Raw genomic sequence first — 57,671 nt, 5'->3', positions numbered from 1 at the left:
ATTGTCGACCTATTTCCGCATCAACGCGGAAAATACCGGCCAGTTTGAGCGCACCCTGATCATCGCCGACAAGGGCTCTTATGTGTCCTATCTGGAAGGCTGCACCGCGCCGGCCCGCGACATTGCCCAGCTGCATGCCGCAGTGGTCGAGATTATCATCGAAGAAGACGCCGAGGTGAAATACTCGACTGTACAGAACTGGTACCCCGGTGATGAGAACGGCAAGGGTGGTATCTACAATTTCGTCACCAAACGCGCCGACTGCCGTGGAGATCGCGCCAAGATCATGTGGACCCAGGTCGAAACCGGATCTGCAGTGACCTGGAAGTACCCCTCGTGCATCCTGCGCGGCGATGACAGCCAGGGTGAATTCTACTCGATTGCCATTGCTAACAACTACCAACAGGCCGACACCGGCACCAAGATGGTTCACTTGGGCAAAAACACAAAATCCCGCATCGTGTCCAAGGGCATAAGTGCCGGCCACGCGCAAAATACCTATCGCGGTCTGGTGTCTATGCATCCCAAGGCAAAGAACGCCCGCAATTACACCCAATGTGACAGTTTGTTGATCGGCAACAAATGCGGCGCTCACACGGTACCTTATATAGAGGTCAAGAATAATTCGGCGCGGGTTGAACATGAGGCCACAACATCGAAGGTGGATGACGAACAGCTGTTCTATTGCCGCTCACGCGGGATGGACGAGGAGGCCGCGGTTGCCCTGGTTGTTAATGGGTTCTGCAAGGATGTTTTGCAGGCGCTGCCGATGGAATTCGCCATGGAAGCGCAGCAGCTTGTGGCAATCTCGCTGGAAGGATCCGTCGGTTAACCCTCGGCTGGCCTGCGACTTGATCGTTGTCGCCGGAGCTGAACCAGGGACGGCGAGGGATATCTCGATTGCCTGGGCGCCTGCGGCATTAAAAGAACAACTATACGCCCTGGCCGGGTTTGCGGCCGGGGAGAGATAAACGCACTGGGGTAATTTGAGGACTGGTCGCTGGCCTGGACCCACCCCAAAGCCCTGTGAACATTCGCGACAAGGAGCGAAATAAATGCTGAATATCAAGAACCTGCACGTAAAACTTGAAGACGAAGACAAGCAGATCCTCAAAGGTGTTAACCTCACGGTTGAAGCCGGTAAAGTTCATGCCATCATGGGCCCGAACGGCTCGGGAAAATCGACACTTTCTTATGTGCTGTCCGGCAAGGGCGGGTATGAAGTCACCGATGGCTCCGCCTCTCTGGATGGTCAGGATTTGTTGGAGCTGGAAGCCGAAGAGCGGGCCGCTGCGGGGCTGTTCCTGGCCTTTCAATACCCGGTTGAAATCCCGGGCGTCGGCAACATGACCTTTCTGCGCACGGCAGTGAACGCGCAACGCAAGGCGCGGGGCGAAGATCCGATGAGCGCAACCGATTTCCTGAAGGAAGTTCGCGCTACCGCCAAGTCCTTGAAGATTGACGCGGAGATGTTGAAGCGACCTGTCAACGTCGGTTTCTCGGGTGGCGAGAAAAAGCGCAACGAAATCCTTCAGATGGCGATGCTTTCTCCGAAGATGTGCATCCTTGATGAGACGGATTCAGGGCTGGATGTTGATGCGATGAAATTGGTTGCCGAAGGCGTCAATGCGCTGCGTGACGGAAAACGCGGCTTTCTGGTGATCACACATTATCAGCGGTTGCTGGATCACATTAAGCCTGACGTGGTACATATTATGGCAAATGGCCGCATTATCAAAAGCGGTGGTCCGGAGCTGGCTCTGGAAGTGGAAAACAACGGCTATGCCGACATTCTGGCCGAGGTAGAGTAAATGGCTCTGGCTAATCTGAAACAAACCGCCACCGAGGCCCGCCTATCAGAGCTAACACTGCCGGTCGGCGGCTGTCTGGCCGAGGCGCGCCGGGCTGCCTTGTCACGGGTTCAAACCATGGGGCTGCCAGGCAGGCGGGATGAGTATTGGAAGTATACCCGCCCGGATACGCTGACCCAGGCAACCGCGCCAACGGCCGCCGTATTTCAACATGATGAAGCACCGATATTTGATGATTTTGATTGCTTGAAAATCGTTTTTGTAGACGGTGTTTTTGATGCAGAGGCCTCTGATGATTTGCGGCTCGAAGGGGTTCAGATTGATCGGGTCTTGGACATTGAATCGCAGGATATTCACTGGAGCAAAGACCTGTATGGCGTGCTGGAGGCGCGGGGTCAGGATCCGGTACCTCGGCCCTTGGCAGCGCTGAACACGGCCTTTGCCAAGGATGGTGTCGCGATCCGGGTGACCGGAAAACCCAGCAGGCCGATCAATCTGATTTACAATCACAATTGCGAAAACTCGGATGCCATGCTGCACCATGTCATTCGGGTGGACGCCGGCGCCGCAGCCACTGTGCTGGAAAACGGACCTGCCGCTGCTCGGTTTAATAAATGTAGCGAAATTGACATCGCTGATGGCGGCGAATTGCATATGATATGCGCCCAGGGTCGCGACCACGAACGGCGTGCCGCCACCCATCTGTTTGCCCGTTTGGGCGAGAAATCGGTGTTCAAATGCTTCACGTTGACCGTCAACGGGGTGCTGACACGCAACGAAGCAGTGGTGGAACTGCTCGGCGATGACGCCGTTGTCCATATCGCGGGCGCCTGCGTCGGAGATGGTGATTTTCATCACGACGACACCGTATTTATCACCCATGTCGCAGAGAACTGTGAAAGCCGGCAGGTCTTTAAAAAGGTCCTGCGCAACGGCGCGACCGGGGTTTTCCAAGGTAAAATCCTGGTCAAATCCACAGCGCAGAAAACCGATGGATATCAAATCAGCCAGGCGCTGATGCTGGATGATGACAGCCAGTTTCTGGCCAAGCCGGAGCTGGAAATATATGCCGATGATGTTGCCTGCTCACACGGGTCAACCTCTGGCGCAATTGACGAAGATGCTTTGTTCTATTTGCAAAGCCGGGGGGTGCCTCACAGGGACGCCACCAATCTGTTGACCCTGGCCTTTTTGGCGGAGGCAGTCGGTGAGATCGGCAATCAGGGTATCGTAGATACGATAGTTGGCCGACTTGAAAACTGGCTGATCCGGCGCCTCTGATGCCGGTAACAACAGACATAATCGCCACTTACAAAGGCCCGCGTCGCGTTATGGCGCGGCTTTTGGCCATGGGCCCCCGCGAGGATCGGGCGCTGGCGATCCTGATGGGCGGCTGCATGCTGGCATTTACCGCCCAAATGCCCAGGTTGGCCCGCGAGGCTCATCTCACCGGTCAGGAGCTGAACATGCTCCTTGGCGGCGCATTATTTGGCCTGATCTTCATCGCCCCGTTGCTGCTGTATTCCCTGTCCTGGGTGTCTTTTCTTGTGGTCCGGGTTTGCGGCGGCAAGGGCGACAGTTATGGGGCCAGGCTGGCGCTGTTTTGGGCGCTGCTGGCAGCCAGCCCGCTGATGCTTCTCAACGGTTTAACCGCTGGATTTATTGGCCCGGGCCCGGCGTTGTCTTTGGTTGGCGGCCTCTGGTTGGCGCTTTTCCTATGGTTTTGGATTTCAGGCCTGATGCAGGCATATTGGAACGCTCAATGATACTTCACTTGCAGCCACTGGTTATGATGACACTCACATCACCGGCACAAGCCGCCCGTTCCATCTTGTCCGTGCCATGGCCGAGACAGCTGTTGTGGAGCGCAATGGTTCTGGCTATCGCCTTGAACGCAATCATCTATTCCGCTCAGGAAATCTTGTTCCCCTTGCCAAGTGAGGTGGTTTTTCCGCGTCTGTCGCCGCTGGGTTACTTTGCGGTCGTGCTGGTGCTGCAGGTTGTGTTTGTCTTTGCGTTGCAAGCGTCTGGCCGCTGGCTGGGGGGGCAGGGCAAGTTTGATGAACTGCTGGCTGTTGTGGTCTGGCTGCAACTTCTGCAAGTTGCGTTGCAGCTGGCAATGACAGTGTTGTTTCTGGTGGCACCAAGCCTTGCCGGGATCCTGAATCTGGCGGCGACCCTGTTTGGCTTGTTTATTTTCTCCCGTTTTATCAACGAGGTGCATCAGTTGCAGTCAATTTGGCGGGCGTTTGGAGCCTTATTGATGGCAAGTATCATCATAGCGCTTGCGCTGTCTTTTCTACTGGGCCTTGTCGGGCCTTCCTTCCTGGGACTATCCGCCAATGTATGACATAGACACAATTCGTGCCGATTTTCCGATCCTCTCGCGTGAGGTGAATGGCAAACCACTCACATATCTGGACAATGGCGCCTCGGCGCAGAAACCAAGGGTGGTGATTGACGCGATCACACGCGCCTACGCGGAAGAATACTCCAATGTTCACCGTGGCTTGCACTTCCTTTCTAATCTTTCGACGGAGCGATACGAGGCGGTTCGGGGCACCATTTCGAAATTTCTGAATGCGGGGGATGAGAACACTATCGTGCTGAATTCCGGCACTACCGAGGGTATCAATCTGGTCGCTTACGGCTGGGCAATGCCGCGGTTCCAGCCCGGCGATGAAATCGTGCTCAGCGTGATGGAGCATCACGCTAATATCGTTCCCTGGCACTTTCTGCGTGAACGCCAGGGGGTGGTGCTGAAGTGGGTGGATGTCGCGGCCGATGGCTCTCTGGATCCCCAAGCTGTCATTGACGCGATCGGAGCCAAAACCAAACTGGTGGCCGTGACCCAGTGCTCAAATGTTCTGGGCACGGTCGTCGACGTTAAATCCATCACCCAAGGCGCTCATGCCAAAGGTGTTCCGGTGTTGGTGGACGGCTCCCAAGGCGCCGTTCACATGCCGGTGGATGTGCAGGACATCGGCTGTGATTTCTATGCGATAACCGGCCATAAACTATATGGCCCTACCGGCTCCGGCGCCATTTACATCCGGCCTGAACGGATGGCTGAAATGCAACCGTTTCTGGGCGGCGGCGACATGATCAAAGAGGTCTGCAAAGACCGGGTCATCTACAATGATCCACCGATGAAATTTGAAGCCGGCACGCCGGGCATCGTGCAGACCATCGGGCTGGGCGTCGCATTGGACTACATGATGGGTTTGGGGCTGGACAATATCGCCTCCCATGAGGCCAGCCTTCGCGCCTATGCTGAGCAACGGTTTTCAGGCTTGAACTGGTTGAATATTCAGGGGCAAGCCGCTGGCAAGGCAGCTATATTCAGCTTCACAATGGAGGGGGCCGCGCATCCGCACGACATCTCGACAATTCTGGATAAACGGGGGGTTGCTGTGCGTGCAGGCCATCACTGCGCCGGGCCGTTGATGGACCATCTAGGCGTCACAGCAACCTGCAGAGCATCCTTTGGATTGTACAATACGACGGATGAAATCGACACTCTCATCGATGCTCTTGAATTGGCACATGAGCTATTTTCCTGATCAATGTAATTTGCTGCAATTTAGGTGACAGAATCAGGTTGCACTGGCGCTCAGATTGCTGCAATTACGGGCTTCAAGAACGTTGAGATTGTCGTCAAGCAAGCGACGCTGGAACACGGTGTGGTTGCAGGTTCAACGGTCCTGAAAACGACCTGATTTTAGTCACTAAAGTCAATAGCGGAGAGGTGCCGGAGTGGTCGAACGGGGCGGTCTCGAAAACCGTTGAGCCTTCACGGGTTCCCAGGGTTCGAATCCCTGTCTCTCCGCCACTACCATCCATAACCAATTGAAATCAGGCGAATATATCTCCGCTGGAATTTCTACCTGCCAAACAGCCCGCCTAAAACTAAAGCTGATTTTCGAGTCAGCTCATGCCCAACCTTTTAGGCGGCAATGAGGGGGCTGTGCTGGGAAAATACGCGTATTATGGTGTTTTCTCCATGACAGAGAGGATAATCTCCAATGTCTGATATTGCTTTGAGGGCTCGGATCACCGGACGTGTACAGGGTGTGGCTTTCCGTGCCTGGACACGGTCAGAAGCTAAACAGCGCGGTCTTTCAGGTTGGGTTCGCAACGATTCTGATGGCTCTGTACTTGCCTTGCTCATGGGGCCAGCTAGCGACGTGGCGGCAATGGTGCGAGCTCTGAGCCAAGGTCCGCCTGCCGCCCGTGTCACCGATGTCATGACTGAAAATGTAGAGCCTGATCCGGAATTCACGGGCTTCCAGATCATCCGGTAAACTGTCACAGGCAATAACGGATATTTCTCCAGTTGGGATACAGTCTGACTGAGTAAAAAGTATGGGTGCCCATACTCTTTGAATAAGATTGAACTTTTAGTGCCCTGAGTTTGTGTTCTGGAATTTGCAAGAAAGGGCGGACTTTGTAGTCATTCACAGTTGTTGGCCCAACTGGCGCGAACGGCCCTCTCCCGACTCTCATTTCGGTTTGGTATGCCGCCCTACAGCGTCACCATACCAGACATTCAACCACGATACGCAGAGTACTTCTCCATTTGCCCGATCAGCATTTCATCGTCGCCACTTGAAAACGGGACACTTACCAAAAACACTTGACTTCAGATGCTGACCAATAATTGGGTTGGCAAAAAATCAACAAGACCGATCATAAGCATAATCTAAATGGCGAAGATCTACGCATCTGATTAGAGGGGAGTGGATCAGAACTCATTGCGAAATCTGTGACGAATTCCTCTCCTCATTTCGTTTCAATACCAGGGAAACAAAGTCGTCGCATTCCTGTGATCTTGGGAAAGAAGCATTGAGATCAAGCGCCTTCTTGCACCTTTCAGCGAAGGTAATGGGTTTCGTGTCCGGCTGAGAAAATTTACCATTTCCTTCAATGGGAGTGATAGGTGGCAGGGCATCATTGAAGAGACTAAAAAATTCTGTGGGTAGATCCTCAACAGATCTAGAGATTGCAATGTCGAAAAAACCGCTTTCTGTAAATTGGGTGATTTGCGAAAGCCAATACCTCTTCAATGCCAAATTTCGCTCTTTTCCTTCAGGCCGCTTCCCGCCGGACCCATCGCCTTCAGCGGGTAACTCGGAAAGTTCATCAATCTCAACCTGATGCATCATAAATTTCCATGTTGAGTAAGCGTCAAGAAACAAAATCGGTTCGTAGACTAAAGGGTCACAAGATGCACACTCCGGTGCTTTATATGGAGAAAATTCCTGGATATACTGCCTTAATGGAAATCTTCCTGTAATCTGATTGCCAAAAAGAGAACAACATTTGGTCTCTTGAGTCAGGGTAATAGGAGCTGCTTTCAGGAAATCTAGAGTGGGTTCAACAAAATGAGACAAAAGCCACCAAAATGTTTCGTTAAGCGGCAATGAATGAGTATTCCAATCCTCAGGGTCACAAATTTTATCGGAAAAAAATGCGGCCATTACTGTGGCCTCTGAAGTTAAATCATCGACCACAGTTGTCATGATATGAAGATCAATCTCACCTGATGGAGTACTCGCCTTTTTAGTAATGCTCGGCCAACTCAAACGGAGGTTTCCTTTCTCATTAAATAGACCGCCATCACCTAAACCAATTGATACCCAGCGCCAAAAATTTACCTTTAGCCACTTCCGGTCCAAGAACTTTCTTCGCTCAAGAAGTAGACCTCCAGCAAGTTTATTATGGTTGCCAGCTATAAGTTTTTCTATGAACTGCTGGACTTCTGTTTTAGCCGCCAAACCAGCCCACAAAAAGATGACTGTTGTCCATCTGTCCATTAGGCACTTGTCGGCCAACAAAAATCTATCGAACCGGTCACCTGCGAAGTTGGTTTGGATGCCGTCACTGCAAGCCTGAGCGACCAAGAATTCACCAATAGACTTGTGCGCAAATGTATATTGACCTGGGCCGATCAGCAATCCAGAGCGTTCCCTCAAATGATCCAAAATCCCTAGTACATCATTAGGAAGGTTTTGTTCTAAGAGATAAGCTTGCAGCCATTGTGCGACATCGTTCTCCGAAACGGTATCCGTTTCCAATGAAATCATGTTTACCGCAATGAGCTCCAGGATTTTTTTCTTTTGTTCTTTCGTTAGGGGGACTGTTGGAGCGACCAATTCCTTATTTAGTTCCCATAGGCCCAGCATGCCGTCAATATATCGATCATAGAGTTTTGATCTATCGTCCGGCAATTCTCCATCCATATGATGCACTACAAGCAACGTGGACAACAACAATGGATTTCCCGTCAACGGTCCAAGAGTAGGATCAGAATTCCAAGTTTTCGCTAGATGTTTAGGTGCTTGAAGCTTGGCACCGGTCTGCATCTCGGGTCCATACTTTTGAAAATATTCAATGTAAGTAATAACTCTTGGAAGGTCGAAAGGGAGTAGACTTATGTCTCGCCAGCCCAGCTTTGTAAGGTCTGAAAGATGTGGTGTTGAAAGCGGCCTTGATGTAATCAGAATACTCAGATTTGGATGAGCTGTTTTTAACTCTTGAATCCACTCAACTGCCCGATCTCTGTCTTTCTCGCTGACTTCATCAAAGCCCTCAAATATTACAACAATCTTTTTCTCGTCAGCCCAGACTGTTACCTCGTGCGCATCAATCATGTCTTGAAATACGCTTGAGACTTCACCTGAGATACACTCGAACAGACCGGGTAGAGTCTCGCTCTTAAGTGTTTTTCTGAGTGGCAAGACGACAGGGAATAGTACATCCGAGCAGATCAACAGTTTTGAAGCCAACCAATTTGAGAAAGTTGTCTTCCCGGCTCCAGCTGGAGCTCTGACAATGCAGCTCTGAGATTCTGACACCAGTTCGTAGAATTCATTGAAGTTTTTAAAAGTTTTTACGCACTCATCTTCCTCAGTCACCTTCCCGTCTTTGGACGTCGTTTTTACAACACTCTCAGAAAATTCGGGAAAAACAAACAAATTGTCTAATTCCGCCTGTGGCACAGCCGACTGCCTGAGACCATGAATGCTCATTTTCAAAGCGGATGTCGCAGCCCGATGGTTGACGACCTTTTCGAAGTTTCCAAGAGGGTTTTTTTGAGATGAAGTGATTTTTTGCATCATTGAGTACATCGATGCCAGAGTCCCTCGTATTTCTTCTGTTTGCCGAAACACAGCTTGAAAAGCGGTTTTCTCCCATTCTGCAAAGACCGGCGGCACCTTCACCACGAGGTCAACAAGTGCACGTAAAAGGGTCTCGAAAGCTGCAGGATAGTCGGAGACAGAATCTAAGCTAAACTTGACTGCATCTCCTTTCAAAATGTCTCTCGTTATAACTTCACCTTCTAGCCCTCTCGAAAACGCGAATTTTGGGTTTTCGATTAGCCATTCGGCCACGGGAATAGCTTCTCCTGCGATGCGTCTCAGGTCGGCTTCAGGAATGTTTTCGACCTCAAAGAAAATTGCTATTGGCTCCATGACTGCGATGACAATTTCATCCAGTTTAGAGGCAATCTTTCGTTTTTCAAAATAACTGGGGGTTCCCTGCAATTTCCTATCAATTGCATTAGCAGTGAGCGATGCTCCTACTGCCATTAAAAACTCTGCGACCATAAAAAATTCCTGCTGAAATGAGCCGTTGCAATAATATTTTGCGGTATCCTGTCATCGTGATCAAGTCAGAAAGGCCCAAAATTCTCATTCGGTCATAAGTGTATGAATTTTCACGGCATATCCGAAGTGCGGGACGACATGCTAAGTGTAGATGATATGAAGGTCCACTTCAGAACGAGCTCTCAAAATTTGTGCCTTTGTAGCAAACGACGGCTTCTCGCCCTTCCTGACGAGTTTCAGCGACTGCCGCATTGGTCACAATGGGCTCGAACCGCCCCTTCGCTGCGGTGATCACGAATGGCCGCAGTGGGCCGCTCACGTCTTATCGCGGCGAGCTGCGACCAGACTTTGCAAAGGTCGCAATCTGCGCATTGCTGCCATTGGAGCTGACCGCGGCGAAGGTCCGGAACCCGCCGTCGCTGCAAGATGCTGGGGCGGAAGCAATGTTCCACAATGGGTTTTAAGTTGTCAGATGGCCATAAAAAACCAGTTGTCTGCTCATTGATCAAAAGGCGCTTTGATTGTCCCTTGTTAAGTGAAATATTTCTGCGCTAAGTCCGTTTCGGCCTCATCTCCTGCCAGATCGCTTGGTGTCACTGCGACGCTGCTCCGGCTAGTCGGTGTGCCTCCCAGCGTTGTCAGTACCATTCTGAATTCCCTGAATTCTGCTGCGGTAGTGGTTTCACGTGCCTCCATTCTTGCACGCAGAACACACGCGGAGCCCAGTGCGGCCCGGTCAGAGGCCGAGAGCCATGGCATTTCCCATGTGAAAGCCAGCCACATCTTGCGTTCCTGTTCCGTAAGCCAGCTTGGGGAATCGCCTATAGGACCGGGCGTGGCGGGCTCTGAGCGCTTGTTGTAGCGCTCTGGGTGCTTTGCCGCCGCGCCGGTAAGATGCGCCTTGGCGAGGGGAGTGCGGCGTCGTGGCATGTCCGGAAATCCTGAATTGGGTTTGGCAAGAGAAACCTCCCCTACCGGTTAGCGGTCACGAAGGCCCAAGGACTGAGCCTCCCCCCCTCATGAAAAAGGGAGGACCGCGACGCTGGAATCGGCCCTCCCAAGTGCCCCGTCACATCATAGCGCTCGGGGCTAGTGACGGGTCGATGAAACACGCGAAGGCGACCCGTTACTTTGCCGGTAAATTAAGTGCTGAAGCGCACGAATTTGATGGCCTCGAAGTTTCCGACCCCGCCGCCGACCCGCTTGTAGGTGTAGAAGCGCACATTCGGCTTGTCGGTGTACTGATCGCGCAAGAGGCGCAGCCCATGGCGGTCTACGATGAGGTAGGCTTTGTCGAAGTCCCCAAACGCAATGCTAAGCGAGTTAGAGGCCATGTCTGGCATTTCCTCATCCAGCATCACAGGGAAGCCCAGAAGGCGGTCAGGCTGCCCCGCAGCGAGCCCCTGAGACCAGATCAGATTGCCGTCAGCGTCCTTCATCTTGCGCACCACGGCGGCGGCCTTCCGGTTCATCAACCAGGATGCGTTTTGACGGTAAGCGCTCTTGATCGCATAGGTGGCATCAATCAGCGTATCCACACCATCCGACGTCGTGCCAAAGCTGCCGGATGTGCCCGTGTTGAGGTGCTGGATGGTGCCCCAATCCCGGGCCTCATCATCCTGAGCATCCGTGGGGTAGGTCAACAAGCCGCGCGGTTTGAGAATGCCATCGCCAGTGATGAAGGCGCTCCCCTCTTTGCGCGCGAAAAGCTCCGCACATTTCTCGGTAATCCAAGCGGCAATGTCGATGATCGTGTCATCCAGCAGTTTCTGGGTGACCTTGGGCATCGCGAAAATTTCGTGAATTGGGATAATAAGTTTGCCCAGATTGGGATTGTCGGTGTCGGGACGCGCCTCGCGTTCACCAACCCAGCCACCACCTGCCTCGTCCAAATCGTTCAATTCTTCGTAGACGTCGGTGGAAATAGTCACGACGCGCGCAAGCTGCCGCATGGGGCTGATTTCGTGGACGCGCTTGTTCATATTCTCCCCAAGCTGGGGAATGACCGAGTAGCCGCCGCCAGGATCGCTATCCACGCTCATACTGGCTTGTGCACGCTGTGCCAGGTCAGACAAAGGGGTGCTGTCACCATCCCGAACGAAGCTACGAAGCGCGTTGCTGATGTCCTTCGAGTTGGGCTTGATTGGGCCTGCGCCGCCGACCTGATACCCAGCAATCTGGGAATTTATGTCGCCAATGGCGTCATGGAGCACGCTGATTTCTTCGTTGCGTTTGGCTTTGAATTCCTCAAAAGCCCGGTTCAGATCGGCAAGGATTGCAACAGGGCTGGTGTTGTCGATCGATGCCTGCACCAGCTGAATGCCGCGATGCTTTGTGGGGGGGTAGTAGATAGACATTTTGCACGCTCCATTATTGCCCGAAGGCTTCCAAGATTTTGGTAGTTTTGGACGCAGCGTTTGGCGTGCGCTTCGCCTCGACCTGGAGCCGGGCCTTGCTTCCGTCTGCAGCGTCGCGCGTGCTCTGGAAGCAGGAGGTGGGAGCAGCGTTTGGCGTACAACCATCTGTAATCACTGTATCATTTTCGGGAGTCACCGACAAAGAATTAGTACGTAACAATCCGGGAGGATTTGTCGTTTCTACGATGACTTGGCGTAGTGAAGCGCATCTCAAGGGGTTTGTGCAAGGGCATCTGGGATGTGTTGCGCCAGCGTTGCCCCCCGTTACCCCCTATAGGGGGTGGTAACGGAGGTAACGGTACATTGGCGGCGTTACCATTTGGGAAAAGTAACGGAAAGTAACGGTGGTAACGCTCATTCCAGGCACCTCCAGACGAAGCCCTCCACGACACAAATGTGACCACTTTCATTGAGTTTCTGTTTCGCGGCGTGGAACGCCTTGCGCTTTGCGCTATCGCTCTGACCAGAAGAAAGAGGACGGCTGTCGCAATACTCATGCCAAATATCCACCGGGACACACTTGCGATTGCCCGGGAACAAGTCCCCTGATTTCTTGACGCCATGGTGTGCAATTGCGTCGTCCAAGGCCTGCATGGCCGTGAGCTGCTGACCTTTCACAGCGGGTTGGTTATTGGTCGGCTCGGCTGCTTCAATCACAGCGGAAGTGACGGGGTCACCGTCCTCGTCGATCCCCAACTCAACATCACGAAGTGTGTATGCAAACACTTTGCCGCCACGCATGTCGCGTTGTTTGCGGGCCGTGGCCGTAGCGACAAGGCCTGAGCGTTTTATTTCGATTTCGGTATCAACAGCAGCCCGCAGGCTGCCGCTGCCCCGTGCGCCCTTGCTCGCATCTTTGCCAGAATGATGCACCAGCATGATATGCGCATCGGTTGCTTCTCGTAGTATGTCCACGTTGCGAATGAATGCCCCCATGTCTTGCGCAGAGTTTTCGTCACCATCACCCATCGACCGGGCCAAGGTGTCGATGATAATCATCCGAACACCAGTTGTTTTGCCAAGGACGTTGATCAGCGCTTGTACGTCGGTTTCCCCGCGAAAGTTGAGCGTCATGGGCAGGAGTAAGAAGCTCCGCTCCGCGTTCTCCACGAGTTCGGGGTATTCATATTGCAAGGCGGAGATGCGGTTGATCATACCGCTAATACCTTCGCCTGAGACATAGATAACAGCGCCGGAGAGGGAAGGTGTCACATTGTGACCGTGCCAATCTTGGCCAGCGGCAATGTGCATGCCGAGGTCGATTGCAAAGAAGGTTTTGCCCACATTGCTCGCGCCGTAAACGACACTGACGGTATTACGGCTCAACCAGCCCTTGACCAAATAGTTAGAGGTCAGGACCGGATGAATTTCATGCAGAGGCTTCAGGTTAGAGGCGATGTCGGCAACACGTTTTTTGAAACCGGGCAGAATGTAGGTGCCGGAGCCATTTGCCGGAGTAGGGTCGTTGGCTTGGGGATCGAAATTGTCTGCCATTACCCGACCTCCATTTTCAGTTGGGCCAACATTTTGATCTGCATATGGCGAGGAAGATATTTGAAGGCGGCGTAGGAGTAAGCCACCAACTCGAAGGTGGGAGCCAAGCTTGCCCAGAAATTCGCATCATCTTCCAAAGAGATAAACGTTGGCAGCGGGCCACTAGTGCGACCCAGCGCTTTGAGTGCTACCTCCTCGATGTCATCGCGAGGCAACGTCTTCAGCGTGCATTGGGCAAGATTGGCGCGCTCTTTTTCGTTCAGACAGGCTGACAAGAATTCGCTCGTTTTGTTCCAAGCGTAGGACTCGTCGAGAACCAACGCACACCCAATCTTCAGGATGGCCAGCTTGTGGGTTGTCTTGGCAAATAGAACCACTTTCGAACGGGTCGGTTTTTGGCTATAATCCACCGGAAGCTTACCAGCCATTTCTTTAGTTGAAGTGCCGTCGCCCATTGCCGTGGGGGCGGCGTTTTCCTTTGGCGGTTTCATTAGCTGACCTCCGCCTTAGTGTTTTCCCAAGCTTCGATCTGGGAGAGCTTCCAGCGCGTGCAGCCGGGAGACAGGGAGATAGCACGGGGGAAGTCAGTGCGCTCGCGATGCCAGCGCCAGACAGTCTGGCGGGTCACGCCGTAGCGTTTGGCGAGGTCTGTGTCAGAAAAGTACGTTACAATCATGGGAAACTCCGATTTTTGTTGGAGCTTCCCAATATTCACACATCAGCAATAAAAACTCGGCACACTCACCATGTTATTGACCATGGGTGTGCCTAGTTTTGGGTTTTGTTTCTCCGCGCGGCGTCACAAACACTCTGAGCGTCCCATGGCCGGTCCATGGCGAAAAGCAGATCCTGCAGAAAGGATAAAAACTGCTTGGAATCTCGCTCGAGTGGTTTGCCTCTACAGTGTTCCCATTTCTCCCTTGCGCCTCTATAAAAGGCGACTTTCTCCCACGTGGATTCCTGATTAGCCCTTCCGCTTGGCTGTTGAAGCTTGCCGATTTCGGCCAACCCGGCGTCCTCAGCGCTCGGTTGCTGTATGTCTCCTCCGTCAATCCTGATCGCCTCTTTGCCGGAATAACTCCAGATCATTGCCTGCAACAATGTCGGCAGGGGCGTTGTGATAACCCCCTCGCTACCTCTGGCTTGCAACGGCCAGCCAAGTTTACCGCTCTTCACCCTGCTGCGCGTGTTCGCCTTGAATTGCTCCCCGGCGGCTTTGGCGGCTACCTTATCAAGTGCGTTGTGGTGAGAGAGTGCACGATTCATGCACCGCCCTATTTCCTGTAAATGGAACGATTGATCAGTCTTGTCTGCGATCCGCAACCTCGACGTGCTGGCTAACATTTCCTCGGTCATGAACGCGTCAATCTTGTCTAATTCGCAATCAGGAAAGTGGTCGCGAAGAACCTGTAGAATATTCACTTTGTATTCTCCTGTTAAACAAATTTATTATCTGCATCACCTCGTAGAAACTGCCTCCAAGAGGCCATCATCGCCCGCCGTTTCTCCAACATGTCACCGCGCCTGTACGCTCGCTCAACTTCCGAGCCGACGGTTGAGGCCCGTCTTGCGTGGCCAATTCCTTGAAATCGTCTTCGGGGATTGCTGCCACGCGCAAAGCGTTCTTCCGTTGGTCATCGGACAAGCCCGCCTGCTTTGCCGCTTGCGAGCGGGTTAATTGAAGGGGGTCGGGTCCCTTTAATTCCGTCTTCGGCCCGGTTTTCTCCGGCTCGATTTGCTCTAAAACCTGCCCCATGCGCCGGATTGCCCGGTTGCGGATTAGGCGGGCCTTTTCTCAAGCGTCTCGTCGCCCGCGTCTTTGGCGGCCTGTTTGCGCGAAAGAGGGGGGGGCCCCCCCCTTTAGGTGTGCCCCGGTCGCTGGCTCGATTTGTTCATACACCGCTGGCAACAGCGCATCGGTCACTTGGTTAGGGGAAAGGGGGCTCTTCAGAACCTCTAGGACTGTCATCGCGCATCTCCCATCTGAACAATCTCGGCCGCAGCCTTCCCGCAAAGGAAGCGCCCCCACTCGGCCATCATGGCCCGTCTTTTTTCCAGCATGTCGCCGCGCCTGTAAGCTCTTTCAACGTCCGTTCCGACCCTATGAGCTAATGCAATTTCAGCCATATCTCGGGGGTATTCAGTCCGTTCAGCTGCCCAATCTCGAAAGGTGCTGCGCAACCCGTGAGGGACGGCAGGGCGGCCCGAGCGCTGATCCAAGTAACCACCTCCCCGCGCTGCATGGATGCGCTTCATGCAAGCCGATAGAGCCGCATCCGATAGCATCCCGCCTCGCACCGCCGGAAACACGAACATGCTACCTTGCTGGCGCTCTAGGTTGCTCAGCAGGCCAATTGCATTCTCCGTCAGCGGAACTCTGTGTTCGGATCGCGCCTTCATCCGTTCGGCAGGAACAGTCCAAAGCCGGTCCTTTAGATCGATTTCCTCCCATGTCGCACCTCGGATTTCGCCTGACCGCGCAACTGTCATAGCCATGAACTCCAAAGCCCTTGTCGCGATGCCATTTCGAGATTTCAGATCGGCGAACCAGTCGGCAGCATCATTGAGAGGCAGGGCAGGGTGGTGTGATACTTTGTGCACCTTTGCTGGCTTTGGCAAAACTGCATCCAGATTGCCTTTCCATCGTGCCGGATTGTCGCCCTCTCGGTGTCCCGCCACCGTGGCCCACGCCAAGACGGCCTCGACACGCCCGCGCAACCGCGATGCCGTTTCTGTTTTCTCAAGCCAGATTGACTTTAGAATGCGCAGCACGTCGGAAACGTCTATGTCCGCCACGGGCATTTCGCCGACCACTGGAACCGCATAGGTGTCTAAGGTCGCCCGCCACTGTTTGCGATGCTTTGTGTTGTCAAATTCCTGGAGTTTTCCGATCAGAAACTGCTCCATGGCATCTTGAAAAGTCAGGCCACGCATCTGAGCAGCTTTGACAGCGGCCACCTCCGACTTTCGATGCTCAACAGGATCAATGCCCTGCCAGATCATTTCACGCGCCTCGCGGGCCCTTTGCCGGGCCGCTCCAAGAGACACGTCGGGATACCCTCCAAGCCCCAAGTTCCTCCTGTTTGAATTGATCGTGTAGCGCAGGATCCATGAGCGTGCACCGGAAGGTGTCAATTGCAACAAGAGCCCCGAAACTCCGCCGACAGCGAAGGTGACGTTGCGACCAACACCGGGATGGCATAGACGTTTTATATCCAGCGGCGTTAACTCTTTGGCTTTCTTGGGCATAGCGATATTTCACCTGTATATAGGGGAATTCTCGTACTGGCCTTCATACCTGCCTAAAAGTTTGGCATTGCGTGCTACACATTGCAACTGAAATTGTCACGGCTATTGCCTTACTCGCTGTTAATAAACGAAATATGTGACATCATGCGCCTGCATGATACTGTATTGTGGCGGCCTGTCTCTCCGCCACAAAGTTCATCTAAGTAACTGATTTAGCTAGGTTATCCCCTCGGGGAAATTCCTCTATCCCCCAATCACTCCCCCGCTGGAATTTCTGCATAAGACTGGCAATCAAAGTGCTGCCATTTCCAAATGACCCGGCTAGGCGAGCCCCATTGAATTTACCAAAGTGACAAAACCGGCATGCACGAGTTAGAAATAGCAGCTTTGCGCTGATTGCGACCTTTGCAAAGTCTCGGAGCCTAGGGCGATGGAATCTGCAAAAACGGCCCTGAGCCGACCTTGGTACAAGGCGCGGCAAACGGCGGCTTCGCCCATCACTGCAATCTTTCAAAATCGGTCAGTTGCCAGCTTTTATCAAAAAATGCCTCGGCCGGACTGTAAAACCGGAACCAAACCCACCAGCCGCGCCCGGGAAGCGTTTCAACCCAGTTGTTTTCATAACCATCCGGTGCCTTGGGGCCGAAATAGAGATCAACCGACCCATCCTCGTTATAGCGAAGATCATCATAGGAACTTAAGGCAGCATTGTTGCTTGGGGCCAGAACCTGCGAACGGGTTTCAACATCATAGAGCGTGATGGACCAGAACAATTCGGCAGGTGGGTTTGCCGGAACATTCAGTTTGTAAGTGTTGGTTCCATCCAGCCATACACCTGCCGCATCCCGTGCTGATCGCAGATATTGCGACCCTGCACCGATCTTCTTTTCCTTCATAGCCGGTTGCGCCATGGAGGCTTGAAAATAGTAGTTTGTCCGCGCCTCAAGGTCGCGCCAGAACCTTTCCTGAAGGGATGGGTCCAGTTCAAGCACCCATTCCCAGCGGGTTCCCGGGTAATAAATGATGTTGTCAAACCGCGGCGCATAACTGATTGTCTGCGCCATGATCCAGCCGAAATGGGCAGCGTCAGAAAGGATTTGTTTCTGCCGTTCATCGGGGGCAAATGCTTGCCCCGGCGCGACCCCAAGAGGTTCAAGCAGTGAGATCATCAGGGACGCATCCTGATCCGCCTCAGGATCGACGAAATTCATCACCTCGGCCACCCGTTCCCAATAAACCTGCGGGTCCATTGGCGAGATCGTGTCCATGTCGACGCCGGTCGCCAAATGAACTGTTAGCTCTGGCGGGTTATTGATTTGACTTAAGGGATAGACCTTGGAATTTGTTACCGTTTTCACGGCCCCTTCCACATCACCTTCGATCACGAGACCACGGGCAAAAAACACCGCTACGCTGGTGCGCGAGCGCAGCAGAGTATAGCCATCGGGCATATCCAGCTCACCCGGGAAGTCGGCGGGCACAACCACGAATTTGGCGCCATTGGCGTCGATCCCGGCAAGTGGCACCTGCCACAGATCAAGAACCGAGCCAAGGAATGGGGACGGAGGAACATCCACGACCATCGGGCCGTTGGCATCCAGATCAAGGAAAATCATACCATAGACCGTGGTGTCATTGCCGGTCAGAATGATGCCCTTGGGATCGAGGAAATCCTCCCAGATCACCAGATCGCCCATTTGCTGGCCCTCTATGGCCTCGTTCGGGCCAACATGCATGGAATAGAAACTGACAAGATTATCGGAAATCTGGTAATCCCCCCATTTTTAACAGGGGGCGGTCGTAGAATTTACGCGGCCATTTTCAGTTTCATTGCGGGTGTGATGCCGCCGAGGCCCATATTCGGGCGGTCATTATTGTAAGTCCATAGCCATTGTGTGGCAAAGTCCTGTGCCTCCTCTATGTTTTCGATGATATGTTGGTCCAACCATTCATGCCTGACGGTGCGATTATAGCGCTCGATGTAAGCGTTCTGCTGCGGCTTTCCGGGTTGAATGTACTGGATGATAATACCTTGTTTCTCAGCCCATTCCAGCAGCTTACCACTGATGTACTCCGGCCCATTATCGACCCGAATGGTTCCTGGTTTCCCACGCCATTCAATGATCCGATTAAGGCTGCGAATAACCCGTTCGGCTGGCAAAGAAAAATCGACCTCGATGCCCAAACCCTCGCGGTTAAAATCATCCAGCACGTTCAAGAGCCGAAACGCCCGACCATCCCCGAGGCGATCCGCCATGAAGTCCATCGACCAGGTCATGTTCGGGGCGTCCGGCACTGCCAGCGCATCGGGTTTGTCCCGCTTTAACCGTTTCCGAGGTTTGATCCGCAAGTTCAGTTCCAGTTCGCAGTAAATCCGGTAAACCCTTTTGTGGTTCCACGAATGACCTTGCACGTTACGTAGATGCAGGAAACATAGCCCAAACCCCCAAGTCTTCCGTGCGGCCGTCAGCCCAACCAGCAGATCGGCAATCTCTTCGTTCTCATCGCTCAAGAGCGGGCTGTAACGATAGCACGTCTCACTGACATCAAACGTGCGGCAGGCCAGCGCAATGCTGATACCGTGGCGCGCCACCGCTTTCTCGGCCAGACCCCGTCGTAAGGCTGGCCGGATCACTTTTTTCCCAGGGCTTCCTTCAGTAATTCTGCTTGCATGCTCATCTCGGAATACATCTTTTTCAGCCGCCGGTTCTCGTCTTCAAGCGCCTTCATTTGGCTGATCATCGACGCGTCCATACCACCGTATTTTGATCGCCATTTGTAGAACGACGCGTTGCTCATCCCGTGCTCGCGGCACAGCTCCGTTACAGGCACACCGCCTTCGGCTTGGCGTAGGATCGCAAGAATTTGGGGTTCGCTATATCTCGTCATCTTCATCAAAATCTCCTCATGCATTCTGCCGAGAAAATTCTACTTCCACATCCCCTTAGTTTCGGGGGGGATTACCATCTGATGTGCCAGCACGGCGCGCTGATAATCCATTTCGTCATAAAGGCGGCTGACAGTTTCGTCGGTGGGATATCCAGCACTGTAGTCCAGCCCTCCCATCCGGGTTTCGATCCGGTTCAACACCGTCTCTTGGCAGGCGGCTTCGGCCAGGCATTCAGCTGTTGTCGACCCGGAATAATCGGAAGCGAATGTACTGCTGGCTGAGATGGATGATAAAATGAGAGCGCTCCAAGCCGTCATTTTGATAACAAATAGAGGCATGTTGTTTTCCTTTCAGGGGAACTCTCATTTCTTGGACATTAGCATATTGTCAAATTGTGGATAGATAATGCGATAGATCAATTTCGCGAACTTCGCTGTTTGATGTGAAGTGGTTTGACAAATGCGCACAGCAGACGTTCGTGCAAAGTGCAGCGAAAGTCGGCAATCCGCCCTTTGTGACAAAATGTGCAGGGTGCAGAAATCAGGCTACTTCCCTCTCCCCTCAAGGTCACTAACAGCCCTAACCGGACCTTGGCGCACAATGCGTCTAACGGCTGCTTCCAGCCCTTCTACGACATTCGTGCTGGGTGCAGCATGGGCGACGTCTGAAGCAGGAAGGGCGGATACCAGCCCTTCGCTGCGGCCAACTCCAACGACTGCTCAACGTACATTTGCTACCGTTCATCAATGGTTAACAACCGCAATGTCTTATACAGGTGCCGTCTGAAGGGAGTTAGTTGGACTGTTTTGCGGGTTCGATCAGTACGTCGGCAGTGCTGGGTTGATCTGTCAGTACCAGCAGGCAAGATCCTTGCCGCGAAGGTCGTGCCGAGCCTGGAATAAGCGGGTTTCACTTTTGACCATCCACGCGCGGTATATATCCAAGACCTTCTGTGGCTCAGCCTGAGTGCTTCTATCTTGATTTGTGAGAGTCAGTTTCAGCACCCGACGCCCTATGTATCTTCGAAGCGGTGCTTTCGCTATAAAACCTCAGAGAAGCCGCCCCTTGTCATCGCTTTTCAGCCGTTTCCGCCTCCAGTACAATTTGCACGGCCTGAGGCACCAATTGCATATCGGATACAGCCTCCAATACCTGTTTTTGCAATTGCGATCGGGTCACAAATAGCCCGCCCAGCATCATCGGATTTCCGTCGTAAGACAAAGCTACGTGGGTTTCATCCCAGGACCTCACCAACGAAAATAGCCGGCAATTGGGCATCTCGGTATTCAATCTGAGAATATTCTCAAGATAGCCTTCCAAGCCCTGGCATTTGACCTTGTCGCTATCGCTGGAAAAAGCAGAAAATTCCTCACCTTGAGGACATTTCTTTCGGGCTGTCTCTATCAGATTCCGGGTGCCGACCAACTGTCTGCCAAGAGGGCCACTGCCAGTCCGCTCCAGTGTTGTTACCACCAACCAATTCCTGTTTTTCGGATGTTTTAGTGAGATAACCAAACCACCAAAAAGGGTTTTGGGGTGTTTTCCGCCAGTTTTGATGTGGATATTGCAACTGCTCACAGATACGCCGCCAAAATCACTTTTCAATCTATCTTCAGATCGCGCAACGCGGCCCCTCGGAAGCAGCCCGGTGTCCACCAAATCTTGCATCCCATGAAATGTACGACTGTATTCAAACCCCACCGCCTTGGCCACTGTCGGCAATAGTGAAGCAGAGAACGTTTTGCGAAGAAAGACACTGACAAAAACTGCACCGCCAAGTGCTGCGAACAGGGGCAAGAATGTGAGAGCCAAATCGTCAGGATTGGTGGCATAGACTAAATGGGCGCCCCAAACACCCGCCACGAGGATGACAAAAACGGTGATCCAAGACAGCATTTGTTTCATTTTCAGAGTTCTAAGCGTTCCCTGAAGCTGACGGTCAATGTCGGGATCACCTGTAAGCTCATAATATTTATTGATAATAATCAATTTTCCATTCACAGGCTGCCACGCCCTTAGCCGCCACGCCCCATGCAAAACGCCAATCCTGATAATTTCCCCATGAAAGGCCGTTCGTTTAAGCTATTTTCCGATCTGGCGCAATCGTCCCTGCATCCTCAGTTGGCGCCTGGCCGCGAGGGTGATCAAGAGGGGTCGGACCGGCCATTCGCTGCACTGGTCACGAAGGTCGGATCTGGGCCGTGATTGATGGACGCCCTTATTGGATCAGCGCAATGCTGCGCGTTAGAGAAGGTCCGCTCCGCGCCAAAAATTTCGGATTCTGCACACGGAAAGAACGGGCGGGCCGTTGCGTCAGCGGAGGATCTGCCCTGCTCCTAATTTTACTATTTGTGCATGAGGGCCTAAAACCAACTAACCGTCTGGCGAATGTCGCCTACCAATTTTCATGAAGGCGCCCCCCATGGCCATCAAAACGAAACTGCATCCCCGTAATCAACACTCAGAAGGTTACGACTTTGTGCGTTTAGTGGCGCAGACACCTGAACTTGAGGCTTTCACGATCAGTAATCCACTCGGTCAGACGACGATTGATTTTCAAGACGTGAGGGCTGTCCGTATGCTTAATCGGGCGTTGCTAAAGACGCATTACAATATTGATTTTTGGGATATCCCTAGCGGCTATCTATGCCCACCAATTCCCGGTCGTGTCGACTACATCCACTATCTCGCAGACTTGCTTGCCGACAGCAATAATCAAGACATCCCACGTGGGCGTCACATCAAAGCGTTAGACATCGGCACCGGTGCGAGCCTGGTTTACCCCCTGACAGGCCAGAGCGAATACGGCTGGAACTTCACTGGCGTCGATATCGATGTGGGTGCTCTCAAATCGGCAAAGCAAATTTGTGAATTCAACGAGTTGGAAATCACCCTTAGGCGACAAAATGAACCTAAGGATATTTTTTGTGGCGTGATCAAAGCCAACGATGCTTTTCACGTAACCATGTGCAACCCGCCTTTTCATTCGTCCATGGAGCAAGCGAATAAAGGCACCAAACGTAAGTGGGCGAACCTCGGAAAAGGGCATTCAAAAAAGCTCAACTTTGGCGGCCAAAACGCTGAACTTTGGTGTCCGGGTGGCGAGATAAAGTTTATCGCCCGCATGGTTGAACAGAGCATGGAGTTCGCCGACCAGTGCCTGTGGTTTACCTCGTTGGTGTCGAAAAAAGATAACCTCCAGCCACTCTACCGAATTTTAGGAAAAGCCAGGGTTGCTGATTTTAAAGTCGTCGAAATGGCACAGGGGCAAAAAACAAGTCGGTTTATTGCTTGGACTTTCATGAAGAAAAATCAGCGCTCCTTGTTTGCTAATAGAGCTGAGAAATAGGGCCCCTTTGCCGAAGTTTTGCAATGCAGCTAATGTCTGCTTCGGCGGAGCTGCATCGCAGCTTCCCGTGACACTGTGGATGTCCGCTTTGGGCCAGTCCTTTCGACCCGACACACTTGGCACCCCTACTTTGCAAAAGGTGACTTACTGCGCATTGCTGCCGTTGGTAGATTGTCTGACGTCAGCGCCTATGGGTCCAAATAGCGTTATTTGATAAGAGAGTGTTTCTGGCTCATCGTAACCACTGAGGAGTGGAACATGAGACATACAACTGGAACAGGCAAAAGCCCTGGCGAGAAGATCGTCAAAGATATCAAGCGGGCCACCCCTGCCCGGCAGCACATGCGCAGCATGTGTGAGAGGGGCGCAAACATTACTCATCCGAAGAGAAGATCAGGATCGTCCTGGATGGCCTTCGTGGCGAAGACAGCATTGCTGAGCTGTGCCGTCGTGAGGGCATTTCCCAAGGCATCTACTACAAATGGTCGAAAGACTTCATGGAAGCTGGCAAGAAGCGGCTGGCTGGCGATACTGCACGCGCTGCAAACACCGACGAAGTGAAGGATCTGCGCCGTGAAGCGCGTGATCTGAAGGAAGTTGTGGCGGAACAAACGCTCGAACTCCGTTTGCTTAAAAAAAGCATGTTCGACGGTGGGGACGGCCGCGAATGAGATACCTGTCACCCGGCAGGCGATTGCGTAGCAATCTGCCGAAAGGGGGCATCTGAGAAGTTAGAGATCATCAGGCTGGTTGAGGGATCGCATCTGTCGGCCCGCCTGACATTGGCCAAGTTGGGCATCCCACGCACCACTTTCTATCGTTGGTATGATAGGTATTTGCAGCGCGGCGAAGCTGGACTGCCGGATCAATCGCCGAAGCCCAAACTCGTCTGGAACCGTATTCCGGACGCGATACGGCGCAAGGTCGTGAAGTTGGCGCTGAACGAGACCGAGTTGTCGCCACGTGAACTGGCAGTGACGTTCACGGATCGAGAAAGCTATTTCGTATCAGAGGCTTCGACGTATCGGATCTTGAAGGCGCACGATCTGATCACCAGCCCCGCCTTCATCGTTATAAAGGCGGCGAGCGAGTTCAAAGACAAAACCACAGCCATCAACCAGTTGTGGCAGACGGACTTCACATATCTGAAGATCATCGGCTGGGGTTGGTTTTATCTCAGCACGATCTTGGACGATTACAGCCGGTACATCATCTCATGGAAGCTTTGCACGAACATGAGAACACAAGACGTCACTGATACGTTGGACTTGGCTTTGGAAGCATCGGGATGTGACCAAGTTCATGTCGTCCACAAGCCACGCCTGCTGAGTGATAACGGTTCCAGCTACGTCTCAGGGGAACTGGCGGAATGGCTGCAAGACAAGGGCATGAAGCACAGCCGTGTGGACCTGTCACGGTATTGTTCCGCCCCTTTGAGAGCATATTCTGCCCCAAAGGAGATACACCATGGCACCACGACCATCCGAAGAATTCAAACGCGACGCAGTGCGGATCGCACTGACCAGCGGGCTGACCCGCCGACAGGCGTCCTCCGATCTTGGGGTTGGTATGTCCACCCTGTGCAAGTGGATCGGAACCTATCGTGACGCGGACGTTGTTTCGAAAGAGGATCAGGAACTGGCCAATGAGAACGAGCGCCTTCGCCGGGAAAACCGCCTTCTACGTGAGGAGAGGGAGCTGCTAAAAAAAGCAACAATCTTCTTTGCGGACCAAAGCAAATGAGGTTTTCATTTGTTGAAAAGCACCGCAATAGCATTCCCACAGAGCGACTTTGCCGGATTGTGGATGTCACCCCACGTGGCTACCGAGCCTGGCGCAAACGCCCTGCCTGCCAGCGTCAACGTGGGGATATGGTTCTGTTGGCCCACATCCGGGAGCAGCACCGCCTGAGTTTGCAGAGCTACGGCCGACCGAGAATGGTCGAAGAACTGAAAGAGCTTGGTCTGGATATTGGTCACCGCCGTGTCGGCCGATTGATGCGCCAGAACGGCATATCTGTTGTCAGAACCCGTAAGTACAAGGCCACAACGGACAGCAATCACAAGTTCAACATCACGCCAAACCTGCTGAACCGGAACTTCTCAGCAGATCGACCCAATCAAAAATGGGTTGTTGATATCAGCCACATCTGGACCCGCGAGGGCTGGCTCTATCTGGCCGTGGTTCTGGACCTGTACTCCAGGCGCGTGGTCGGTTGGGCTGTCAGCAACCGGATGAAGCGCGATCTGGCCATACGGGCGCTGAACATGGCCATAGCCCTGCGCAGGCCGCCCAAAGGATGCATCCATCATTCTGATAGGGGCAGCCATACCGGCGCAGGATTACCAGAAAATCCTGCGCCGGTATGGCTTCAAGGTATCCATGAGCGGCAAGGGTAATTGCTATGATAACGCCGCAATGGAAACCTTCTTCAAAACCATCAAAGCGGAATTGATCTGGCGGCACTCTTGGCAAACCCGCAGGGCTGCTGAGATCGCCATCTTCGAGTACATTAATGGGTTCTATAATCCCCGCCGGAGACACTCGGCATTAGGCTGGAAAAGTCCCTTGGCTTTTGAAAAGATCGCCGCCTAAATGAGCACAAGGGGCGGAACGAAAGCGGGACAGGTCCAGAATGGCTGCAAGACAAGGGCATGAAGCACAGCCGTGGCGCGCCGTATCACCCGCAAACCCAAGGTAAGATCGAGCGGTGGCATCAAACCTTGAAGAACCGCATCTTGTTAGAGCACTACTTCCTGCCCGGTGATCTCGAAGCCCAAATCGAAGCCTTCGTCGATCACTACAATCATCACCGCTACCACGAGAGCCTGAACAACGTCACACCCGCCGACGTCTACTTCGGACGCGACAAAGCCATTCTACAACAAAGGGAAAGGATCAAACGTAGGACGCTCGAAACGCGGCGCTTGCATCACAGACAACGCGCCGCATAATGAAGCCAACCAGATGAGCCGAACTCTCTTGTAGTTTAACCTGCCATTGGTTCCAAAAACCCTGACGACGGACACACAACGGTCTAACCGATGGTAAAGCTGACATTCACTAAGCAAGGGTGACCATTTTTGTACCAGACTTAGCAGCCAGCAAATGGGTCGGGAAGAGTGTAGCACCGTTTATACTGACGCGGAGCAGTCAACTGACGAAGTAAAGCATTTTTTAAAGCTTCATTCTTTTGGCCTGATCAAGTCTGAATTCAGACTCACAGCAGAGTGAATGGGCCAAGAGCTCCAGCAGGAATTATCCAACGGAAAGTTCTGGAAAGTCCGCACGGCAGACACTGGTGCTACGCGCAGCGAATGGCGGCCGTCCGCCCTTCAAGACGAGTTTCTGCGGCAGCAGCATTGATCTCAATGGCTTCAAGAGCGGACATTGCGCGATGGCAGCAGATGGGTAGGGTGAGTCCAACAAAGGAGCGCGGGGTCACAGCAGTAAAGCGGAGCGATTACTGTGTCATAAATGCGAAACGCGACCCACAGAACATGGGCCGCGTTTCAAGAACTCTTCCTCGTATAGGCTTATGCCAGTGCGAGGTTCACAGCGGACTCTCGACCGTCACGGCCGGGTTCGATGTCAAAAGTGACTTTCTGGTTGTCTGCCAGGCCGGTCAAGCCGGAGCGCTCAACAGCGGAGATGTGGACAAACACATCATTGCTGCCCCCGTCGGGTGCGATGAAGCCGAAGCCTTTGGTAGAGTTGAACCATTTTACGGTGCCAGTGGCCATATCCGTAGCCTTCAATTATGTGCTGCCCGCGTGGGTGCGGCAGCCCGGCGTGTCAGGTCTGGATCGAAAGACTGAACGCCGAAGAACGGGAGACAGTAGGTCAAAAAAAGAAAACCGTTTGCCTACACCATGGTAGGGGCGGCGGCTCTGCTTTCAAGAGTTTAATTCATGAGTGTCTCAGATCGGGGTAGTCCCAAAATAACCGCTCAATGCGGATCTTACGCAGTCCAACTAAGAAGCCGACCCTGAGTTTCGATGTGAGGGGCCTGAAGCTTAAATACAACACTGGTTATTTGGCCCGGGCCGCTCCTCCCGCCCACACGGACTGCAGGTCATTGGCAGGGTGCCAGGAAGAACCTAAGAACCTATTGGGCTTCGACGGCCATCCAACAAAGGAGCGTGACGGTAGGTTCGCGACCCGCTGCAAGTGCTGGAGCAGACGGGGCGCTTTTCCATCCAGGGAAGAGAGTGGTGTCAAATTGATACCTTGACGATTTGACATCTCGCATGGTGGAATACCTTTCCTAGGGTCAAGTATTGCCTTGATGTCTGGCTTTCACTGGCTGTCTAATAAGGGGGATGAAAAATTGGATGCTCAAGATATGCGAACGTTTAGCGCAGTTTGCGAGAGCCTGGAGAGAACATTCCGCCGCCTAGCGGAAACAGGCGAAACAGAGATGCCGTCTAGCCCGATAGAGGTTGCTGATGCATTGTCCGTTGCGGGCAAGGATTTGCGGTCCGGTCCAGCGCCTGTGCAATCCAAGTAAGGAGCGACCCGCATGCGCAATTAGGTACGGTTTTGGACACGGGTCGCTCTCCCACTCACTCAGTGGCGGATTTCATGTAGTGAAGTACTAAAGCGATATTGGCCCAGATAAGGAGGGGCCAGGGTTTTCCTGTAGCCCAGCAAAGGTGCCGCTGTATGTCAGTCCTCGGTGCTCATCACCTTCCAGATCACCGCCCCCAGCGCAGCGCCCACCAGTGGGGCCACCCAGAACAGCCAAAGCTGTGCCAGCGCCGGGCCATCGGCAAACAGCGCCACTCCGGTCGAGCGCGCCGGGTTGACCGAGGTATTGGTCACCGGGATCGAAATCAGGTGGATCAACGTCAGCCCTAGACCAATGGCGATAGGGCCAAAGCCAGCCGGAGCCCCATCTGAGGTGGCACCAAGAATGATAATCAGGAACATTGCGGTCATCACCACCTCGGTGATCAGTGCCGCCATCAGCCCATAGCCCTGTGGTGAGGCTTCGCCATAGCCGTTAGAGGCAAAACCGCCGACACCGGTGAACCCCGCCCCACCGGAAACGATGATATAGAGCACCACCGAAGCGGCAACCGCCCCCACCACCGGCGCCAGCCAATAGGGGATCAGATCCTTGGCGTCAAAACGTCCTCCTATCATCAGCCCCAGCGACACCGCCGGGTTGAAATGGCCGCCGGATATATGACCCACGGTATAGGCCATGGTCAAAACCGTCAGTCCAAACGCTAGGCTGACGCCCAGCCAGCCGATGCCCACATCAGCAACGCCCGCCGCTAGAACCGCGCTGCCACAGCCGCCCAGAACCAACCAGAATGTACCGATGAATTCTGCCAATAATTTCTTGGTCATTGCTTATCTCCAGATTGAATATGAGATGGATAACAGGCTTAAACGGTCACTTCCTATTTTCTCCTAATAAGTCCGATGCTCTAGTTAGCTCCCGTATCAAAGAACTGTTTGTAGGTAGGAGACTTGCACCAGCGGGCAAGCGCTCTGCTCTCTGAAATAACGTGGATGGATAGAGAAGAACGGCAAGACTTGAGCCAACCGTTCTTCTTTTCAATTGGGTGCTATGCCCTCTCGCCATCAGGTCGCGATTGGTCCGGCGGTGCCGCCCATGCCTGGCAAACACGAGCCTCGTGCGCCGTTGACGGCCTTGGGTTGCACTACCAGAGCGATTAACAAGAGAGCCTATCGGCGAGCGGCCCGCGGGCGAAAGTTGGGGTGTCTGGACGCGGGCCGCTCTCTCCACCCACGGAATGGACGGGTTTCAAGTAGCTTAATACGAAAATGATCTGGGTCCAGAAAAGGAGGTCGAACAATGCGCCATCTCTTTGACCAAGTCCGTCTGCATATCGCGGAAACTCTGATCAGGTGGCCAGTAGACATTATGCCAATCCATCATCCGGGCAATACGATAATTTTTACGGCAGGGGATCTGGTCTTTTCGCGCCATGCGTCCAAGTAAGGAAGCAGTGATGCAGGTTCGCCGTGTGAAGACGGCGATGATCGCGGACAATGATGACCACCCGCCTGGGGTAACACCCATACCCCGGCAATCTATTGAAGGTGAAATTTCCGCAGATGCACAGGCTGAGCTATTGGCGATGATCGCAGAAGTAAACCAGGGTCCAGATTAGGAGATTCAAGTGGGTTATCGACTGAAGGCAGAATTGGACGTTATGTCGCGCGCCGAGGCGCAGGCCATTGTTTGGGCCATTCTCGATGATCACGGGCCCGATCTTGTGCTCGAAACGGTCGAGCGGCGTGAAACTGAGATTAAGCAATCTCGCCCGAATGATCCGCAAGGAGGCGGGGCGGCGGCATCTTAAAGGAGCACTATATGGGCTATCGACTGAAGGCAGAATTAGACGTTATGTCGCGCGACGAAGCGCAAGCTATCGTTCGAGCCATTCTGGAAGCACACGGCCCCGATCTTGTGCTCGACACAGACGGGCAGCGGGAATTGAAGGAGAGTGTGGCTGTTGGTGCAGATACTGGCGCCGACCCTGTGGAGGGCTTTGACCCAACTATTCGCCAGCAGTACAATCGTGCCGCTCAGAATTTCCGGGCCTCTGGATATTTTGCGACCAAGATCAAAGACATAGAACTGGCATACGGCGTGGAATTGGCATGCGGCACAGAACCCAATAGTGAGCTATTCGCTGAGGTGACTTGGTTGTTCTCTGCCTCCATTATGCACGCTGTTGCTTGTATGGAGGCGGTGTATAACGATCTGGTAGAAGACTCTGACTTTGGCCGCGAACGTCTCGGCAAAATCGAAGGAAAACCGCTGCTCTCCAGGTGTAATTCTTTGCTGGAGTACCACTCGAAACCGACCTTCGAGCAGGGGAGTAAAACAGCACAAGCTGCATCGAACGTTGTCAGTCTGCGCAACGCACTTGTCCACTATCAGCCAGAGTGGGGTGATCAAGCAGGGGAATCCGCAAGGCTGGAAAAACAGTTGCCTAGAGGTATGGAAAGTCTTTTAGCGACCGAGGACGCTCGGTTTTTTCCTGTCAGCTGCGCTAGTTATTCCTGCGCCGAATGGGCGGGAGCCTCCGTGAGGGAATTTGTCTCGGATGCCTGTGCCAGATTTGACCACAAACTGGAGTGGCTCTGAGGGCGAAGCTCTGCAGTCAACACCGGAGCCAAGCGGATGGAAACATTAGACTGCAGAGCGGTTGGCTGACAAGATTGGTGCGTCGCCGAACCGTTTGAGTATCACTGCCCGCAGGCCGTGTCTGAGACTCGGCCGCGGTTTCAAAAATGTTCGGCGACCTTATAATTGGCAGTGGGCCGTAGTCTAGCAAAGGAGGGTTCTGGAAATGTTCCTTTAGGGGCTTCCCCGACTCACTGACCTCCAATATTCCCGGCTCATGCTCAAACGCGGCGGCGCGCGCCTTTCAGTTATCCCAACACATCAGCTCTGGCTTGAATGCGCCTGCGGGCACAACGGGCCGGTCAATGTTGCCGCCATCATCGCCAAGTTTGGCGATCAGATTACGGTGGGCGATGCGATCGAGAGGCTGCGGTGCTCACTTGGAGAACAGCAGTAAATTCCGCATTGCCGCCGTTGAAGCTGACCGCAGCGAAATTCCGGTTTCCGCCCTAAGTACCTATATGTGCATGGTGCAGCAATTGGGCCACTTCCCTCGCCTATAAATGTCGAGAACGACCCTGACCTGCCGTTCGTGACAAACCCGTCTAACAGCAGCTCCCAGCTGCGGTTTCAACCGGTGGACGCAACACAGGCCTCAAATTTCTCTGCTGGTGTCTGATATTGCAAGGTCTTTCTCGGCCGCTCGTTGAGTTGGCGTGCGACAGCGCTGAGTTTGGCTTGGCTGAAGCCAGATATATCAGTGCCTTTGGGGAAGTACTGTCTGAGAAGGCGGTTGGTATTTTCGTTGCTCCCGCGTTGCCACGGGGACTGAGGATCACAAAAATTGACATCGATATTCGTGGCGGTGGTGAATTTTCGATGCCCTGCCATTTCTGATCCGCGATCCCAAGTCAGGGGTTTGTAGAGCTCCTTGGGAAGCTTTCGTGCTTGTTTGATCAGGGCTGTCGTCACGCTCTGGGTGTCCTTGTTCGCGACTTTGGCCAGCATCACGAAACGGGAATGGCGCTCAACCAGCGTCGCGATGTAGCTGTTGTTCGATCCTGCGATCAAATCGGCATCCTATTAGCTGACAGGTGATGCTTGCATCACCGAGAGGCCAGTGGCCGGGAACGGCACGATCTTCGACCTCGGCTGGGCGTTCGCTAATCGAAACAGCATTTTTGATTTTGCGCAACTCAAGGCCCTTTTGAGTGGCGTGTCTGGAGCGTCGGATCGCACGTGGGCTGCGCAGGCATTCCTGCAATTCCTTCTTCAAAACCCCTCGGGTTTGGACATAGAGGCTGCGATATATCGTTCTCCTCTCGGGACATTGCTGCGCAATACCCTGCCGGGCAATGCATGTGACACGCGGTTTTTCTCTTCATCAGGATATTTGCGTTTGAGCCACCCTGCAATTTGCTGCGGTGACCATTTCCGACGCAGCTTGCGCGCTATCAACTGGCACAATGGATCGTTGAACGAGAGCTTACACAACTTGGGCCGAATTGCGCAGTCCCAGGCGCGCTGGTCTGGTTGGGTGGCGCGATAGGCTTGGCGTCCGCCATTCCTGCGAACCTCTCGGCTGATTGTCGAAGGCGACCGGTTCAGGCTTTGCGCGATTGAACGAAACGACTGCTTTGCGACAAGCCCACGGGAAATCTCCTCCCGTTCAATGAGGCTCAAGGTCCATCGCGACCGCGTGCGATCAGCGGGCCGGATCCCACCAGTTCGCGCCAAATTAGGGAAAATCGAAGACGACGCACGATTGAAGTGACGTCCAATCGAACTCATTGACTCACCGCGTTGCCAACGATCCCACATCTCGGACTTCTGTTTGTCCGTATAAAACGTCCGTGTGCGATACTTCATTCAAAACACTCCATCTTTCTCAAAAGATTAAAGTGTTGCGGCGACCCATTGAAACCACAGCAGGAAGCGGACTCGCGGCCCAACTCCAGGGCAACCGGTGCGCTCGTGTAGAAAAGGGCGGGAAGTCGACATTCGCTGCGGTCTGCTCTAACGGCAAGTCAGCGGACAAAGCGTCAATTCGCTGCAGATGCACCAACGACCGGTATGAAGTCTTTTGGGTTAAATCACGGACGGGCCAAGCGCTCAAACCGGGATTTTTGGTAGCTTAATCGATCTGGATTCTGGTTTTTCATTAGTGACGACTTTTTCAGGCTGACTAACTGCGCATTGCTGCCGTTGGTGACAAACACGTCTAACGGCGGCTCCCAGCCCTTCTACGACATTCGTGCTGGGTGCAGCATGACGCGGTATATCGAGCAGAAAGGGCAGGGAGCATGCGTAATTGGGCTGCCCCTGTTCTGAGGTTGAGCTCCTGATAAGTTCACAGAATATCTGTGAACAAGGGAGGTACATGATGGAATACTTTGTTGGACTAGATGTTTCGCTGCGATCCTGTGCGGTTTGCATTCTTGATGGCAAGGGAGCGGTGATGTTTGAGCGGGAGCTGCCTTGTGAGGTCGGCGATATCGCAGATTGCCTTGCAAGCTTTCCGCATCCGATCGAACGGGTCGGCTTTGAGGCGGGCACAATGAGCCAGCACCTATTCTTCGGTCTGACCGACGCAGGGTTCGATGTTGTTTGCATGGAGGCGCGGCAAGTGAACGCTGCCCTGTCCCCGATGCGGAACAAAACCGACAAGAACGACGCCCGTGGGATAGCTCAGGTTCTACGCACCGGTTGGTTCAGCCCTGTCCATATGAAGAGCCGTGAAGCTCATGGTATCAGGGCGTTACTCAGCACCCGTAAGGCACTGCTCAAGAAGACGATGGATCTGGCCAATGAGGTCCGTGGTCTGCTGAAGATATTTGGCATCCGTCTGCCCAAAACTGTGAAGCACGGTAGCTTTGATGGCGTCGTGCGCCCCTTGATCGAGATGGATGACATTCTTGCACATGCTCTGGTACCTCTGCTCGACGCGCGGGTCGTATTGTATCAACATTATTTGGAACTGGATCGACGGGTAAACCGTGCGGCAAGCCATGACAAAGTTTGCATGAGATTGATGACGGTCCCCGGAGTTGGCCCTATCGCGGCACTTACGTTCAAAGGCGCTATCGACGACCCCACACGGTTCAAACGGTCTCGCACTGTTGGCGCACATTTTGGGCTAACACCCCGACGATACCAATCAGGGGAGCACGATAATCCAGGTCGCATATCGAAGGCTGGGGATCGAGATGCACGCGCAGCGTTATATGCCGCTGCTAACGCACTGCTCATGAGGGCGATGGCAGGGTCGCAGATAAAGTCCTGGGGAATGCGATTGCTGCGCACCAAAGGTCGACGTCGCGCTGTAGTCGCCGTCGCACGCAAACTGGCCGTCCTGTTGCATCAATGTGGATCGGTGGCACAGAATTCCGTCAGGATCAGGTGGGAGGCACGGCATGAGTTAAAACGCCGACCACCCAACCCTAACGGGGTCGTCCCTCACTGGACGAGGTTCGTGCCCTCTCGGGCATGGAAACATGCCCTGTCTGGTAATAGATGAAGCCGAAAATGTCTGCTGCGCAACTTGAAGCGCGCCGGAGAGCGGGGCTCTTCACTGCCGATCCTACATATGCGTGCAGCGGTGCCATCAGAGCGCCAAAACAGACTGCGAAGAGAAGCGTGACCCGGATGAGAGACAAGGACTCAGAAGAAAGAAGGAAAATGAGCTTGACCCAAACACCCAATTAGAGAAGCGCGACATTCGTCGCGCGCCGCGCCAATGCCTGCTAAGCTGGACCTTGCTGCGGTTGCTCAATTGCAAAAAATGTTTAGGTTTTCCGCAGAGTTCGTGAGATTTCGTCTGAGGGTCCATTACCTATGTCTGCCATTCCTATCTTGGAAACAGAGCGCCTGATTTTGCGCGTACCGAGGACAGAGGACTGGTCTGAATACTCTGTGCTGATGATGTCGGAGCGCTCTGTATATATGGGTGGCCCTTTTTCGCTTGATGCTGCATGGGGTCTGTTTTGTCACGACGTCGCACAATGGACTCTGATGGGACATGGCGCGCTGATGATCGAAGAATGTCAGTCTGGCTTGTGTTTGGGGCAGGTAGGCATCAACTACGGTCCGCTTTTTCCAGAACATGAATTGGGCTGGTTTGTCTATCCTCATGCAGAAGGCAAGGGATATGCCTATGAGGCTGCACTTGCATTAAGGCACTGGGCATTTCGTGAAAGGAAACTCGATACATTGGTCAGTTATGTCGATCCACCCAATACTCGATCCCGCTCGCTTGCCGAAAGGCTAGGCGCTGAGTTGGATACAGAAGCACCGCGCCAAGACCCCACAGATTTAGTCTACCGACACCCAAAAGGTTAGTCCGTATTGGGCTCCGATCTGCCGTTAGCTGCGATTCGTTCGAAGGTCCGCTGAGGGTCGTTCGCTCATTAATGGGCGCATGATGTGGTCCAATTGCTGCACCATGCACATATCGACTAGAAGGGCGGTTTCCAGTCATCCACTGCGCGCTGAACAAACGGCTGCTGTGCGGACATCCCCGCCGGTCGCCATTCAGTCAGAAGTGACAAGTCCGACCCACAGCTGACCATGGCGAGTATCCAGCTAACGGCGGCTCAAAAGCCGATAGACGACGTCATTTTCATTGCAAGCGATGAGAAACGTTGCGCCGTTTTTGGTTCTACAAAGCCAAATAAGTCACACCTCGTAACCTACAGTTAGATATTTTTCGCTAGATAATTTTCTAGGAGGCGATTTGACACCGCTTGGATTGCGACCCGCACCCAAGCGTCTCAAGGAGAAATTTTCCGTAAAACCATGAGGATCTATTAACAGTGGCACATCTTTGGACATCAGGCAGCGCACCATTCTTGGTTTGGGATAGCCGCTTCAAGCACACAGAAAAAACTCCGGTGTTTCCCAATGGGTTTTAGGAGGCAAAGACAGACCTTCGAGAACAAAATTCGGTTGATGAGTGCCATTGAGAGGGTCTGGGATTGGTAGTTTTAGTTTTCTCCGGAGACCAAATTGGCGCGCAGTTCTCTATGGAAGAGGACAATAATGTCGATGTTGATTGGAGTATAGGTGAAACACCATTCTTGGCGACTGACATTGTGCGGATCGAGATCAAGGACGCCCACGTCGACGCCAATGGCGAGTTTGATGGAGACGAGGTCTGGTTCCAATCCTTCACTGTTGAACGCGACGGCGAAATCCATCAATTCGAAGTCGATAGCGGCTCCAAAATCAAGGAAAGCGGTGATGGCTCAAATGCTGAACAGGGCGATTCCTATTTCGTTCTAAATGATAGCGTTGCCCCCCCTTCGTCTGGACCATTCGCTGGGTTAGACGAGCAGACCTATCTGTTTTCGTCTGATGTTCACTTCGACGGCGGGCCTAACACCTACATGCTAGGGCGCATTCAGGATTATGACTTCAACGAAGACACAGATACCATTGATCCTGGTGAGGCTGGAAACGCCAACTTTAACGTACAGTCTGCAATGGCAGTCTGTTTTCACGCGGGAACACTGATTACGACCCCTGACGGCGACGTTTTTGTGGAAACACTCAAGCCGGGCGATTTGGTAATAACAGCGGACCGTGGGCCGCAACCAATAGTCTGGGCCGGAAGTACCTCTCATCGCTGGTCAAGCGCGGCAAACAAGCAGAAACCGTTTATTTTCCCGGCCGGCGTTTTAGGAGCTGGGCTCCCAAAACGCGACTTAGTTGTTTCGCCCCAGCACCGCATGTTGCTGCCTGTTGAAAGTCAAAAGGGCGGAGGGTTGGCTCCCGCAAAAGGAATGACAGGCCTGCCAGGCGTCCGGCAATTGCATGGAAGACGTTTTGCGGAGTACATTCACCTGTTGTTTGAACAACACGAGATTATTTTCGCTGAATGTGCTCCCAGTGAAAGTTTTTTCCCCGGCCCCATGGCGATGCGCAATTTGTCTGCTGAAAATGTAAAGCAAGTTCGGCAGGTCATCACGGAACCGAGTTCCAAACTGGGCGTGGGGAATTTCAAACCCGCGCGACCGTTCCTGACTGTCAAGCAAGCCCAATTGCTAATCACCAAAACAAATCAATGCTGGACGCATTCGGATTTGCAAGCCATGGGACTTCCCCTTGGCCGGGTTACTATGAGAGAAAATGAACTGGTCTATATTTAAGGCGGCTCCTCAGGTCACTTCCTCCGTTGCTCACACCCTTGAGTAAAAGAATAATTCTCTGGTGAGAAAAAGTGTGTTCGAGAATTAGTGGAATAGGCCAGCGAACATCTGCTTTTGACGTATTGGGAAACCGTTCTCTCTGACAAAATTCTGCAGGAGCAGCATTGGTGACAATGGGCTCCTGACCAGTTATTCGCTGCGGTCGTCACAAATGGCGGCAATGGGCCATTCGCGACATGTCGGCGCGTCCTGGGGGGGCGACGTTGCAAAGGTCAATAACTGCGCATAGCTGCCGTTGATGCAGATCTCAGCGAAGGTCCGTAACCCGCCCTTAATGACGAAATGTGCAGGGCGCAGAAATCAGGCCACTTCCTCTCCCCTCAAGGTCACTAACGGCCCTAACCGGACCTTGGCGCACAATGCGTCTAACGGCGGCTCCCAGCCCTTCTGCGACATTCGCGCTTAGTGCAGCATGGCGCAGCATTTGGGGCACGAAGGGCGGGCTCCAGTCATTCGCTGCGCCTCGCACTAAGGTCAGCTATGCGGACGAAGTTTCGATCCGTTTCGACAATACCAATGTCGAAATTGGAGTGAGTGCAAAAAACGGTTGGTTAATCAAATGCTGTAAACGTTTCAATTTGCGAGGTGCTGCGACAAGCAAAAACTCACGTGGAATCTCACGGCCTCCTCAAATAATTGACGGGACAGTCTCACCAAAGAATTGCCGCTTGGCGCTTTGCCATAGCCAGCAAACCACTCTCATCAACGCAATATTCCTCGACTGGTTTGGTTCCCTTGCCTCCCGCAAGAAGCGTGGCCTCCGGAATATCAACAACGGGTCGCTCTTCAGCATTCAGTTCATCCCTGCTGCGGCGGGCTTCTCCGAGCAGGCCCTCCGACGTCACATTGTTCATGGAGCGGGCATCATATGCCAGTTCGACGACATAGTGCTTTCCGGCTTGTTCATGATCAGTAATGAGCTTGAGGAGAGGCAGTGCTTGCGAATTTTTGGCATAGCGATCCCCCACATGTTTTCCGCAGAAGTGAGGCCCGGAGAGGTAACCGAAAGCCTTGACCGCATTCAGACCATCGCAGTCTGACTGGAGCAGGATCCATTTTACAATTTCGTATGTTATTGAAAAGTCGTAGTTCAACTGAGAAATCACCGAAAACCATAGCGATTGATCGCGATGGACCTCAAGAAATGGAATGATGTCTTCCGGCGATACGGTGAACGAATTCAGGGGTTGGCCGAAATACTCACCATCCCGGTATAAGGCTCGGTTAGGCACCGGAACCATATCATTCGGATCAGCGGGATTATCCTGCGGTCCCGACTTCAACAATTCAATTTCTGCCTGGTAGTGATTGAGACGCTCCTGAGAAGGTTTGCTTGGTTCGCGAGGCACAAGAGTTTTTGATGATCGTACACCCAATATTGATTTCAAAATTTTCAGCACAGTTTGTCTGCTCCAGAAGTAATCGCTTCAATCAAAAGCTTAGGAAAACAATATACTCTTTTCAAAGCACCTGAAATTTGGCAACAGTCAACCTTCAACTGAGACATTGCCTCAGATCCGATCCTACCAGACGGGGTGCCAAATTCGTCAGAGGGCTTTTTGCAACCATACAGCTTGAGGATTTTAATCCAAAGCTTGCTCTACACGACTTGGCTGGCCGCTCGCCACAAGCTGACGCTGGTGCACTTTGCAGCTGAGCTCCTTTCGGCCATTCGCTGCGGTGGTCATGAACGGCCGATTAGGGCCGGCCGCAGCCCATAGTCGGCTTCGCACCCTGGACTTTGCAAAGGTCAATAACTGCGCTTAGCCGCCGTTGGAGTTGACCGCAGCGAAGGTCCGGAACCCGCCCTTCGTGTCCCTGTGTGTGCAGCGCAGCATAGGTCGAACGATTTCACAGCCAACAATAGAACTCTCCGCAACAATGCTCACCCCGAAACATTTCAAATTCGCGGCCATTCTGAAACGTAACGACTAGATGTTGATCACCATTACACACGACTCAAAATTCAGCTAGCGTCTACCGTGACCAAGGCTAGTCTTCCCGTACAGCCCAGTAACGATTTGTGCTAGGATTGCCGCAACCAAAAGAACAGGGATACAAATGGCTGAATCTGACGAAGAAAAAATAGCCGGGCGCCTTCACGGCGAGCAGATCGAACCCGAGAGCGAGGAAAATATACTGGTCCGGCTGGTCTACATGTTGCTGATCGCTGTCATGATATCTCTCGCCCAAACAATTCTGGGCGCGGTAACCGTGTTGCAGTTTGTTGTCATGTTGATCAACAACAAACAGTCGAATGAACGGCTTGCCGATTTTGGCACCGATCTGGGTATATGGATGGCAAAAGCGGCGCGTTTCCAAACAGCTGCGAGCAACGTCAAGCCCTGGCCCTGGACGGAACTGGACTGAAATTGGGGTCCCAGAGCTATTTGCTTTGTACCTGCCAGAAAACAATGGGCAGAATTGAAGGGTAAAGAGAGTGAAAATTTTCATAAGCGCCGATATTGAAGGCACCGCGGGAATAGCCAGCTGGGACGAGGCGCGTAAAAGCGGGCCAGACTATGGTGAGTTTCGCGAGTATATGAGCGCCGAAGTTGTTGCTGCTTGCGAAGGCGCTTATGCAGCGGGTGCCCGTGAAGTAGTGGTGAAAGATGGCCATGAAACTGCGCGCAACATCATTTCTGCACGACTACCTGATTATGTTACGATTATCCACGGTTGGCCTGGAAACCCACATTCGATGATGTGCGGTCTTGACGAAAGTTTTGACGCTGCACTTTTCACTGGCTACCACGCCAAAGCCGGCAGTTCAGCCAACCCTCTCGCACACAGTTTCAACGGTCGGATCTCTCGGTTTTACTTCAATGGAGAGTTGTCCTCTGAATTCACACATAACGCCCACATTGCGGCATATCACCAAGTGCCATCAGTCTTCATATCTGGAGATCATGGCATTTGCGGTGACGCTGCTGCATTGGTCCCAAAAATCCGAACTGTACCTGTCTCCACAGGTATTGGCCCTGCCTCTGCCTCGATGACACCGCGGCGAGCCTGCACAGAAATTCGCGCTGGTGTTGAAGCAGCGTTGAAAGGCGATCTCTCCGCCTGCATGTTGACCATGCCGGATGAGGTGGACATGCAGATCGAATATTCAAACCCAACTGAGGCCTACCGCTGCAGTTGGTATCCAGGGGCCGAGCTATTGTCTGACTGCCGACTGCGTTTCCGTCACAAAGATTTTTTTGAAGTTATGCGAGCATTTCGGTTTATCGGATAGGCATAGGCAATACCAATTCTCCACCTTTTAACTTGGGATCTACAACGCCGGGACTGGGATTGAACGAAGGAAAACGGACCATCTCTACGATGAGTGTCATTTGCCTATTCGCAGACTCTGGTGGCCTTCACTCCAGTCTGTACAACTGGTGCTTTCGGCCCTTTTCGGCCATTCGTGACTACTGCGGCGAAGGGCAGGTTCGAGCCCATTTGAACCAATGCTGCGATGCACATGAATGGCGGCTTTCGCTGGACGCACCGTAACTGGTCAATTGTTTCGGAAGAAAGTTTTCACCGAAGAACTGAAATGCTATTAGTTTAGTCATGAGAATACGTGATGAAATTTCCGGCGACGAAGCAGCGATACACGAGCTGACGAAAATTGCCTTCGCACCAGTCGAAATGAGCGATGGCAGCGAGCCGCAGATCGTCGATGGCCTTCGTGAGAGCGGTAACCTCACCCTCTCACTTGTCGCTATGGACGACGATCAGATCGTTGGTCACGCCGCCTTTTCTCCGGTGACTATATCGGGTTCCGGAGGGCAATGGTTTGGCCTTGGCCCCATCTCGGTTCACCCGGAGCGTCAACGCGCAGGTATAGGGCGGCAGCTGATTGAAAAAGGTCTGGAGAGGCTTCGGTCACTTGACGCTGACGGTTGTGTCCTTGTGGGCGACCCAGCCTACTATACGCGCTTCGGCTTTTCATCTCCCGGCGATCTTACATTCGGCGAGGTCCCGACGAAATTTGTGCAGGCGCTCGCATTCGAGGCCAAACTGGCCAAAGGCGAAGTGCAATACGCTTCCGCCTTTGGGGGCTAGCGGTCGTCTTCCCTATTTCAACAAGGCGGGGATGCTCTTGAAGCAAGCGGACGTTTGAAAACCAGAGACGAATGGCAGGTTTGTCCGCTCAGCAGTCGTTGGTGGTCGACGCAGCGAACGACCGTTCCCTGCCGTTATTGAACGTCTTGCACCGCAATTTCGGCCATTTCCAGGATCGCCTCGCGTGTGCTGGCAACAGCAATAAAGCGAGCGGTATGGCAAAATTTAGCGCCTTTGACACCGCTCACATCTTCGAGTCCGGTATCCGTCAGGCCAGCCCAAGCAGCTGGCAGATCGGCGCGTTGGTTGAAGGTATCATTTGACAGCTTGATCCCGTTGAGTGTCCAGTCATCGCCGCGCGGATGGATCACGAACAGCATGTGGTCAGCCTCGGCCTGGTCGAGTGCAGAGCGGTAGGGCATGCCCATGGGAAGCTCCAGAATGGGTGATGTACCCGCTTTGGCGATGGCCTCGATCACGATGCCCTGCGCGCGGGCTTTCGCCGCGAGATTGCGGATTTGGGCTTCAACAAAACGCCGCGCAATGGGCAAGGCGGCAAAGAAAGCATCGTCGTCAGCCGTTGGCGACGGATCGTCAAATACCGGCTTCAAGCTTCCCAAAAGCGCGGGCAAAGTCAGGATCGACAATGGCCCCGCGACAGACGGTTCCATTGCGCCGTTGTCCAACAGGTCAATTGGCAGCACAAATTTGGTATCAAACTTGGAATGGATGGCCTCGACGTCATCCCTTGGAACGTCCATCGCCGCCAGATACGCCCGCCCATAATGCGCCCATATCAGACCAAAGGAGCTGAACGGTTGACCATCGCCGCGCAGCGGGCCAGGACGTTGGTGGTGGTCAAAGATCTGCGCCTCGCCGTCGTAAGCGCCTCCTACATCGAAAATGATTTTATGAGCCGCTGGCGTGACCCATTGCCGATCCCTATTGCGTAGCAACTCCGCCTGAGGAAACAGGCGTGTGAGCACTGCAGAAGACAACAACTCGTCCGCATGGAAGCCGCCAGAATGGGTGACAAGATGGGTGATGGTCATGGGCGCGTTCCAAAGGGTTGATCAAATGGGAAAGGCGACCAGCTTGGCCGCCTTTTGAAGGATGTAAAAGATTGTTTGTCAAAGGTATGCAGCCAGATCAAGAATTAAATTGTAGGAGAGAAACTACACTTTGATCAGCACGGATTCGTCTTCTTAAATCCTCGCCCAATCAACAACTTCATAGACGTCCCCTTTTCGGGGCGAAGCATAGATCATCTTGGTTTGCGGCCATCGTTCTCTTCGGGCGAACGAGGTTCAATATACTGGCCTCATAAATCACAAACCGTACAGGACGACGACGATCATGTCATATTTTGTGGGGCTCGATGTATCCGTCAAATCAGTCGCGATCTGTGTTGTTGAAGGCGATGGTGCTGTCATAGTGCGTGGCGAGGTCTCGTCTGATCCGGATCAAATAGCTACCTTTCTGTCCTTGCACGCACCAAATGCAGAACGAGTGGTCCACGAGAGCGGGATTCTGGGGATCTGGTTGACCCAGGAGCTTTCAAGCCGCTGCGTTCCGATTATCTGTATTGATGCGCGACTTGCTCACAAAGCGCTTTCGGGTCGCATCAACAAGTCTGATCGAGGGGATGCTGAGGGATTGGCCCATCTGGCCCGAACGGGCTGGTTCACCGAGGTTCATATCCGCAGCGAGGCGTCTGAGCGCATCCGCGTGCTAATAGGCACGCGTGAACGCCTGATCCGGATGCGCAAAGATCTGGAAGGGCATGTCCGTGGCGTTTTGAAAGTCTTTGGGGTCTGCATGGGCGCCGTAGGGAGATCAAAGATGCGGCAAGACTTTCGCGATCAGCTTGCCCAGGCAAGGGCTGTCGATCCCGTGATCCCTGTCATGGTGGAGATGTTCAATCCGATCCACAAGGCACTCTGCGCTGCGACCGAAGCAATGGATGATGAACTGAGAACGATTGCGCGTCAGAGCAATCTCGCCGGTCGCCTCATGACTGTGCCGGGCGTAGGCCCCATCGTCGCTCTGGCGAATACTGCCACGCTTGACGACGCCGCACGGTTCAAAAAGTCGAAGGATGTCGGCGCATTTCTCGGTCTCACACTGCGAAGGTATCAGTCTGGCGACATGGATTGGTCCGGGCGCATCTCGAAGTGCGGGGATGTCAACGGCGGAGGAATACCGGCCAGTGCGGCGGAGCAAAAGCAGGCCACTTTGCGTAATGGCGGCTTAGGCATTTTTGTGATGGATTGAGGGACTTGTTTGGGCGCTCGCCTTGGAACGCACTGCTCTCATATAGCAATCGTGTACCAAGGCGCATTGGGCGTAAGGCCAATTATGCCGAGGTTACTTGTTGGCTCTGGCGAGCCGTGATCGGCTTTGGTTCAGTCGGTAGCTTTTACCGTTCATCTCAAGGATGTTGACGTGGTGGGTCAGCCGGTCCAGCAGCGCTCCAGTCAGGCGCTCAGAGCCGAATGTTTCCCTCTATTCCTCGAACGGCAGATTGCCGGTGATGAGGGTTGAGCCGCACTCGTAGCGCTGCGAGATCAGCTCGAATAGCAGTTCAGCCCCGGTCTTGCTTAGCGGCACGAAGCCCAACTCATCAATGATCAGCAGTTTGACCTTGGCCAGTTGCCGTTGCAATCGCAGCAGCCGCTTCTCATCGCGGGCTTCCATCAACTCGTGAACCAAAGATGCCGCGGTAACGATGCTGACCGGCATCCCCTTTTGGCAGGCCGCCAACCCCAGACCGAGGGCGACATGGGTTTTGCCGGTGCCTGATGGGCCGAGGGCAATGACATTCTCTTGGCGTTCGATCCACTCACAGCGCGCCAATTCCAGCACCATCATCTTGTTCAGGCTCGGGATCGCCTTGAAGTCAAAGCTGTCCAGGCTTTTGACCGCCGGGAATTTTGCCAACTTGATCCTGCGTTCAACCATGCGCCGTTCACGGTCGATCAGCTCCAACTCTGTCAGGCGCGCCAGGTAGCGGACATGATCCACGCCTTCAGCGGCACAGATGCGAGCTTGCTTGTCATGTTCGCGTAGGAAAGTTGGCAATCTGAGTGTTTTGAGGTGATGGGCGAGCAGCAATTCGGGTGCATTTGTCATGGCGCATCGCTTGCCAGCAAGCTCATGTAAGTTGTGGCAGAGGTTGTGGCGATGTTGGTTCTGGGCAGGAACGGGTAGAGGTCCAGATCCAGCCGGGGCGCGCGCCGTTCCACCCGACACAGCACCAGATGTTTGACTGCATCGAAACTGATCGCTCCCTTCTGCAAGGCGTCCCTGATGGCACAGTGCAGCACCTCCAACTCAAAGCGCTCCAGCAGGCGCAGAACCTGTACGTACTCACGCTTTCCAGCTTTGCCTTGTCGGGCTTCAAGCAGCCGCTGAAGTGTTGCGAAGGCCTCTGGCAAATCCCAGTTTTGCAGCGGGGCGGCCTGATCAAAGGACATGATCTTGCGCTCAATCAGCCGCAGATAGTGTATCGGGTTAAACACCATATCACCTGTGGCATAGGATCTGGGGCGATCTGCGATCACCTCAGCGGCGCAGCCGATAACGACACGATCAACGAAGCCTTTGATCCACACGTCGCCCCTCTCGGGCATGTAAACATGCCCTGCCTGGCAATGGGTGGCCGTAGGCAACAGGAACGGAATAATCATTGCCGCGGCACCGCGCCAAAAAACGCAAACGCATGCACATGACCATCCAGCCAAGCCTCGGTGTTCGCCGCAGGATACGCCCGGACATAACACGCATCGCTGTGCGGCAAATCCAGTGCAAAGAAATATGCCTTTTGTTCAACACCGCCGATGACAACCAGAGCTTCGCCAAAGTCAGCTTGCGCATGCCTCCCTCTCACACATGCTATGCATGTGTGAGAGGGCAGCGGGTCGGATGGCTCAGCGGCACAAACATCTCAAGAGAACCGCGCTTCTTGGTCCGCACATAATCTTTGACGATGGTGTAACAGCCGCCGAACCCACATTCAGCACCGAGCCGCTCAAAAATGCGTTTTGCAGGGTGGCGTTGCTTGCGAGGGCGTCCTTTGTCTTCAGCCAGCCACTGGTCAATTTGATCCGCATACGCATCCAACTTCGGACGCTTGACCACCGCTGTTCGCCGATAACCAGGCGGTTCCGAATACACCAACATCTTCGATACACTATCTTGGCTGATCCCGAAATCGCGGGCAATCTGCGGCCCGCTCAAACCATCCTGAAAATGAGCGAGCCGCACCTTCAAATACAAATCCACGGTCAAAATCCTCACACCCTCCCGACTATCGAAAGGGCAAAAGTGGCCGGCTTTTACGCCGCCCGCGACACCACAATGACGCCGCTACCGTGGCCGAGTATTGATCCGCCGCTTACAACCCAATTGGCCGGGAGTACATCGGCGAAGAAGACGGTCTTCCTTACCGTGCCTTTTCAATGCCGTGCGACCAACTGGTAAACGCAGGTTTCTGCGGAGGATATGAATCGTATGCACACTTGCAAAGCAGTCATGCTTAAGGCTTCAGCTTGTCGCAAGTTGGCCAATGTTGGAAATTTGGAAAGATTCTTGGGGTCATTTTCTCAGTAGCTGAACTGCCGACAAAAACTACGCGTAGTCCCAATACCTACTGCCTAATCCGATTTACGGTTTAGTTTCAATGGATCTTCGATCTCCGGTCACTGTGCGTAGGTAGGAATTGGGGACAAGTGGCCGAACGATTGTCCGGCCACATGGAGGTGGTTATGCAGGAGCGGTCTGCGTGCTGCGGCGACGCAGGGCATCCAGAGAGAACATTTGAAAGGCGATAAAGATTGGCACGATGAACATGGGAAACAGCGCCAGAGGGTAGGCGTTGATGATATTGGGGTGATCAAATGCCATCAGTTGAAGGGCGCCGGGCGAGGTCGCGATCCCCAGGCTGACAGCGATGACAAAATCCAACAGACCGATAATGCTGGCGCGTCGGATCAGGTGTTCGGCATTGACGTCGCCTCGGTTTGCGGCGCGCGTGGCTTGGATCGCTGCAATGCCTGCTGTAATATCACCGACGCCGGCGGGCAGTGCGAATTGCCAGGGGATGGCTCCCATTGCCCAACCGATCAGAAACAAACCGCCCATCAGTCGCAGGCTTTGGATACTGATCAGATGAACGGGGTCAAGATTGGCCAAAATAGTGCGACCTGTTTTGGTCAAGCGCCCCAGTGCCCACAAAAGGAACGCGCCGCCAAGCAGGGGCATGAGAGCGTAGGGCGGGTCGGTGAATTCCGCTGGAGGCATCAGAAGGCCCGCTTTGGCCAGATGCACGACCAGCGTATACCAGAGCCCCAATATTGTTGCGACCACACCCACGGCCATAGCAGTTCGGCCTATTGACAGGTCGGCCCGGGTGGCGCCTATACTGATAAGCCCGAGAGCCAATGCAGGTAATATCACTGCAAATATCTGCTCATAGGCGATTGCGATTGTTTCAAACATTGTGGTCTCCGGTGCATTTGTTGGCGTGTGAGTTCATAAGAAGTAGTGACTATAAATTGTGTAGCGACTTCACATTTGCAAGGGATGTACCTAAATTAAAACCATGACACATGGTGAACGCCGAAATTGCCCGATCCAGCGGGCCTCGAATGTGATAGGGGACCAGTGGTCGCTGTTGATCCTGCGCGAGTTTTTTCTGGAGGGCGCGCGCCGGTTCCAGGATTTGCAGGATGTGCTCAAAGTGTCGCCTAATACGCTGTCAGGACGCCTGCGCAAGCTGGAGGAGGGCGGCGTTCTGGAGCGGCGAAAGTATTCCCAGAACCCGCCTCGTTGGGAGTATTACTTGACCAACAGGGGGCAAGCTCTTGGTCCCATGATGGAGGCGCTTAGGTCTTGGGGCGGAGCGCATGCGCCAGACCTGCCAGGCGAGGGAAAATAGAACTAAACGGAAAACCTTCCGACGGGGCCAGATGGGCCCAAAATTCACATGAGCGAGACGTCATGTATCGAGCGATTGTGGAGTTTTCAGGCTGGGGGGAACTTCGGAGAACGATTGTAACCACGAGAGGGGTTGTTGGCGCCCATCTTGACAATCAGTTCCATCTCTCTGCGACCTACTGCCAGCCATTCGCTGCGAAAAGCGCGAGCTACTAGGTCGCCAGGTATTATAGGCTGCTGCTGTAGGCCCAATTGGAGCGAACGGCCCACTGCTACCGTTCATGGACACCGCAGCGAATGGCTGGTCAGAGCCCATATTGACTGTTTTCCGCAACGCAGCCAATGTCCGGTATCGCCACGATCGTTCCTGCCTCAGGGCGCGTGTATTGGAATCGTGGCAAATCCATGAGGAAACGCCTGCAAAATGACTGACGACTGGAACGACTATGCAGATGGATGGGACGACAACAGCGACGTCAAACTCTATGCAACCCAGGCTTTTGCCGCGCTGGACGCGCATGTGGATATGCGTGGGAAAAATTGGCAATCAAGTCGGATTCTCGACTTTGGATGCGGCACGGGATTGCTGACGGAAAAAATTGCACCGCATGTAATGGAAGTGATTGCAGTTGATACCTCGGACAAGATGATTGCGATCCTAAAGGAAAAGAATCTGTGCAACGTCAGGGCCGTTCACGGGGACGTTCTGACAGGCGACATTCGGGACGTAGGAGATTGGTTTTCGGACTTTGATTTGATCTGCGCGTCCTCCGTTTGCGGCTTTCTGCCGGACTACAGTGGTGCGGTGACAGCGTTAGCTGGTCTCCTCAGAAGGGGCGGACAGTTTGTGCAATGGGATTGGCAGTCGTCTGGCAACGACGGCTTTGGATTGACGGAACCTCAAATGAGGGAATCGCTCAAGGCGGCGCACCTTAGCTCAATCCGTGTAGAACAGGTCTTCGAAATTGAAGCCGACGCGCAGGCAATGCCCGTTCTGATGGGGGTGGGGGTCCGCCACACGGATTGACCTTGAAAGCAGATGGGGTGGATGGCTCCTGCTCCAACCGGCGTCGCTTTGCGCCATAATGCAGGTGTCGAAATCTGCGAATGAGGGGAGCCACCCAATGCAAGTTACAACAGTTGGCCTCGACCTGGCCAAGAACATCTTTCATGTGCACGGTATCACTGTTGCAGGTGAAGTCGCATTCAATCGCCCGTTGCGCCGTGCGCAGGTGCTGGCATTTTTTAAGCGCCTTGATCCTTGTTTGGTCGGGATTGAAGCCTGCGGTACCAGCCATCACTGGGCGCGCGAGCTGAGCCAGGTGGGACATGAAGTACGGCTTATCCCGCCGATGTATGTCAAACCTTATGTGAAGCGCGGCAAGTCTGACGCGATTGATGCGGAGGCTATTTGCGAAGCAGTCACGCGGCCTACGATGCGGTTTGTTGAAATCAAATCGGTTGACCAACAAGCGCTTCTGTCCTTGCACCGGGCACGAAGTCTGATTGTTCGACAACGCACCCAATTGATCAATGCGCTTCGCAGTCTGTTGGCCGAGTTTGGTATCTACATTGCCCGTGGCCTCGCACGGGTGATCAGCTTTGCGCAAAGTGTGGTCGAAGGCGTTGAACTGGAACTTCCCACTATTGCGCAGGACGTGTTCCGCAATCTGTGCCAGCGGCTTGGAGCCCTTCATGAGCAGGTGAGATGGTATGAGACACGTCTGAGATTGGAGGCGAAGCGAGACGCGCGCGTGAGGCTCTTGCAAACAATACCTGGCGTCGGCACTGTCACGGCATCTGCGATCGCTGCTAGCATTGGCGATGGCCATCAGTTCAGGAATGGTCGAGAGTTTGCTGCGTGGATAGGATTGACGCCTGCCAACAAATCGAGTGGTGGGAAAGAGCGATTAGGCCGGATCACCATCCCTCTCGGGACATTGCTGCGCAATGCCCTGCCGGGCAAGGGATGGGTGATCAATATTTGCGCCAGCTCCTTGTCGTAGGAATGACATCGCTTGTGCGACAGACTCGATCCCACCCGGAAAGGGCGAGCAAATGGCTAACAGCCCTTTTGGAACGCAAACCAGCACGCTTAGCAACTGTGGCAATGGCGAATAAAACGGCACGGATCGTCTGGGCAGTTTTGACAAAGAATGAGCCGTACACGCCGAGAACAATCTGAAAACACCTAAACAACACGAGATAGCAAGACCTGCGAAGTGATGGTGCAAAAGTCAGCCGCAACAACCAAGACACCCCGTCGAATGTCCCGGGCATTATTGCCCGCAAAGCAGAAAGGGACTTGGTTCGCGGAACCCATCCACTGCCCGGCAGGGCATTGCGCAGCAATGTCCCGAAAGGGAGGGCCAGCGGTCAAAACCGCGCAAACAGGCCGGACACAAGACTGCTTCTGACAAATGCGCGGATCACCGCAAAAATGTCTTGCTATGCAGGAGCCATCCACACAAGACATTTGGTGAATAACCGCTAAGTCCGCAACTTTGCCGTTGGTGCACATCGCAGTCGGCTCTCCGCCCTTAATGCTGAAATGTGCGTGGTGGTGCAATCGGAGCAATCGCATCTTCCATCACGGTCAAGAACGGCCTCAACCAGCCGTTGGTGCAACTTCCGTCCAACGACCGCTGTCAGTCTGAAACAGACCTAGCACTGGAACCCAATTCATTGATAGCAGACTGTCACTATGACATTTGGAATAGCCATTATTCGCGCGACTCCGCCATTCGCTTCAGCTGAACCGAAGATCACATCAGCTGATTTTATGTGTCCCAAGTTCACTGTAGTAAATGTTTAGATTGTTTTTTAGTTTAACTCGTAAGGCGGGATGATACTGAGTAGACCAAGTCCGTCCAATGTCTCAAGTGTAAGCCCGGACGCACGAAAGTCAGAAGCTATGTGGAAATTTTCCAGCGCTTTCTTCGAGGCAGGCCCAAAATCTCCGTCAATACTTCCGGAATAGTGTCCGAGATCTTTAAGACGGCGTTGAACCTCCTGAAATTCAATTGTGTCAAACAGGACTGAGAAATCCGAGTATGTTAGTGAAATCTTTGCGGATCGTGATCCAAGAGACCTAGCATTTCTCAGTAATCTGGTCCCTTCGTCAAAATCCTGTTTCGTGCCTTGGCCATTTATGTACATCACACCAAGGCTGCTTGTGGCCGCCGCGTACCCCAACTCGGACGATTGGTGATAGAGCTCCACTGCTGTGTCAAAATTCCCTGCCGCATCATGGGATCTCCCAAGATTGTAAAGGAGTCGCGGATGCAGGGGGTCTGCCTGGAGCGCTTTTTTGCAGTCAGGAATTGCAGCGCGGAAGTCAATTCTTTCGAAGCCCACCCCGGTCACTCCGACGGAATTGTAGGGGGCCGATGCCAAGAAGTCGCAACGTGTTGGCTCCGGAATTTTAAAATAAACTTCATTAGTTAAGCGCACTAGATACTCCGGTTGTTGGCTGCCTTCCGACAATGCGAGAACGGCCGCTGCAACCCTTCGAAACATCTGGTAATCCCCCTAAAATTAGTGGTGTTCAAAAGTAGAATTTTCTCGGCAAGATATTTGAGGAGATTTTTGATGAAGACAGCACGATATAGCGATGCGCAGATCATGGGCATACTGAAGCAGGCAGAGGGCGGTGTGCCTGTCTCTGAACTGTGCCGGGAGCATGGGATGAGCAGCGCCTCCTTTTACAAGTGGCGGGCCAAATTTGGTGGCATGGATGCATCGCTGATTGGCGAGATGAAAGATTTGGCAGAGCAAAACCGGCGACTGAAGAAGATGTATGCCGAGATGAGCATGCAGAATGAGCTTCTGAAGGAGGCGCTCGGAAAAAAGCACTAAGGCCATCCCTGCGCAAGGAGCCTCTCGGTGAATGTGCCATTCACCTGCCGGTCAGTGGATGGCTGTTCATGCGGTCGCACACCACAGGGTCAGCATCGCGCTGGCCTGCCGGACATTTTTCATCAGCGAGACCTATTATCGTTACGAGCGCAAGCTGAGCGATGAAAATGCGGAAATTGCTGACTGGTTGGTGAGGTTGACGAGCAACCGTCGAACCTGGGGTTTCGGATTATGTTTTCTCTATCTGCGTAACGTCAAAGGCTATGGCTGGAACCACAAACGGGTTTACCGGATCTACTGCGAGTTGGAGTTGAACCTGCGGATCAAGCCCAAGAAGCGCCTGAAGAGGGACAAACCGGAACCACTGGCAGTGCCAGACATGCCAAATGACACCTGGTCGATGGATTTTATGGCGGACCAGTTGGCTGACGGGCGGTCGATTAGGACGTTGAACGTGCTGGATGATTTCAATCGCGAGGGCTTGGGCATCGAAGTTGACTTCTCGCTACCCGCAGATCGGGTTGTCCGAAGTTTGGACCATATCATTGAATGGCGTGGCAAACCCAAGATCATTCGAGTCGATAATGGCCCCGAATATGTCAGTGGAAAGCTGATGGCGTGGGCTGAGAAACAGGGCATCCGGCTTGAATATATCCAGCCCGGAAAGCCGCAACAGAATGCCTATATCGAGCGCTACAATCGCACGGTTCGCGGAGAATGGCTGGGGCAATACATATTTGAAACCATTGAGGAGGCACAGGAGCAGGCCACAGAATGGCTCTGGACTTACAACAACGACCGACCCAACATGGGCATCGGCGGGATCGCACCTGCCATGAAACTGAAAATGGCCGCATGAATTCTACGGCTGAGCCCCATTAAAAATGGGGGGATTACCGCGGCATAGCCCTTCCGGAGAAACCCCTGCAGAAATAGCATGCTTTTTGATTGTCTCGAACAAGTCAAGAAATACAGAACAACTTGAATTGCAGCCGCCCTTTGGCACTTCTGGATGCGGTATTGATCGCTCTTTCCAGAATTGACAAGGCGATCCTCTCAGACACCCCTAGAATGGCTGATTTCGCAATGTGGGTGGACCACGCCAGCCTTCAGATCGCCCGAGCGGGCATTTCTGGCCTCCTACGCGGCCAATCGAGAGACCCGCGACCAATCCTCAATCAAAAATTACCCGGTAGCTTTTTGGCTGCGTGTGATGCCAACGAGAACCAAGACCTATCAGGCGCAATATCGCAAAGGCGGAAGAACCCGCGGGGTGTCCATCGGGCGGCATGGCAAGACAACCGTGGACGAAGCGCGCAAGCTCGCCAAGGAAGTCATAGGACAGGTCACCAAGACCTTCACAACAAGGCCTGCGCTATAACTGCACAATCAAAACCTGCAAAACTCGTCATCACAGCGATCACGCGCAAACTGCTCGTCCTCGCCAATGCTTTGATCACCAAAGGTGGAAAATGGTCTCAAGAATGCCCTTGACCATCACGGATACTCAAGTGGGGCTGCTCAGAGGCGAAGATTAACGGAAATCCATCTCCAAACAGACTGTTGCAATAACGCGGCCTCCATATACGTCCACACATGACCGCACCAGAAGCGGGCTACTCGGAACCTGCCAGAGAAAATTCAATGATAGCTTCAGTTGATTGAAGAATGGGCGCGCCCAGAGAAATAAGTCCCGTTCCGGTTAGCGTAACGCTCGTGCGACGTAGCACCGTTTCAGTGCTCTGGGCCATTCTCAGATAGCTTCCGAGCGTACTGTGATCTCTAAATTCCACGATGCCGTTGACGACCGAAATCGTAGCATGTCTTCGAGAAACCCAAGGCGCTGATACCACCAAGTCACAGTCGGAAGCTCGACCAAAAGTCAATTCGCCGCCTTCGGTCAGCCATTTGACGTGGGTTTTGTGTTTCAAGGAGATATCTGTCGATTTGATGGTTTTCCCGGGCCTTGAAATAAAATTAGCTGTCCTACCGGAGGGATCCTCGGCAACATGGGAATACACGACCTTGCCGTCAGTGGACCCTTTGAGACGCAATACATCCACTTCTCGGAGGGTCTCGCGGACTGGCCTGCTGAGCTGTTTGAAACAAGTCCCGTAAACCAACACCTCATGGGGCTTGGCCAGAGATGCTAGACGCGAAGCGATATTGACCGGGACCCCGTAAAGGTCACTTGGCAAAAGCAGCATGTTGCCCCAACTCACTCCTGCATGGACCTTGAGAGCGCCTTCTGACTGTCTCGCGATCGCGATCTCGGCCACTTTGACAGCAGCGTCAGCATTCTGAAAGAACGCCAGTATGTCGTCCCCTTTGGAGTGAACGAAAACACCCTGCGCCTTGCACACCTGCACACGCAATTCTTCCACCCGCAGGCGGATTCTTGAAAAGGCGACCTGCGCTCCCACTCTTTCGTAAAGCGGGGTGCTATTGGAAACGTCCGCGATCAACGCGGCGCCAACGACTCGCATACGCTACTCCCCAACGATGGGTGCCCTACCGTGCCTTTGGAAGCACGCTGGAATTTTCGCGGAATTGTATTACATTTACACACAATAGTGTTCAGCGCAATTACCAAGATGAACAGGGAGACCGATGAATCATGGGACACAGCAAAGCTATAGGGTGCGCGCTTTTTGTAGCGTTGTTTTTGTTTACGGACGGCAGTTTTGTTAATTCGGTCGATGGGCAAGAGTCCAATGCATGCCCTGTTGACGGATGTTTGATCGAAATCATGTCCGTTGCCAACGACGGCGACGAGTTGGCCATTGGACTGAAATCGAATTTCAACCCTGATATCTCGAAGAACCATTTTCACATCTGGTGGGGTGAACTGTTTGATGTGAAACAGGTCAGCAACAACGCAGAAACAGAACACAATGTTTCGCAAGGGAATTGGCACCCGATGGATGCCTACCCAATGTACACGACCACGGGTGCGGCATCCGTCGCGCAACGTCGCGAGGCGGTTTCGCTCTGCGTTTCTGCAGCTGATCGTAACCACGATATTATCGACCCCAAGGAGTTCGTTTGCCTCGACGTTTCCGATCATTTCTGACCTAAGAACGTCGATGGAACTCCCGGAATATGTCGGGCGCTACGTGGTTCGCCGTGAAATCGCGCGCGGTGGATTTGCGGTTGTGGCGCTGGCTTGGGACGAAGAACTCACTGCGGAAGTCGCCATCAAGATCCTCTTGTTTCATGACGAAAAGGACATGAATCTCAAGCAACGCTTTATTGAAGAAGCGCGACTGCTGCGGCGGATGAAGTCCTATAATATCGTTGGGATTCACGATGTCGGGCGGCTTTCGGACGGCAGCCCGTATTTTGTCATGGATTATGCTGACCTGGGAACGTTGGCAAACCAACTTCAGGCCCGTCGCAAGGAAGGCGCCGGATTGCCGCAGCAAGACATCCTGCAATTGGTGGATGCGCTGTCATCCGGTCTGTCCGCGATCCACCGCGCCGGCATAGTCCACAGAGACGTGAAACCAGAAAATATTCTCTACCAAACAATTGGCACACGGTTGCCGCAGGAGACCATTGCGAGCGGTTGTCAAAACCTGACCGTGGCGATGCCGTTGCCGGGAGATCAGCAATTTCTTTTGGAAAGGGTGATGATTGGAGATCTGGGAATCGCAAGGGATCTGTCGAGTGACAATCAATCCTCTCTCCTCCTCGGTGGAACACCGGCCTATATGGCGCCAGAGCAATTTGGAGCGGACGGTGGAGTCAGCCGTGCCGCCGACATTTACTCAGCATCCGCGGTGCTCTGGTATGCGACCACCGGAGCGCGCCCTCCTGATTCAGCATTCGTCGAAGCTGAAATCAAGTTCCAGGAAAAACCGTGGAGGGATTTCTTCCTGCTGGGAATGGCATTGGACCCTGTTAGGCGTTTCGATGATATCCAGGCCTGGAGCAGCGCGGCCCACGATGTGATGGCCCGGATCGCTGCTAAAATGCCGGATCCTACTATCGCACGACACGATGGCAACGCGTTGCCAACGCCGGGTGCGGATTGCCCTTATCGCGGTCTGAGTGCGTTTCAGCCGGAAGACGCTGACCGTTTCTTCGGCCGTGAGGAACTTGTTGCAGATTTGCTCCAGCGGTTAAAATCTCTGAAAGTTCTGGTTGTTGGCGGCTCTTCAGGAAGCGGAAAAAGTTCGCTCATCCGCGCAGGTCTCATATCCTCTCTGCGGCAAGGCAGTATAACTGGTAGCGAAGGTTGGCGGATCGAACTGTTTACGCCTGGAACCGACGCACTCTCCGAGTTGTTTTTCCGCCTGCGCGGCAATCATGAAAATGCCAGAGTCCGGCTGGACGAATTTGTTGCGCGACCCTCAGTCGCCCGGCAGGTGCTGTTGGACGCTGGCTCAGAACCGCTGTTGCTGGCCATCGATCAATTCGAGGAACTCTTCACGCTCAACGCGCCAGAGGTGACGCAGGATTTCGTCGATGCTCTTGCGGCGCTCACAGACCCTGCCGACAGCAAGGTGCGGGTCGTCATAACGATCCGCGCGGATTTCTATCAGAACTGTGCTGCTGTTCCGTGGCTTGCCGAAGCAGTCAGTCGCAATCAAGTTCTTGTCGGCCCGATGACCGCCAGAGATTTGCGCCGCGCAATTGTGGAACCGGCAAGGCGCGCGGGCATCTACGTGGAACAATATCTGGTCGACGCGATTGTGTCCGAAGCCGGCAACGATGCAGGTGTTCTGCCGTTGATCTCGCATGCGTTGGTGGAAACCTGGGTGCGTCGCCTGGGCGCCACGCTCACTTATGAAGGATATCGCGGTAGTGGCGGCATGGCCGGTGCCATTCGTCAGACTGCTGATGTCGTTTTTGACAATGACTTTTCGGATGATGAACGCCGCGTCGCGGAACGCTTACTGCTCAATCTGGTAACACCGGGTGAAGGTGGCGCCGATGCACGCCGCGTTCTTGCGCGTTCGGAATTGAAGGGCGACAGAGATGCGCCTGTCATGGAGAGGGTTGTTAAACGGTTGACGGAAGCGCGGCTTCTTACCATTGACGACGAGACCGTGCAGATTACCCACGAAGCATTGCTGCGATCTTGGCCGCGTCTGAGTCGGTGGATTGAGCGGTCCAGAGGAGATTTGCGGCTACGCCTTCGAATTGTTCAGATGGCTGAAGAGTGGATCGAGGCAGGTCGCGACTCCGAGATGCTGCTTAGAGGCGCGCGATTGGGATATGTGCTGGAATGGTTTGAGAACAACCAAGACAAGGCAGGAGCTAAAGAAAGGGAGTTTCTGGAGGCCGGTTCTATGGCCCAGGAAGCTGCGCAGAAGGAGGCCAACAACAGGCGTGCGCAACGGCACCGTCTACAATTTGCGGCAGTGGGAACGCTTGCAGCTCTGGCGATTGGAGCAACTGCGGCCTCCGTTATCGCCTTAAAACAGTCACGACACGCTCAGGCGAACGCGGCAATAGCAGACGCCGCAACAATTAGGGCCAACGACAGTTTTGCGAGCGCTCTTAGCGCTGCAGCGGCAGGATACGCTACAGATGATCCGTTACTGGCACTGAACCTAGCGGTCCAGTCGATTTCACGTTCGCGTAGCCCGCAGACCACATTTGATGCCCGGGTAGCATTGCTTCGAGCGCGTCTTAACCTTTCCAAGGGAACTCCAGCGCCGATGGGTGCGCTTGTTCCTGCGAGGGACGCTCTTTCAATTGCGATTTCTCCAGACGGAGGCTCTGTTGTGACAGGAGGACGTGACGGAATGGTTCGTATTCTGGATACCGCAACTCGACACCAGGTGGCCGAAGAGCTTGTAAGTGATATCGGGGGTGTTCAGGACATCGCATTCTCGCCACATGGTGACGGGTTTGCCGCGGTGGGCGATAGCGGGCGCATAGTTTTCTGGCCGTACAGCGGCGGTTTTGCCGAAGAGCCGTGGCTACTGGGCGAAACAAGCGACATCCTTTGGCGACTGGCGTTCCACCCGAACGATCCGACCATTGCTACAGTAGGAGAGGATGGCCGTGTTCGGATATGGTCGATTTCTGACAGGGGCGGTGCAGACGGTAGAATTATTGCAACCAGAAACGGGGACTTCACCAGTGTCGCTTTCAGTCCAGACGGTCGCGCTCTGGTTGCAGGCAATGGAGCGGGCGAGGTCTGGGCCTGGCAGTATCCTGCGGGCGAGGCATTATTCCCATCGCTGACCACCCTGCATTCCAGTGATGTATGGGGTCTTTCCTTCAGCGATGACGGAGCATTTCTGGCCACCGTGAGCAGCGACGGCAGCTCTGCAATTGTCGAAATCGGATCCGGCAAGGCCGTCGGTAGAGCGTTTCCTGCGACAGAGACTATAGGTGCCGTAGAATTCATGTCTGATGGTTGGAGGCTGGTCGGAGGTAACGCTGAAGGAAAGCTCTCGATATGGGATGTGAAAAACCAGGAATTGGAAGCCCGCTCGCCATCCGGCCATACAGGGAGAATCCTAGATATTGCGTTGTCGGATAATCAGCGAATAGCTGCGACACTGGGCGCTGATCAGCAAGTCAGGTTCTGGCGCCTGGGGCCAAAGGTGCCCCTCTCGAAGGATTACAGGCTTACCAACGGAGCGCAAGTCAAGGGCTTGGCGCTTGGCAACAGCCATTTGGCCGTTGGGGACACCAACGGTTCAATTGCGGTGTCCGAGTTTGCGGAGAATTCAACCGTATCGACGATGCCTTTGCATCGGCATCAGGTCTGGGCCGTGGCGCTGTCGCCCGATGGCAAACGTCTCGCAACTGCGGACCGAAATGGCCAGATTATCATTTCAAGTACTGATTTCGCGGGAGCGCAGGTCAATCTTTCACCCATTGGTGAGGCGATCTGGTCTCTGAACTTTTCTTCGGACGGCTCCAAACTTCTGGTGGCGGCGGAAAGTGCCGCGCACCTGATCGACTTGGAAACGAAAAACACAATACGACTTTTCAAACCCGAGAGAGGCAGTGTCACGCGAGCGGCGATGGATTTTGGTGCTTCCAAAGTTGCGCTTTCGACAAGCCGGGGTCAGGTCCATATCTGGTCTCTGGCGGAGGAGGCGGAGCCGACGATTCTGGATGTTTCAAATAATCTCGTTTGGTCGGTGTCTTTCAGCAAAGACGGTTCGTTACTGGCTGCGGCGGACAGCGACGAAATCGTGTCGATTTGGAAGCTGCCCAATGGTGAGCGACTGAAAGATTTTACCGGGCATGTAAGAGGCGCGACGGATGTCCTCATTCTCGGTGACGGCGCGACCCTTGTTGCAAGTGACCGGCGCGGAGGGCTGCACATCTGGGATATGACATACGGAAAGTTGGTGGGCCACATACCGAATGCACATACCGCTTCAATCTGGCGCCTCGCCGCCCATCCGGATGGTCAGAAATTTGCGAGTTCCGGTGACGACGGTGTGGTGCGCGTTTGGGATGTTCTTAGCACTCAAGCCGCCTGCGAACTGAGCAAAGGAGTGCTGGGGCTCCAACAGAGGGCGCAATATCTCGGTGCGACAGATGCGATAGACGCTTGCACGATTTCGGGAACGAAATAGGGGGCGAAGGGCCAGACGCGAACACACTTGCGAGTTCGGTGAACGTGGTTGCGGGAGTAGGATTTTAACCTACGACCTTCAGTTCTGAGCCTGATATGAACTCCAGATACCCCCAGACAAGAATGAA

General features: G+C 53.6%; 42 protein-coding genes, 1 tRNA gene and 8 pseudogenes (1 of these 51 running past the window's edge). 29 read left to right on the top strand and 22 right to left on the bottom strand.

From position 1 onward, the window contains the following. From sufB to QPJ95_RS20345, 8 genes are all read left to right on the top strand, one after another. Nucleotides 1–832: the 3' portion of a Fe-S cluster assembly protein SufB gene (sufB, locus tag QPJ95_RS20380; RefSeq protein WP_270918199.1), read on the top strand. It extends 692 nt beyond the left edge of the window; only the last 832 of its 1,524 coding nucleotides appear in the window; its start codon lies off the left edge, out of view; its stop codon occupies nucleotides 830–832. Nucleotides 833–1,055: 223 nt separating this feature from the next. Then, nucleotides 1,056–1,811, top strand: coding sequence for a Fe-S cluster assembly ATPase SufC (gene sufC / locus QPJ95_RS20375; RefSeq protein ID WP_270918200.1), 756 nt, complete (start codon nucleotides 1,056–1,058; stop codon nucleotides 1,809–1,811). Further along, nucleotides 1,812–3,092 (top strand): SufB/SufD family protein, encoded by a 1,281-nt coding sequence (locus tag QPJ95_RS20370; RefSeq protein ID WP_270918201.1) that lies wholly within the window; start codon nucleotides 1,812–1,814, stop codon nucleotides 3,090–3,092. Beyond that, complete coding sequence (locus tag QPJ95_RS20365; RefSeq protein WP_270918202.1) at nucleotides 3,092–3,577, top strand: YIP1 family protein; 486 nt, start codon at nucleotides 3,092–3,094, stop codon at nucleotides 3,575–3,577. Before QPJ95_RS20370 ends, QPJ95_RS20365 begins: the two co-directional genes overlap by 1 nt. Beyond that, nucleotides 3,529–4,161 (top strand): YIP1 family protein, encoded by a 633-nt coding sequence (locus tag QPJ95_RS20360; protein WP_286018196.1) that lies wholly within the window; start codon nucleotides 3,529–3,531, stop codon nucleotides 4,159–4,161. Before QPJ95_RS20365 ends, QPJ95_RS20360 begins: the two co-directional genes overlap by 49 nt. After that, nucleotides 4,154–5,374, top strand: a complete 1,221-nt coding sequence (locus tag QPJ95_RS20355; RefSeq protein ID WP_270918204.1) for a cysteine desulfurase — start codon at nucleotides 4,154–4,156, stop codon at nucleotides 5,372–5,374. Before QPJ95_RS20360 ends, QPJ95_RS20355 begins: the two co-directional genes overlap by 8 nt. A 179-nt stretch (nucleotides 5,375–5,553) precedes the next feature. After that, nucleotides 5,554–5,643: transfer RNA gene (locus tag QPJ95_RS20350), tRNA-Ser, on the top strand. 193 nt (nucleotides 5,644–5,836) lie between these two features. Next, the gene (locus QPJ95_RS20345; RefSeq protein ID WP_270918205.1) at nucleotides 5,837–6,115 is read left to right on the top strand and encodes an acylphosphatase; all 279 of its coding nucleotides are present in this window, start codon (nucleotides 5,837–5,839) and stop codon (nucleotides 6,113–6,115) included. 447 nt (nucleotides 6,116–6,562) lie between these two features. Here QPJ95_RS20345 and QPJ95_RS20340 read toward each other — a convergent pair whose 3' ends face one another. The 12 genes from QPJ95_RS20340 to QPJ95_RS20290 all read right to left on the bottom strand — a co-directional run bounded on the left by QPJ95_RS20340 (nucleotide 6,563) and on the right by QPJ95_RS20290 (nucleotide 21,472). Next, on the bottom strand, nucleotides 6,563–9,421 hold the full coding sequence (locus tag QPJ95_RS20340) for an NACHT domain-containing protein (protein ID WP_270918206.1): 2,859 nt from the start codon (nucleotides 9,419–9,421) through the stop codon (nucleotides 6,563–6,565). Nucleotides 9,422–10,563: 1,142 nt separating this feature from the next. Then, complete coding sequence (locus tag QPJ95_RS20335) at nucleotides 10,564–11,778, bottom strand: phage major capsid protein (protein WP_270918207.1); 1,215 nt, start codon at nucleotides 11,776–11,778, stop codon at nucleotides 10,564–10,566. A gap of 414 nt (nucleotides 11,779–12,192) precedes the next feature. Further along, nucleotides 12,193–13,332 (bottom strand): AAA family ATPase, encoded by a 1,140-nt coding sequence (locus tag QPJ95_RS20330; protein ID WP_270918208.1) that lies wholly within the window; start codon nucleotides 13,330–13,332, stop codon nucleotides 12,193–12,195. Then, nucleotides 13,332–13,823, bottom strand: a complete 492-nt coding sequence (locus tag QPJ95_RS20325; RefSeq protein ID WP_270918209.1) for a hypothetical protein — start codon at nucleotides 13,821–13,823, stop codon at nucleotides 13,332–13,334. The genes QPJ95_RS20330 and QPJ95_RS20325 overlap by 1 nt, the downstream gene beginning before the upstream one ends. After that, complete coding sequence (locus QPJ95_RS20320) at nucleotides 13,823–14,008, bottom strand: helix-turn-helix transcriptional regulator (protein ID WP_270918210.1); 186 nt, start codon at nucleotides 14,006–14,008, stop codon at nucleotides 13,823–13,825. The genes QPJ95_RS20325 and QPJ95_RS20320 overlap by 1 nt, the downstream gene beginning before the upstream one ends. A gap of 92 nt (nucleotides 14,009–14,100) precedes the next feature. Beyond that, nucleotides 14,101–14,754: a hypothetical protein gene (locus tag QPJ95_RS20315; RefSeq protein ID WP_270918211.1), complete on the bottom strand. Its 654-nt coding sequence runs from the start codon at nucleotides 14,752–14,754 to the stop codon at nucleotides 14,101–14,103. A gap of 543 nt (nucleotides 14,755–15,297) precedes the next feature. Next, nucleotides 15,298–16,581, bottom strand: coding sequence for a tyrosine-type recombinase/integrase (locus QPJ95_RS20310; protein ID WP_270918212.1), 1,284 nt, complete (start codon nucleotides 16,579–16,581; stop codon nucleotides 15,298–15,300). Between the two features lie 497 nt (nucleotides 16,582–17,078). Next, the gene (locus tag QPJ95_RS20305; protein ID WP_286018195.1) at nucleotides 17,079–18,317 is read right to left on the bottom strand and encodes a DUF1254 domain-containing protein; all 1,239 of its coding nucleotides are present in this window, start codon (nucleotides 18,315–18,317) and stop codon (nucleotides 17,079–17,081) included. 71 nt (nucleotides 18,318–18,388) lie between these two features. Further along, a protein-coding gene (locus QPJ95_RS20300) for an IS3 family transposase (protein WP_286018130.1) occupies nucleotides 18,389–19,476 on the bottom strand; the annotation gives its coding sequence in 2 pieces (ribosomal slippage) (nucleotides 18,389–19,215 and nucleotides 19,215–19,476; 1,089 coding nt in all). A gap of 33 nt (nucleotides 19,477–19,509) precedes the next feature. Then, nucleotides 19,510–19,809 (bottom strand): hypothetical protein, encoded by a 300-nt coding sequence (locus tag QPJ95_RS20295; RefSeq protein ID WP_270921246.1) that lies wholly within the window; start codon nucleotides 19,807–19,809, stop codon nucleotides 19,510–19,512. A gap of 510 nt (nucleotides 19,810–20,319) precedes the next feature. Beyond that, the gene (locus tag QPJ95_RS24370; protein WP_390922656.1) at nucleotides 20,320–20,475 is read right to left on the bottom strand and encodes a DUF4326 domain-containing protein; all 156 of its coding nucleotides are present in this window, start codon (nucleotides 20,473–20,475) and stop codon (nucleotides 20,320–20,322) included. 64 nt (nucleotides 20,476–20,539) lie between these two features. After that, the gene (locus QPJ95_RS20290) at nucleotides 20,540–21,472 is read right to left on the bottom strand and encodes a hypothetical protein (RefSeq protein ID WP_270921247.1); all 933 of its coding nucleotides are present in this window, start codon (nucleotides 21,470–21,472) and stop codon (nucleotides 20,540–20,542) included. Nucleotides 21,473–21,893: 421 nt separating this feature from the next. Here QPJ95_RS20290 and rlmF point away from each other — a divergent pair, with 421 nt between their 5' ends. The 4 genes and pseudogenes from rlmF to QPJ95_RS20270 all read left to right on the top strand — a co-directional run. Continuing rightward, on the top strand, nucleotides 21,894–22,820 hold the full coding sequence (gene rlmF / locus QPJ95_RS20285; protein ID WP_270921248.1) for a 23S rRNA (adenine(1618)-N(6))-methyltransferase RlmF: 927 nt from the start codon (nucleotides 21,894–21,896) through the stop codon (nucleotides 22,818–22,820). 258 nt (nucleotides 22,821–23,078) lie between these two features. Continuing rightward, a pseudogene (locus QPJ95_RS20280) lies at nucleotides 23,079–24,223 on the top strand (IS3 family transposase); the annotation flags it as partial. Between the two features lie 64 nt (nucleotides 24,224–24,287). Further along, nucleotides 24,288–25,415: pseudogene (locus tag QPJ95_RS20275) on the top strand (IS3 family transposase). A gap of 38 nt (nucleotides 25,416–25,453) precedes the next feature. Further along, nucleotides 25,454–25,774: pseudogene (locus QPJ95_RS20270) on the top strand (integrase core domain-containing protein); the annotation flags it as partial. A 582-nt stretch (nucleotides 25,775–26,356) separates the two neighbouring features. On the opposite strand, the gene QPJ95_RS20265 reads toward QPJ95_RS20270, so the two are convergent. Together QPJ95_RS20265 and aqpZ are read right to left on the bottom strand one after the other, a co-directional pair. Continuing rightward, on the bottom strand, nucleotides 26,357–26,563 hold the full coding sequence (locus tag QPJ95_RS20265) for a cold-shock protein (protein WP_270921199.1): 207 nt from the start codon (nucleotides 26,561–26,563) through the stop codon (nucleotides 26,357–26,359). Between the two features lie 925 nt (nucleotides 26,564–27,488). Continuing rightward, complete coding sequence (gene aqpZ / locus QPJ95_RS20260) at nucleotides 27,489–28,178, bottom strand: aquaporin Z (RefSeq protein WP_270921198.1); 690 nt, start codon at nucleotides 28,176–28,178, stop codon at nucleotides 27,489–27,491. Nucleotides 28,179–28,807: 629 nt separating this feature from the next. Between aqpZ and QPJ95_RS20255 the strand changes: the two genes are divergently transcribed. From QPJ95_RS20255 to QPJ95_RS20245, 3 genes are read left to right on the top strand one after another with little or no spacing between them, the layout of a single operon-like run. Beyond that, a complete protein-coding gene (locus QPJ95_RS20255) occupies nucleotides 28,808–28,969 on the top strand; it encodes a hypothetical protein (protein ID WP_270921197.1) in 162 nt (53 codons plus the stop codon). Nucleotides 28,970–28,978: 9 nt separating this feature from the next. Further along, nucleotides 28,979–29,161, top strand: a complete 183-nt coding sequence (locus QPJ95_RS20250; RefSeq protein WP_270921196.1) for a hypothetical protein — start codon at nucleotides 28,979–28,981, stop codon at nucleotides 29,159–29,161. Between the two features lie 11 nt (nucleotides 29,162–29,172). After that, nucleotides 29,173–29,952 carry a hypothetical protein gene (locus QPJ95_RS20245; RefSeq protein WP_270921195.1) on the top strand — a complete coding sequence of 260 codons (780 nt, stop codon included), beginning with the start codon at nucleotides 29,173–29,175 and terminating at the stop codon, nucleotides 29,950–29,952. Nucleotides 29,953–30,561: 609 nt separating this feature from the next. Here the strand turns inward: QPJ95_RS20245 and QPJ95_RS20240 are convergent. Then, nucleotides 30,562–31,800, bottom strand: a pseudogene (locus QPJ95_RS20240) (IS30 family transposase). A 514-nt stretch (nucleotides 31,801–32,314) separates the two neighbouring features. Here QPJ95_RS20240 and QPJ95_RS20235 point away from each other — a divergent pair. The 3 genes from QPJ95_RS20235 (at nucleotide 32,315) to QPJ95_RS20225 (ending at nucleotide 36,077) form a co-directional block, all read left to right on the top strand. Continuing rightward, nucleotides 32,315–33,448, top strand: a complete 1,134-nt coding sequence (locus QPJ95_RS20235; RefSeq protein ID WP_270921009.1) for an IS110 family RNA-guided transposase — start codon at nucleotides 32,315–32,317, stop codon at nucleotides 33,446–33,448. 317 nt (nucleotides 33,449–33,765) lie between these two features. Beyond that, entirely contained in the window at nucleotides 33,766–34,269 is a 504-nt protein-coding gene (locus tag QPJ95_RS20230; protein ID WP_270921008.1) for a GNAT family N-acetyltransferase, read from the top strand. Nucleotides 34,270–34,952: 683 nt separating this feature from the next. Then, the gene (locus QPJ95_RS20225; protein WP_270921007.1) at nucleotides 34,953–36,077 is read left to right on the top strand and encodes a Hint domain-containing protein; all 1,125 of its coding nucleotides are present in this window, start codon (nucleotides 34,953–34,955) and stop codon (nucleotides 36,075–36,077) included. Between the two features lie 710 nt (nucleotides 36,078–36,787). Here the strand turns inward: QPJ95_RS20225 and QPJ95_RS20220 are convergent. Then, entirely contained in the window at nucleotides 36,788–37,537 is a 750-nt protein-coding gene (locus QPJ95_RS20220; protein ID WP_270921006.1) for a hypothetical protein, read from the bottom strand. A gap of 661 nt (nucleotides 37,538–38,198) precedes the next feature. Between QPJ95_RS20220 and QPJ95_RS20215 the strand changes: the two genes are divergently transcribed. The 3 genes from QPJ95_RS20215 (at nucleotide 38,199) to QPJ95_RS20205 (ending at nucleotide 40,193) form a co-directional block, all read left to right on the top strand. After that, complete coding sequence (locus tag QPJ95_RS20215) at nucleotides 38,199–38,507, top strand: DUF4389 domain-containing protein (RefSeq protein ID WP_270921005.1); 309 nt, start codon at nucleotides 38,199–38,201, stop codon at nucleotides 38,505–38,507. A gap of 70 nt (nucleotides 38,508–38,577) precedes the next feature. After that, nucleotides 38,578–39,375: a M55 family metallopeptidase gene (locus tag QPJ95_RS20210; RefSeq protein WP_270921004.1), complete on the top strand. Its 798-nt coding sequence runs from the start codon at nucleotides 38,578–38,580 to the stop codon at nucleotides 39,373–39,375. Nucleotides 39,376–39,698: 323 nt separating this feature from the next. Then, nucleotides 39,699–40,193, top strand: coding sequence for a GNAT family N-acetyltransferase (locus QPJ95_RS20205; protein WP_270921003.1), 495 nt, complete (start codon nucleotides 39,699–39,701; stop codon nucleotides 40,191–40,193). A 134-nt stretch (nucleotides 40,194–40,327) separates the two neighbouring features. On the opposite strand, the gene QPJ95_RS20200 is transcribed toward QPJ95_RS20205, so the two are convergent. Next, nucleotides 40,328–41,245, bottom strand: coding sequence for an MYG1 family protein (locus QPJ95_RS20200; RefSeq protein WP_270921002.1), 918 nt, complete (start codon nucleotides 41,243–41,245; stop codon nucleotides 40,328–40,330). 304 nt (nucleotides 41,246–41,549) lie between these two features. Between QPJ95_RS20200 and QPJ95_RS20195 the strand changes: the two genes are divergently transcribed. Continuing rightward, on the top strand, nucleotides 41,550–42,467 hold the full coding sequence (locus QPJ95_RS20195) for an IS110 family RNA-guided transposase (RefSeq protein ID WP_270921001.1): 918 nt from the start codon (nucleotides 41,550–41,552) through the stop codon (nucleotides 42,465–42,467). 93 nt (nucleotides 42,468–42,560) lie between these two features. On the opposite strand, the pseudogene istB reads toward QPJ95_RS20195, so the two are convergent. The 3 genes and pseudogenes from istB to QPJ95_RS20180 all read right to left on the bottom strand — a co-directional run bounded on the left by istB (nucleotide 42,561) and on the right by QPJ95_RS20180 (nucleotide 45,692). Continuing rightward, a pseudogene (gene istB, locus QPJ95_RS20190) lies at nucleotides 42,561–43,325 on the bottom strand (IS21-like element helper ATPase IstB). Further along, nucleotides 43,322–44,477 (bottom strand): annotated as a pseudogene (locus QPJ95_RS20185) (IS21 family transposase). The pseudogenes istB and QPJ95_RS20185 overlap by 4 nt, the downstream one beginning before the upstream one ends. A gap of 480 nt (nucleotides 44,478–44,957) precedes the next feature. Further along, nucleotides 44,958–45,692, bottom strand: coding sequence for a hypothetical protein (locus tag QPJ95_RS20180; protein WP_270921000.1), 735 nt, complete (start codon nucleotides 45,690–45,692; stop codon nucleotides 44,958–44,960). A gap of 103 nt (nucleotides 45,693–45,795) precedes the next feature. Here QPJ95_RS20180 and QPJ95_RS20175 point away from each other — a divergent pair, with 103 nt between their 5' ends. The 3 genes and pseudogenes from QPJ95_RS20175 (at nucleotide 45,796) to QPJ95_RS20165 (ending at nucleotide 48,315) form a co-directional block, all read left to right on the top strand. Continuing rightward, entirely contained in the window at nucleotides 45,796–46,131 is a 336-nt protein-coding gene (locus tag QPJ95_RS20175; RefSeq protein WP_270920999.1) for a winged helix-turn-helix transcriptional regulator, read from the top strand. A gap of 423 nt (nucleotides 46,132–46,554) precedes the next feature. Beyond that, nucleotides 46,555–47,157 (top strand): class I SAM-dependent DNA methyltransferase, encoded by a 603-nt coding sequence (locus QPJ95_RS20170; protein ID WP_270920998.1) that lies wholly within the window; start codon nucleotides 46,555–46,557, stop codon nucleotides 47,155–47,157. 97 nt (nucleotides 47,158–47,254) lie between these two features. Beyond that, nucleotides 47,255–48,315, top strand: a pseudogene (locus QPJ95_RS20165) (IS110 family transposase). 638 nt (nucleotides 48,316–48,953) lie between these two features. Here the strand turns inward: QPJ95_RS20165 and QPJ95_RS20160 are convergent. Then, entirely contained in the window at nucleotides 48,954–49,649 is a 696-nt protein-coding gene (locus tag QPJ95_RS20160; RefSeq protein ID WP_270920945.1) for a tetratricopeptide repeat protein, read from the bottom strand. Between the two features lie 72 nt (nucleotides 49,650–49,721). On the opposite strand from QPJ95_RS20160, the pseudogene QPJ95_RS20155 reads away from it, so the two are divergent. Together QPJ95_RS20155 and QPJ95_RS20150 are read left to right on the top strand one after the other, a co-directional pair. Beyond that, nucleotides 49,722–50,847 (top strand): annotated as a pseudogene (locus tag QPJ95_RS20155) (IS3 family transposase). A gap of 354 nt (nucleotides 50,848–51,201) precedes the next feature. Further along, the gene (locus QPJ95_RS20150; RefSeq protein WP_286018194.1) at nucleotides 51,202–51,369 is read left to right on the top strand and encodes an Arm DNA-binding domain-containing protein; all 168 of its coding nucleotides are present in this window, start codon (nucleotides 51,202–51,204) and stop codon (nucleotides 51,367–51,369) included. A 235-nt stretch (nucleotides 51,370–51,604) separates the two neighbouring features. On the opposite strand, the gene QPJ95_RS20145 is transcribed toward QPJ95_RS20150, so the two are convergent. Beyond that, nucleotides 51,605–52,474 (bottom strand): adenylate/guanylate cyclase domain-containing protein, encoded by an 870-nt coding sequence (locus QPJ95_RS20145; RefSeq protein ID WP_270920947.1) that lies wholly within the window; start codon nucleotides 52,472–52,474, stop codon nucleotides 51,605–51,607. Nucleotides 52,475–52,605: 131 nt separating this feature from the next. Here QPJ95_RS20145 and QPJ95_RS20140 point away from each other — a divergent pair, with 131 nt between their 5' ends. Beyond that, nucleotides 52,606–53,061: a hypothetical protein gene (locus QPJ95_RS20140; protein WP_270920948.1), complete on the top strand. Its 456-nt coding sequence runs from the start codon at nucleotides 52,606–52,608 to the stop codon at nucleotides 53,059–53,061. Between the two features lie 13 nt (nucleotides 53,062–53,074). Beyond that, the gene (locus QPJ95_RS20135; RefSeq protein WP_270920949.1) at nucleotides 53,075–57,544 is read left to right on the top strand and encodes an nSTAND1 domain-containing NTPase; all 4,470 of its coding nucleotides are present in this window, start codon (nucleotides 53,075–53,077) and stop codon (nucleotides 57,542–57,544) included. Nucleotides 57,545–57,671 lie beyond the last annotated feature (127 nt).

It is taken from the genome of Parasedimentitalea psychrophila, from assembly GCF_030285785.1.
Taxonomy (GTDB): Bacteria; Pseudomonadota; Alphaproteobacteria; order Rhodobacterales; family Rhodobacteraceae; genus Parasedimentitalea; species Parasedimentitalea psychrophila.
This window is presented reverse-complemented; position numbering and strand designations above follow the sequence as displayed.

Bases quoted from the DNA above. Each gene is read 5' to 3' on its own strand.
- sufC (WP_270918200.1), top strand. From the start codon at position 1,056: ATGCTGAATATCAAGAACCTGCACGTAAAACTTGAAGACGAAGACAAG.
- QPJ95_RS20370 (WP_270918201.1), top strand. From the start codon at position 1,812: ATGGCTCTGGCTAATCTGAAACAAACCGCCACCGAGGCCCGCCTATCA.
- QPJ95_RS20365 (WP_270918202.1), top strand. From the start codon at position 3,092: ATGCCGGTAACAACAGACATAATCGCCACTTACAAAGGCCCGCGTCGC.
- QPJ95_RS20360 (WP_286018196.1), top strand. From the start codon at position 3,529: ATGGTTTTGGATTTCAGGCCTGATGCAGGCATATTGGAACGCTCAATG.
- QPJ95_RS20355 (WP_270918204.1), top strand. From the start codon at position 4,154: ATGTATGACATAGACACAATTCGTGCCGATTTTCCGATCCTCTCGCGT.
- QPJ95_RS20345 (WP_270918205.1), top strand. From the start codon at position 5,837: ATGTCTGATATTGCTTTGAGGGCTCGGATCACCGGACGTGTACAGGGT.
- QPJ95_RS20340 (WP_270918206.1), bottom strand. From the start codon at position 9,421: ATGGTCGCAGAGTTTTTAATGGCAGTAGGAGCATCGCTCACTGCTAAT.
- QPJ95_RS20335 (WP_270918207.1), bottom strand. From the start codon at position 11,778: ATGTCTATCTACTACCCCCCCACAAAGCATCGCGGCATTCAGCTGGTG.
- QPJ95_RS20330 (WP_270918208.1), bottom strand. From the start codon at position 13,332: ATGGCAGACAATTTCGATCCCCAAGCCAACGACCCTACTCCGGCAAAT.
- QPJ95_RS20325 (WP_270918209.1), bottom strand. From the start codon at position 13,823: ATGAAACCGCCAAAGGAAAACGCCGCCCCCACGGCAATGGGCGACGGC.
- QPJ95_RS20320 (WP_270918210.1), bottom strand. From the start codon at position 14,008: ATGATTGTAACGTACTTTTCTGACACAGACCTCGCCAAACGCTACGGC.
- QPJ95_RS20310 (WP_270918212.1), bottom strand. From the start codon at position 16,581: ATGCCCAAGAAAGCCAAAGAGTTAACGCCGCTGGATATAAAACGTCTA.
- QPJ95_RS20305 (WP_286018195.1), bottom strand. From the start codon at position 18,317: ATGCATGTTGGCCCGAACGAGGCCATAGAGGGCCAGCAAATGGGCGAT.
- QPJ95_RS20295 (WP_270921246.1), bottom strand. From the start codon at position 19,809: ATGCCTCTATTTGTTATCAAAATGACGGCTTGGAGCGCTCTCATTTTA.
- rlmF (WP_270921248.1), top strand. From the start codon at position 21,894: ATGGCCATCAAAACGAAACTGCATCCCCGTAATCAACACTCAGAAGGT.
- QPJ95_RS20265 (WP_270921199.1), bottom strand. From the start codon at position 26,563: ATGGCCACTGGCACCGTAAAATGGTTCAACTCTACCAAAGGCTTCGGC.
- aqpZ (WP_270921198.1), bottom strand. From the start codon at position 28,178: ATGACCAAGAAATTATTGGCAGAATTCATCGGTACATTCTGGTTGGTT.
- QPJ95_RS20255 (WP_270921197.1), top strand. From the start codon at position 28,808: ATGCAGGTTCGCCGTGTGAAGACGGCGATGATCGCGGACAATGATGAC.
- QPJ95_RS20245 (WP_270921195.1), top strand. From the start codon at position 29,173: ATGGGCTATCGACTGAAGGCAGAATTAGACGTTATGTCGCGCGACGAA.
- QPJ95_RS20235 (WP_270921009.1), top strand. From the start codon at position 32,315: ATGGAATACTTTGTTGGACTAGATGTTTCGCTGCGATCCTGTGCGGTT.
- QPJ95_RS20230 (WP_270921008.1), top strand. From the start codon at position 33,766: ATGTCTGCCATTCCTATCTTGGAAACAGAGCGCCTGATTTTGCGCGTA.
- QPJ95_RS20225 (WP_270921007.1), top strand. From the start codon at position 34,953: ATGGAAGAGGACAATAATGTCGATGTTGATTGGAGTATAGGTGAAACA.
- QPJ95_RS20215 (WP_270921005.1), top strand. From the start codon at position 38,199: ATGGCTGAATCTGACGAAGAAAAAATAGCCGGGCGCCTTCACGGCGAG.
- QPJ95_RS20205 (WP_270921003.1), top strand. From the start codon at position 39,699: ATGAGAATACGTGATGAAATTTCCGGCGACGAAGCAGCGATACACGAG.
- QPJ95_RS20200 (WP_270921002.1), bottom strand. From the start codon at position 41,245: ATGACCATCACCCATCTTGTCACCCATTCTGGCGGCTTCCATGCGGAC.
- QPJ95_RS20195 (WP_270921001.1), top strand. From the start codon at position 41,550: ATGTCATATTTTGTGGGGCTCGATGTATCCGTCAAATCAGTCGCGATC.
- QPJ95_RS20180 (WP_270921000.1), bottom strand. From the start codon at position 45,692: ATGTTTGAAACAATCGCAATCGCCTATGAGCAGATATTTGCAGTGATA.
- QPJ95_RS20175 (WP_270920999.1), top strand. From the start codon at position 45,796: ATGACACATGGTGAACGCCGAAATTGCCCGATCCAGCGGGCCTCGAAT.
- QPJ95_RS20170 (WP_270920998.1), top strand. From the start codon at position 46,555: ATGACTGACGACTGGAACGACTATGCAGATGGATGGGACGACAACAGC.
- QPJ95_RS20160 (WP_270920945.1), bottom strand. From the start codon at position 49,649: ATGTTTCGAAGGGTTGCAGCGGCCGTTCTCGCATTGTCGGAAGGCAGC.
- QPJ95_RS20150 (WP_286018194.1), top strand. From the start codon at position 51,202: ATGCCAACGAGAACCAAGACCTATCAGGCGCAATATCGCAAAGGCGGA.
- QPJ95_RS20145 (WP_270920947.1), bottom strand. From the start codon at position 52,474: ATGCGAGTCGTTGGCGCCGCGTTGATCGCGGACGTTTCCAATAGCACC.
- QPJ95_RS20140 (WP_270920948.1), top strand. From the start codon at position 52,606: ATGGGACACAGCAAAGCTATAGGGTGCGCGCTTTTTGTAGCGTTGTTT.
- QPJ95_RS20135 (WP_270920949.1), top strand. From the start codon at position 53,075: ATGGAACTCCCGGAATATGTCGGGCGCTACGTGGTTCGCCGTGAAATC.